Source organism: Actinophytocola algeriensis (assembly GCF_014203735.1).
In the GTDB taxonomy this organism is placed as follows: domain Bacteria; phylum Actinomycetota; class Actinomycetes; order Mycobacteriales; family Pseudonocardiaceae; genus Actinophytocola; species Actinophytocola algeriensis.
Map to the genome: position 1 here is coordinate 57,672 of NZ_JACHJQ010000008.1, position 57,671 is coordinate 115,342.

The 57,671-nt window shown below is 68.5% G+C and carries 45 protein-coding genes, 1 tRNA gene and 3 pseudogenes (2 of these 49 cut by a window edge); 27 read left to right on the forward strand and 22 right to left on the reverse strand.

Annotated elements, in window-relative coordinates; genetic code table 11:
• From FHR82_RS45360 to FHR82_RS33980, 3 genes and pseudogenes are all read left to right on the forward strand, one after another.
• A protein-coding gene (locus FHR82_RS45360) for a type I polyketide synthase (RefSeq protein ID WP_221464648.1) crosses the window boundary here: on the forward strand, window positions 1-379 show its end. It extends 12,935 nt beyond the left edge of the window; only the last 379 of its 13,314 coding nucleotides appear in the window; its start codon lies off the left edge, out of view; its stop codon occupies window positions 377-379.
• A gap of 58 nt (window positions 380-437) precedes the next feature.
• Window positions 438-5,819, forward strand: a pseudogene (locus FHR82_RS33975) (type I polyketide synthase); the annotation flags it as partial.
• A gap of 25 nt (window positions 5,820-5,844) precedes the next feature.
• The gene (locus FHR82_RS33980) at window positions 5,845-7,119 is read left to right on the forward strand and encodes an activator-dependent family glycosyltransferase (RefSeq protein WP_311771408.1); all 1,275 of its coding nucleotides are present in this window, start codon (window positions 5,845-5,847) and stop codon (window positions 7,117-7,119) included.
• Between the two features lie 520 nt (window positions 7,120-7,639).
• Here the strand turns inward: FHR82_RS33980 and FHR82_RS33985 are convergent.
• Window positions 7,640-8,605, reverse strand: coding sequence for an alcohol dehydrogenase catalytic domain-containing protein (locus FHR82_RS33985; RefSeq protein WP_184814724.1), 966 nt, complete (start codon window positions 8,603-8,605; stop codon window positions 7,640-7,642).
• Complete coding sequence (locus tag FHR82_RS33990) at window positions 8,602-8,757, reverse strand: hypothetical protein (RefSeq protein ID WP_184814725.1); 156 nt, start codon at window positions 8,755-8,757, stop codon at window positions 8,602-8,604. Before FHR82_RS33990 ends, FHR82_RS33985 begins: the two co-directional genes overlap by 4 nt.
• 30 nt (window positions 8,758-8,787) lie before the next feature.
• Here FHR82_RS33990 and FHR82_RS33995 point away from each other — a divergent pair, with 30 nt between their 5' ends.
• The gene (locus tag FHR82_RS33995) at window positions 8,788-9,636 is read left to right on the forward strand and encodes a hypothetical protein (RefSeq protein ID WP_184814726.1); all 849 of its coding nucleotides are present in this window, start codon (window positions 8,788-8,790) and stop codon (window positions 9,634-9,636) included.
• On the opposite strand, the gene FHR82_RS34000 is transcribed toward FHR82_RS33995, so the two are convergent.
• A complete protein-coding gene (locus tag FHR82_RS34000; RefSeq protein ID WP_184814727.1) occupies window positions 9,573-9,893 on the reverse strand; it encodes a carboxymuconolactone decarboxylase family protein in 321 nt (106 codons plus the stop codon). The genes FHR82_RS33995 and FHR82_RS34000 overlap by 64 nt on opposite strands.
• Before the next feature lie 91 nt (window positions 9,894-9,984).
• Complete coding sequence (locus tag FHR82_RS34005) at window positions 9,985-10,527, reverse strand: cyclophilin-like fold protein (RefSeq protein WP_184814728.1); 543 nt, start codon at window positions 10,525-10,527, stop codon at window positions 9,985-9,987.
• A gap of 144 nt (window positions 10,528-10,671) precedes the next feature.
• On the opposite strand from FHR82_RS34005, the pseudogene FHR82_RS46685 reads away from it, so the two are divergent.
• Window positions 10,672-10,950, forward strand: a pseudogene (locus tag FHR82_RS46685) (cyclophilin-like fold protein); the annotation flags it as partial.
• Here the strand turns inward: FHR82_RS46685 and FHR82_RS34015 are convergent.
• The gene (locus FHR82_RS34015; protein WP_221464649.1) at window positions 10,908-12,254 is read right to left on the reverse strand and encodes an MFS transporter; all 1,347 of its coding nucleotides are present in this window, start codon (window positions 12,252-12,254) and stop codon (window positions 10,908-10,910) included. The pseudogene FHR82_RS46685 and the gene FHR82_RS34015 overlap by 43 nt on opposite strands.
• A gap of 168 nt (window positions 12,255-12,422) precedes the next feature.
• Here FHR82_RS34015 and FHR82_RS48090 point away from each other — a divergent pair.
• The 5 genes and pseudogenes from FHR82_RS48090 to FHR82_RS34040 all read left to right on the forward strand — a co-directional run.
• Window positions 12,423-12,905, forward strand: a pseudogene (locus tag FHR82_RS48090) (SDR family NAD(P)-dependent oxidoreductase); the annotation flags it as partial.
• Window positions 12,906-13,101: 196 nt separating this feature from the next.
• On the forward strand, window positions 13,102-14,106 hold the full coding sequence (locus tag FHR82_RS34025; protein WP_184815061.1) for a PQQ-dependent sugar dehydrogenase: 1,005 nt from the start codon (window positions 13,102-13,104) through the stop codon (window positions 14,104-14,106).
• A 116-nt stretch (window positions 14,107-14,222) separates the two neighbouring features.
• Window positions 14,223-14,855, forward strand: coding sequence for a (2Fe-2S)-binding protein (locus FHR82_RS34030; protein ID WP_184814730.1), 633 nt, complete (start codon window positions 14,223-14,225; stop codon window positions 14,853-14,855).
• Between the two features lie 6 nt (window positions 14,856-14,861).
• Window positions 14,862-15,842 (forward strand): FAD binding domain-containing protein, encoded by a 981-nt coding sequence (locus FHR82_RS34035; protein WP_184814731.1) that lies wholly within the window; start codon window positions 14,862-14,864, stop codon window positions 15,840-15,842.
• The gene (locus FHR82_RS34040; RefSeq protein WP_311771409.1) at window positions 15,839-18,049 is read left to right on the forward strand and encodes a xanthine dehydrogenase family protein molybdopterin-binding subunit; all 2,211 of its coding nucleotides are present in this window, start codon (window positions 15,839-15,841) and stop codon (window positions 18,047-18,049) included. The genes FHR82_RS34035 and FHR82_RS34040 overlap by 4 nt, the downstream gene beginning before the upstream one ends.
• A 72-nt stretch (window positions 18,050-18,121) precedes the next feature.
• Here the strand turns inward: FHR82_RS34040 and FHR82_RS34045 are convergent, their stop codons facing one another.
• Window positions 18,122-19,012 carry a helix-turn-helix transcriptional regulator gene (locus FHR82_RS34045; protein WP_184814732.1) on the reverse strand — a complete coding sequence of 297 codons (891 nt, stop codon included), beginning with the start codon at window positions 19,010-19,012 and terminating at the stop codon, window positions 18,122-18,124.
• 136 nt (window positions 19,013-19,148) lie between these two features.
• Between FHR82_RS34045 and FHR82_RS34050 the strand changes: the two genes are divergently transcribed.
• The 4 genes from FHR82_RS34050 (at window position 19,149) to FHR82_RS48095 (ending at window position 22,696) form a co-directional block, all read left to right on the forward strand.
• On the forward strand, window positions 19,149-20,171 hold the full coding sequence (locus FHR82_RS34050; protein WP_184814733.1) for a zinc-dependent alcohol dehydrogenase family protein: 1,023 nt from the start codon (window positions 19,149-19,151) through the stop codon (window positions 20,169-20,171).
• Window positions 20,172-20,176: 5 nt separating this feature from the next.
• On the forward strand, window positions 20,177-20,383 hold the full coding sequence (locus FHR82_RS34055) for a hypothetical protein (RefSeq protein WP_184814734.1): 207 nt from the start codon (window positions 20,177-20,179) through the stop codon (window positions 20,381-20,383).
• Window positions 20,384-20,412: 29 nt separating this feature from the next.
• Entirely contained in the window at window positions 20,413-21,180 is a 768-nt protein-coding gene (locus FHR82_RS34060) for a glucose 1-dehydrogenase (protein WP_184814735.1), read from the forward strand.
• A 568-nt stretch (window positions 21,181-21,748) separates the two neighbouring features.
• The gene (locus FHR82_RS48095; protein WP_184814736.1) at window positions 21,749-22,696 is read left to right on the forward strand and encodes a cold-shock protein; all 948 of its coding nucleotides are present in this window, start codon (window positions 21,749-21,751) and stop codon (window positions 22,694-22,696) included.
• 228 nt (window positions 22,697-22,924) lie between these two features.
• Here the strand turns inward: FHR82_RS48095 and FHR82_RS34070 are convergent, their stop codons facing one another.
• Window positions 22,925-23,767 (reverse strand): IS5 family transposase, encoded by an 843-nt coding sequence (locus FHR82_RS34070; RefSeq protein ID WP_184814737.1) that lies wholly within the window; start codon window positions 23,765-23,767, stop codon window positions 22,925-22,927.
• A gap of 94 nt (window positions 23,768-23,861) precedes the next feature.
• Between FHR82_RS34070 and FHR82_RS34075 the strand changes: the two genes are divergently transcribed.
• Entirely contained in the window at window positions 23,862-25,256 is a 1,395-nt protein-coding gene (locus FHR82_RS34075; RefSeq protein WP_311771410.1) for a recombinase family protein, read from the forward strand.
• Window positions 25,257-25,449: 193 nt separating this feature from the next.
• Here the strand turns inward: FHR82_RS34075 and FHR82_RS34080 are convergent.
• The 5 genes from FHR82_RS34080 to FHR82_RS34100 all read right to left on the reverse strand — a co-directional run bounded on the left by FHR82_RS34080 (window position 25,450) and on the right by FHR82_RS34100 (window position 31,576).
• Window positions 25,450-26,564, reverse strand: a protein-coding gene (locus tag FHR82_RS34080; protein ID WP_184815064.1) for an IS3 family transposase whose coding sequence is annotated in 2 segments (ribosomal slippage) — window positions 25,450-26,297 and window positions 26,297-26,564 — 1,116 coding nt in all. Because the reading frame shifts where the segments join, the coding sequence is not laid out codon by codon here.
• Window positions 26,565-26,755: 191 nt separating this feature from the next.
• Window positions 26,756-27,646, reverse strand: coding sequence for a helix-turn-helix domain-containing protein (locus tag FHR82_RS34085; RefSeq protein ID WP_311771411.1), 891 nt, complete (start codon window positions 27,644-27,646; stop codon window positions 26,756-26,758).
• Window positions 27,627-28,106 carry a DUF6879 family protein gene (locus tag FHR82_RS34090; protein ID WP_225943838.1) on the reverse strand — a complete coding sequence of 160 codons (480 nt, stop codon included), beginning with the start codon at window positions 28,104-28,106 and terminating at the stop codon, window positions 27,627-27,629. The genes FHR82_RS34085 and FHR82_RS34090 overlap by 20 nt, the downstream gene beginning before the upstream one ends.
• A 35-nt stretch (window positions 28,107-28,141) precedes the next feature.
• Complete coding sequence (locus FHR82_RS34095) at window positions 28,142-28,372, reverse strand: hypothetical protein (RefSeq protein ID WP_184814738.1); 231 nt, start codon at window positions 28,370-28,372, stop codon at window positions 28,142-28,144.
• 2,442 nt (window positions 28,373-30,814) lie between these two features.
• Window positions 30,815-31,576 (reverse strand): GP88 family protein, encoded by a 762-nt coding sequence (locus tag FHR82_RS34100; RefSeq protein ID WP_184815067.1) that lies wholly within the window; start codon window positions 31,574-31,576, stop codon window positions 30,815-30,817.
• Between the two features lie 341 nt (window positions 31,577-31,917).
• Here FHR82_RS34100 and FHR82_RS34105 point away from each other — a divergent pair, with 341 nt between their 5' ends.
• The 4 genes from FHR82_RS34105 (at window position 31,918) to FHR82_RS34120 (ending at window position 41,401) form a co-directional block, all read left to right on the forward strand.
• A complete protein-coding gene (locus FHR82_RS34105; protein WP_184814739.1) occupies window positions 31,918-32,805 on the forward strand; it encodes a hypothetical protein in 888 nt (295 codons plus the stop codon).
• Window positions 32,806-33,457: 652 nt separating this feature from the next.
• Window positions 33,458-35,401, forward strand: a complete 1,944-nt coding sequence (gene ligD / locus FHR82_RS34110) for a DNA ligase D (protein ID WP_225943839.1) — start codon at window positions 33,458-33,460, stop codon at window positions 35,399-35,401.
• Window positions 35,402-35,826: 425 nt separating this feature from the next.
• Window positions 35,827-40,029: an NACHT domain-containing protein gene (locus FHR82_RS34115; RefSeq protein ID WP_184814741.1), complete on the forward strand. Its 4,203-nt coding sequence runs from the start codon at window positions 35,827-35,829 to the stop codon at window positions 40,027-40,029.
• 61 nt (window positions 40,030-40,090) lie between these two features.
• Window positions 40,091-41,401 carry a hypothetical protein gene (locus FHR82_RS34120; protein WP_184814742.1) on the forward strand — a complete coding sequence of 437 codons (1,311 nt, stop codon included), beginning with the start codon at window positions 40,091-40,093 and terminating at the stop codon, window positions 41,399-41,401.
• Window positions 41,402-41,515: 114 nt separating this feature from the next.
• On the opposite strand, the gene FHR82_RS34125 is transcribed toward FHR82_RS34120, so the two are convergent.
• The 4 genes from FHR82_RS34125 to FHR82_RS34140 all read right to left on the reverse strand — a co-directional run bounded on the left by FHR82_RS34125 (window position 41,516) and on the right by FHR82_RS34140 (window position 46,523).
• Window positions 41,516-44,392, reverse strand: a complete 2,877-nt coding sequence (locus tag FHR82_RS34125; protein ID WP_184814743.1) for a TIGR02391 family protein — start codon at window positions 44,390-44,392, stop codon at window positions 41,516-41,518.
• Between the two features lie 415 nt (window positions 44,393-44,807).
• Window positions 44,808-45,860 (reverse strand): tyrosine-type recombinase/integrase, encoded by a 1,053-nt coding sequence (locus FHR82_RS34130; protein WP_184814744.1) that lies wholly within the window; start codon window positions 45,858-45,860, stop codon window positions 44,808-44,810.
• Window positions 45,857-46,339 carry a hypothetical protein gene (locus tag FHR82_RS34135; protein ID WP_184814745.1) on the reverse strand — a complete coding sequence of 161 codons (483 nt, stop codon included), beginning with the start codon at window positions 46,337-46,339 and terminating at the stop codon, window positions 45,857-45,859. The genes FHR82_RS34130 and FHR82_RS34135 overlap by 4 nt, the downstream gene beginning before the upstream one ends.
• Window positions 46,340-46,439: 100 nt before the next feature.
• A tRNA-Leu gene (locus FHR82_RS34140) sits at window positions 46,440-46,523 on the reverse strand.
• A gap of 85 nt (window positions 46,524-46,608) precedes the next feature.
• On the opposite strand from FHR82_RS34140, the gene FHR82_RS34145 reads away from it, so the two are divergent.
• The 3 genes from FHR82_RS34145 (at window position 46,609) to FHR82_RS34155 (ending at window position 49,379) form a co-directional block, all read left to right on the forward strand.
• Window positions 46,609-47,916, forward strand: coding sequence for a M20/M25/M40 family metallo-hydrolase (locus FHR82_RS34145; RefSeq protein WP_221464691.1), 1,308 nt, complete (start codon window positions 46,609-46,611; stop codon window positions 47,914-47,916).
• Entirely contained in the window at window positions 47,913-48,767 is an 855-nt protein-coding gene (locus FHR82_RS34150) for an alpha/beta fold hydrolase (protein ID WP_225943840.1), read from the forward strand. Before FHR82_RS34145 ends, FHR82_RS34150 begins: the two co-directional genes overlap by 4 nt.
• A gap of 69 nt (window positions 48,768-48,836) precedes the next feature.
• Entirely contained in the window at window positions 48,837-49,379 is a 543-nt protein-coding gene (locus FHR82_RS34155; RefSeq protein WP_184814747.1) for a DUF2231 domain-containing protein, read from the forward strand.
• Window positions 49,380-49,392: 13 nt separating this feature from the next.
• Here FHR82_RS34155 and FHR82_RS34160 read toward each other — a convergent pair whose 3' ends face one another.
• The 4 genes from FHR82_RS34160 to FHR82_RS34175 form a co-directional block, all read right to left on the reverse strand.
• A complete protein-coding gene (locus FHR82_RS34160; RefSeq protein WP_184814748.1) occupies window positions 49,393-49,605 on the reverse strand; it encodes a DUF5703 family protein in 213 nt (70 codons plus the stop codon).
• Window positions 49,602-50,588: a YncE family protein gene (locus FHR82_RS34165; RefSeq protein ID WP_184814749.1), complete on the reverse strand. Its 987-nt coding sequence runs from the start codon at window positions 50,586-50,588 to the stop codon at window positions 49,602-49,604. The genes FHR82_RS34160 and FHR82_RS34165 overlap by 4 nt, the downstream gene beginning before the upstream one ends.
• A gap of 126 nt (window positions 50,589-50,714) precedes the next feature.
• Window positions 50,715-51,401: a carbonic anhydrase gene (locus FHR82_RS34170; RefSeq protein ID WP_184814750.1), complete on the reverse strand. Its 687-nt coding sequence runs from the start codon at window positions 51,399-51,401 to the stop codon at window positions 50,715-50,717.
• 54 nt (window positions 51,402-51,455) lie between these two features.
• Window positions 51,456-52,427, reverse strand: a complete 972-nt coding sequence (locus FHR82_RS34175; RefSeq protein WP_184814751.1) for an aldo/keto reductase — start codon at window positions 52,425-52,427, stop codon at window positions 51,456-51,458.
• 93 nt (window positions 52,428-52,520) lie between these two features.
• Between FHR82_RS34175 and FHR82_RS34180 the strand changes: the two genes are divergently transcribed.
• Both FHR82_RS34180 and FHR82_RS34185 read left to right on the forward strand, forming a co-directional pair.
• Window positions 52,521-53,570, forward strand: a complete 1,050-nt coding sequence (locus tag FHR82_RS34180) for an LLM class F420-dependent oxidoreductase (protein WP_184814752.1) — start codon at window positions 52,521-52,523, stop codon at window positions 53,568-53,570.
• The gene (locus FHR82_RS34185) at window positions 53,567-54,406 is read left to right on the forward strand and encodes an undecaprenyl-diphosphate phosphatase (RefSeq protein ID WP_184814753.1); all 840 of its coding nucleotides are present in this window, start codon (window positions 53,567-53,569) and stop codon (window positions 54,404-54,406) included. Before FHR82_RS34180 ends, FHR82_RS34185 begins: the two co-directional genes overlap by 4 nt.
• A gap of 3 nt (window positions 54,407-54,409) precedes the next feature.
• Here the strand turns inward: FHR82_RS34185 and FHR82_RS34190 are convergent, their stop codons facing one another.
• A complete protein-coding gene (locus FHR82_RS34190) occupies window positions 54,410-55,000 on the reverse strand; it encodes a hypothetical protein (RefSeq protein WP_184814754.1) in 591 nt (196 codons plus the stop codon).
• 110 nt (window positions 55,001-55,110) lie between these two features.
• Between FHR82_RS34190 and FHR82_RS34195 the strand changes: the two genes are divergently transcribed.
• The 3 genes from FHR82_RS34195 to FHR82_RS34205 all read left to right on the forward strand — a co-directional run bounded on the left by FHR82_RS34195 (window position 55,111) and on the right by FHR82_RS34205 (window position 57,208).
• Window positions 55,111-55,821: a histidine phosphatase family protein gene (locus FHR82_RS34195; protein ID WP_184814755.1), complete on the forward strand. Its 711-nt coding sequence runs from the start codon at window positions 55,111-55,113 to the stop codon at window positions 55,819-55,821.
• Between the two features lie 134 nt (window positions 55,822-55,955).
• Complete coding sequence (locus FHR82_RS34200; RefSeq protein WP_184815112.1) at window positions 55,956-56,654, forward strand: hypothetical protein; 699 nt, start codon at window positions 55,956-55,958, stop codon at window positions 56,652-56,654.
• Window positions 56,655-56,680: 26 nt separating this feature from the next.
• A complete protein-coding gene (locus tag FHR82_RS34205; RefSeq protein WP_184814756.1) occupies window positions 56,681-57,208 on the forward strand; it encodes a hypothetical protein in 528 nt (175 codons plus the stop codon).
• A 70-nt stretch (window positions 57,209-57,278) separates the two neighbouring features.
• Here FHR82_RS34205 and FHR82_RS34210 read toward each other — a convergent pair whose 3' ends face one another.
• On the reverse strand, window positions 57,279-57,671 hold the 3' portion of the coding sequence (locus FHR82_RS34210; protein WP_184814757.1) for a GH92 family glycosyl hydrolase. The gene runs 2,910 nt beyond the window's last position; the window shows 393 of its 3,303 coding nt (coding positions 2,911-3,303); the start codon falls outside the window, past its right edge — the gene reads right to left on this strand; its stop codon occupies window positions 57,279-57,281.

Here is a 57,671-nt window from a genome sequence, read left to right on the forward strand (position 1 = left end):
GGCGGATGCGGTCCGGCCCGGCAAGGACTTCAAGGAACTCGGCTTCGACTCGCTCGCCGCGGTCGAACTGCGGAACCGGCTCGGCGCGATCACCGGCCTGCGGCTGCCCGCCAGCCTTGTCTTCGACCATCCGAACCCACAGGCGCTCGCGGTGTTCCTCCTGGAGGAACTGGCTCCGGACCGTTCCCAGGACCCGGAGGCCGACCTCCGGGAGCTGCTCGTGAGCATCCCACTGGAACGGTTGCGTGGCTCCGGGTTGCTCGCCGACCTGCTGGCGCTCGCAGGCGCGCCCGCGACCGCCACCTCCCGCGACGACGACCGGATCGACTCCATGGACGCAGAGGACCTGGTCACCCTGGTCCTCGGTCGCGAGTCCTGACCGTCTCCGCCAGAGAGGACCAGACGTGACGAACTCCGACAGCCGGGTGCTGGTAGCGCTGAGGGAGTCTCTCAAAGAGACCGAGCGGCTGCGCAGACACAACCGCGAACTCGTGGCCGCGGCCGCCGAACCGATCGCGATCATCGGCATGGGCTGCCGGTACCCGGGAGGGGTCGACGGTCCAGGGGACCTCTGGCACCTGGTGAGCGACGGGGCCGACGCCACCGGCCCGTTCCCCGTCGACCGGGGCTGGGACCTCGCGAACCTGTTCGACGACGATCCCGCGAGCCGTGGCCGCAGCTATGCCCGGCGCGCGGGCTTCCTCACCAGGGCAACGGAGTTCGACGCGGCGTTCTTCGGGATCTCCCCGCGCGAGGCGACCACGATGGACCCACAGCAACGGCTGTTCCTGGAGGTCTGCTGGGAGGCTGTCGAGCGAGCCAGGATCGACCCGCTGTCGTTGCGGGGCAGCAGGACAGGAGTCTTCGCCGGGGTCATGGGCGGCACCTACGGGATGCGGCAGTTGACGGCGCCGGGAGGAGCGGGGGAGCACGAGGGATACCTGGGCAACGGTAGCGCGGGCAGTGTGACCTCCGGGCGCGTGTCGTACACCCTCGGGCTCGAGGGGCCCGCGGTGACCGTGGACACGGCGTGCTCGTCGTCGTTGGTGGCGCTGCACCTCGCGGCCCAGTCACTGCGGCGCGGAGAGTGCTCGCTCGCGCTGGCAGGCGGGGTCACCGTGATGTCCACGCCGTCGCTGTTCGTCGAGTTCAGCCGGCAGCGGGCCCTCGCCCCCGACGGACGCTGCAAGTCCTTCGCCGCGGCGGCCGATGGCACCGGTTGGTCCGAGGGCGCGGGCGTGCTGGTGCTCGCACGGTTGTCCGACGCACTGCGGCTCGGCCACCCGGTGCTGGCGGTGGTGCGCGGATCGGCCGTGAACCAGGACGGTGCGTCGAACGGCCTGACCGCACCGAACGGCCCGTCGCAGCAGCGGGTGATCCGCACGGCTCTGGCCGAGGCCGGGTTGTCCCCGGCCGACGTGGACGCCGTCGAGGCACACGGCACGGGAACTCGTCTCGGTGATCCGATCGAGGCGCAGGCCCTGCTCGCCACCTACGGCCAGGATCGGGACCAGCCGTTGTGGCTGGGCTCGTTGAAGTCGAACATCGGGCACGCCCAGGCCGCGGCCGGCGTGGGCGGGGTCATCAAGATGGTCGAGGCGATGCGCCACGGCGTGTTGCCCGCGACGCTGCACGTGGACGAACCGACCCCGCGGGTCGAGTGGTCCGTGGGCGACGTGCGTCTGCTGACCGCGCGGACCCCGTGGCCCCGGACGGGCAGACCACGCTGTGCCGGGGTGTCCGCCTTCGGCGTCAGTGGCACCAACGTCCACGTCATCCTCGAACAGGCTCCCCACGAACTCGCATCCGGCACCCAACCGGTGCCGGCCGCCGAGGAAACCAGGGCGACGATCCTGTGGCCGATCTCCGCGGGCGACGATGCCGCGCTTCGAGAACAAGCCGGCCGGCTGCTTTCCTGGGTGAGCGACTCGGACGCCTCTCCGACCGAGATCGGGCGGTCGCTGGCGACCACCCGGGCCGCACTCGACCACCGCGCCGTCGTCGTCGGCGCCGACCGTGCCGAGCTGATGGCCGGACTGGCCGCCGTGGCCGGCCACACGCCGGGCCTCACCACCGTGTCGGGGCGCGTGCGGGACGGGAGCGCGGTGTTCGTGTTCCCGGGCCAGGGCAGCCAGTGGCTGGGTATGGGACGGGAGCTCCTAGCGACCTCCCCGGTGTTCGCCGCGTCGATGCGCCGGTGCGCCGACGCGTTCGCGCGGTACGTCGAATGGGACCTGCTGGCGATGCTGGACGACGACGAGGCGCTGGCGCGGGGCGAGGTCGTCCAGCCGGCCCTGTTCTCGGTGATGGTGTCGCTGGCGGCACTGTGGCGCTCCCACGGGGTGGCACCGGCCGCGGTGGTCGGCCATTCGCAGGGTGAGATCGCGGCCGCGTATGTCGCGGGTGCACTGTGCCTCGAGGATGCGGTCCGGATCGTGGCGTTGCGCAGCCAGATCATCGGGGCGACGCTCGCCGGGCGTGGTGGGATGGTGTCCGTCTCCCGGTCCGCCGAGGAGACCGCGTCGATGATCCGCCCCTGGGGCGGACAACTCACCATCGCCGGGTTCAACGGTCCGGCCAGCACGGCGGTCGCGGGAGACCTCGCGGCGGTGGAGGAACTGCTCGCGGAGTGCGGGACGCGGGGCGTGCCCGCCCGCCGGATCCCGATCGCCTATGCCTCCCACAGCGCACATGTCGACGCGGTGCGCGGGCAACTGTTGACGGCGCTGGACGGGCTGCGTCCTGAGCAGGCCACGATCGCGTTCCATTCCAGCGTGACCGGAGGTGTCCTCGACGGTACCGCCCTGACCGCGGCGTACTGGTACGAGAACGCGCGCCGCCCGATCGACTTCACCGGCGCCGTGGCATCGCTGCTGGCCGACGGACATCGGGTGTTCATCGAGTGCAGCGCCCACCCGGTGCTGACGACGACCCTGCAGGACATCGTGGACGAAGCGGGGGTGGACGCCGCCGTGCTCGGGTCGCTGCGCCGTGACGACGGTGGCACCCGCCGGTTCCTGACCTCGGTGGCCACCGCCCACGTGCACGGGGCGGGCGTCGACTGGACGACGATCCACGGCACGGGCCGCGACGTCGACCTGCCGACCTATGCGTTCCAACGGCGACGGTTCTGGCTCGACGCCACGGAGCCGGTCGCCGTCGACGCGGCAGGCCTCGGCATGGACGTTCCCGGCCATCCCCTCCTGGGCGCGGGGACAGCGTTGCCGGACTCGGACGGCTACCTCTTCACCTCCCGGCTGTCGGTGGACACGCAACCGTGGCTGGCGGACCACCGAGTCCACGGCGAGGTCGTGCTGCCAGGTACGGCGTTGGTCGAACTCGTGGTACGTGCCGGCGACCAAGTGGCCTGTCATCTGGTCGAGGAGCTGACGTTCGTCACGCCCCTCTATGTCCCCACCGCCGGCGTGCGACTGCAGGTGGCGGTGGGTGGCGAGAACGCGACAGGAACCCGCACGATCAGCGTGCGTTCGTGCGCCGGCGGCAGCGACTGGACCCTGCACGCCACGGGAACGTTGGTGTCCACAGTGGACGCGACGCCGGCTGGCCTGCGGCAGTGGCCGCCCTCGGCGCCTGAGCTCGACATCACCGGCCTCTACGAAAGCCTCGCCGACGCCGGCCTGCACTACGGTCCGGCCTGTCGGGGGCTTCGTCGCGTCTGGCGTGCCGGGGACGAGACCTTCGCGGAGGTGCGGCTGCCGGACGACGTGACCTCCGACGGGTTCGTCCTGCATCCCGCGCTGTTCGACGCGGCTCTGCACGCGGCGTTCGTCGGTGCTTCTGGCGAGGGGTCAGGTGTTCCGCGTCTTCCGTTCGTCTGGTCGGGCGTCAGCCTCCACGCCGCGAACGCCGTCGAGTTGCGGGTTCGACTCGTCCGCACACGGGAAGGCGCGATGTCCGTCGACATCTGGGACCCGGACAACGCGCCGGTCGCGTCGGTGACGTCGGTCGTGGCGCGGCCACTGACCAACATGCCGCCGACCGATGCCAGAAGTGCCGGGGATGCGGTGCTGTACCGGCCGGTCTGGCAGCCGATTCCCTCGCCGCGACCGGCGGATCCCACCGACATCGCGTTCGTAGACGATCTCGGCGAGCTCCCCGAAGGGACGCCCGTGCTGGGAGTCGTCGCCGTCCGGCTGCGCCCGGACGTGCCGGGGACGCCGGGCGTCGTCACACGCGTGCACACCCGCCGCGTTCTCGAGCTGGTGCAACGCTGGACGGCCGAGCAGCGGTTCGGCGACGCGCGCCTTGCTGTCGTCACCCACCGCGCCGTGGGGGAGGAGGTGACGGATCCGGCGCAGGCAGCGGTGTGGGGGTTGGTCCGGTCAGCTCAGGCTGAGCATCCCGGCAGGTTCGTGCTCGTCGACGTGGACCATGACCCAGCTGTCGTGGCAGCTGCCGTGGTGACCGGAGAACCTCAGGTGATGGTCCGGGGGACCACGCTGCACGCATTGCGGCTGCTGCCGACGAGACCGGCGCGGCACAATGCGGAGCCGATCGCCGGGCCGGACGGCACTGTTCTGATCACCGGCGGCAGCGGCGGGCTGGGCATGCTGTTGGCCCGCCACCTGGTTGCCGAGCACGGCATCCGGCACCTCATGATCCTGTCGCGACGCGGCGGCGACGCGCCCGGCGCCCTGGAGCTGTCCACAGAACTGGGGCACCACGACGCGTCGGTGACCTTCGTGTCGTGCGACGCTTCCGACCGCGACGCCCTGGCGGCGGCCCTGCGCGGGCTCGACCGTCCCCTGCACGCGGTCGTGCACGCGGCAGGCGTGCTGGACGACGGCGTGATCGAGGCACTGACCCCGGACCGGATCGACGCCGTACTCGCGCCCAAGGTGGACGCGGCCGTGCACCTCGACGAGCTCACGCGGGACGCGGACCTGAGGGCCTTCGTGCTGTTCTCGTCGATCGCGGGAATCCTGGGCACCCCGGGACAGGGCAACTACGCCGCGGCCAACGCCTTCCTGGACGCGTTCGCGACAAGCAGGCGCGGGGCCGGACGTCCGGTGACCTCGCTGGCGTGGGGCCTGTGGGCGCGGGACAGCGGCATGACCGGTCATCTGAGCGTCGCCGACCACGGCAGGCTGACGCGTGAGGGGCTTCTGCCACTGAGCGACGCGCAGGGGCTCGCCCTGTTCGACGCGGCTCTCGCCAGCGGCGACGCGTGCGCGGTGCCGGTCCGGTTCGAGCCGCGGTTCCTGCGCGACAGTGCCGACACTGTGCCGCCGATCCTGCGTCAGCTGGTGGTGGGAGCGACCCGGCGGGTCGCGGCGGCACGTGCGGGCGGCGATCTCGTCCAGAGGCTGGTGGAGATGTCACCCGTGCGACGCGAACAGGCTCTCGCCAAACTCGTCCATACCAGGATCGCCGCCGTCCTCGGGCACGAGCCGGGCACCCCGGTCGAACCAGGACGCCCCTTCAAGGAGCTCGGCTTCGACTCGCTGACCGCGGTGGAGCTGCGCAACGAGCTGGCCGCGGCGACCGGCCTGCGGCTGCGGCCGACCCTGGTCTTCGACCAGCCCACGCCCGGCGAGCTGTTCGCCTTCCTCCGGGCGGAGCTGTTCGGCGAAGTCGCGCCGTCGACAACGCTCCACACCGAACTCGACCGCCTCGACGAGGCCTTCGTCGTCGCCGAGGTGACCGACGCCGAGCGGTCTGCTCTGGTGGCACGGTTGCGGACGTTGTTGGCCAGGTGGCGCGGCGCCGAGGACGGCCCGGCCGTTCGCGAGGAGATCGACTCCGCGAGCGACGACGAGATGTTCGCGCTCATCGACAGGCGGATCGGCACGTCATGACACTCCATCCCGGTGCACGAGGAGCGTGAACGCAGTGCGTGTCATCTTCACATCATTCGCCCTGGACGCCCATTTCCTTGGCCAGGTCCCACTGGCCTGGGCGCTGCGTTCGGCGGGGCACGAGGTGCGGGTTGTCAGCCAGCCCGCGCTGACCGAGACCATCACCGCGGCCGGGTTGACCGCCGTGCCGGTGGGGGACGACCACAACCTGCTCGACGCCCTCGCCACCGAGGAGGACGCGGACAACGCGACGGCGTGGGATGCCACCTACGATCTCGATCCTGCCCGGCCCGAGGTACACAGCTGGGAGTTCCTCCAGGCTTCGAACGCGCAGCTGACCACGAGGTTCTTCGCCCAGGTCAACAACGACCCGATGGTCGAGGGACTGGTGCGGTTCGCTCGCGCGTGGTGCCCGGACCTGGTGATCTGGGAACCGTTCACCGTCGCGGGGGCCCTCGCGGCGGAGGCCACGGGGGCGGCGCACGCCCGGCTGCTCTGGGGCGCGGACCTCTACCTCGACCAGCGGCAGGCCTTCCTGCGTGCGAACCGCTCAGCGGGCCGGCCGGATCTACTAGCTGAGTGGCTCGGTGGTGTGGTCGATCGTTACGGTCTGGTCTTCGACGAGCGGATGGTCCGGGGGAAGTGGACCATCGACCAGATGCCGGCGAGCATCCGGCTACCACTCGGGGAACGCACGGTGCCGATGCGCTACGTCCCGTACAACGGTGCCGCCGTGGTGCCGGAGTGGCTGCACGAGCCGCCGGTCCGCCCGCGCGTCTGCCTCACGGTGGGCATCACCTCCCGGAGCGGAGCGGACCATCTGACCGCGTCCCTGTCGAACCTGTTCGACGCGGTCGGCGATCTCGACGTGGAGATCGTCACCACACTCGACGCCGCTCAGCGTGAGCAGGTCCCGCACCTGCCCGACAACGTGCGGGTCGTCGAGTTCGTCCCACTGCACGCGCTGCTGCCGACATGTTCGGCGATCGCGCATCACGGCGGCGCGGGCACGTGGTCGACGGCTGCCGCCGCCGGCGTGCCACAGCTCATCTTCCCGTCGGTATGGGACAACTCCTACCGCGCCAGACGGACCGCCGAGGTCGGCGCGGGCCTCGTCGTGCGCCGAACCGAGCTGACCCCGAACGCCCTGCGCGACGGGCTACGGCAACTGCTCGACGAGCCCGGGCTCTCGGACGGTGCGGAACGGCTCCGCCGCGAGATACTTGCGGATCCGGCGCCGAGTGACGTGGTGCCGCTGCTGGAGAAACTGACACTGGAGCACCACGACCTCGACGGGTGAGCGGCATTCGCCTCTCCTGCTCTAGTCTGGTTCATCAGCCTCGCTGTCGTGGCTCATGGCGACCGGGCGGACCACCGGATCACCGAGGTGGTCAAAAGGTGAGCTGTGGAGCTGGAAGTAGAGCTCGCACCCGCGCGACGTTGCCTCGGTCCAGCTCGTCGATGACTATCCGGTGGCTCGCCATGTTCGGCGAGGCGTGCGGTGCGGAGGACCCCTCCCGCTCTTGTTCTACTCCACGCTGGTGATCATGTTCGTGATCCAGGGGCTGCTGGTCCGCGTGGGCTTGCGGCATGGTGGACGACCTCCGATCTGACACGTGGCAGGTGGCTTTCGTGGCGGGTGGTGGACACCGCGATCGCCGAGTTGGCGATGCGCTGCCAGGTCCTGGCGTGGCAGGCTGACCGTGGCGGCGCACTGCCGGCCACGGCGGGCGAGGGAATGACCGTCGTCCGGACCAGCGACCTCGACCAGGCGCGCCGAGTCGCCGCCGCGCGGTACGAGGACGGCGTGAGAGTCGTGCTCACGGCAGGAGGAGGACCTTGCCGCGCGTGCGGCTGGTGACGTGCCGGTGGGCCTCGGCGGCCTCGTCGAGCGGGAAGCGGACACTGGGCGGCGGTCGTAGCTGGCCCGCGGCGAGGTCCGCCACCAGAGTGGTGAGCGTGCGGTGGAGCCGGGCGGGGTCGCAGCGGGCGGCGACACCGAGCCGGTAGAACACCGCCCGTCTGCCGTCCGGTCGCAGGGATCGCAGCCGTAGCTGGGCCAGCTGACGTGCCGCCGACCGGCGGGGGTGCGGATCCCGCAGTACGCCAAGGAAACCGCAGGTGACCAGCCGTCCGCCTTTGCGTAGTGCGGCCGCGTGCCTGCCCGCGCCCACGGGGTCGAACCCGGCGTCGAACGCGGCCACGTCAGTGCGGTCGACGAAGTCGGCGCCATATCCGGTGACGATGGCGCGGTCGTCGCCGGACGCGGCGCCGACGGTCCGCGCGCCCGCCCGCCCGGCCACGTCCAGCAACGCGGTGCCGACACCACCCGGGGCCCCGTCCACCAGTACCCGCTCTCCCCGGCGCACCCGCGCCACCTGATGCACCAGTTCGTGCGCGGTGAGGTAGTTCAGCGGCAGACAGGCCGCCGTCGGCACATCGGTCCCCTCGGGCAGCGGAACGACGCTGCCCGAGGGCATGCACACGTGGCTCGTGTGCCCGCCGCGCAGGACGAGCGCGACGACGGCCTGGCCCGTCCACTGCCCGGACACGTCCGGGCCGACGGCGTCCACAATCCCGGCTACATCCCATCCGGGCACGAACGGCGGAGGCGGAATGCGACCGGGATACTGACCGGCCCGCATCTGCACGTCCGCCGGGGCGACGCCGGCCGCGAGCACACGCACGCGCAGTTCGCCCGGCCCTGGCCGAGGTACCTCGCCGACGTCGACGCGCAACACGTCCGGAGCGCCGAACCGGGGGACGACGACACTGCGCCAGGTCATGTGGCGGTCCGGGCCAGCGCGACCGCGACCACCACCGCGCCGAGCGCTCCGGCGAGGCTCGCAGCGCCAAGCCGACCGTCGACGGCGTAGGAAGCGACCGACGTGAGGAGCACTCCCGCGGCCAGGCCCAGCGCGAAGATCAACGCGAGCACGGCTGTCCTCCCGCGCAGTGCCGCGGCGGCTTGTACCTGAGTCTGGACACCATCGGCATCCGTGCCGAGTCCGCGATCGGGCCTGAGGCAATCTGGGACGCCTTGCTTCGCGACCTCGCCGACCACGGCGTCATTACCCCTCCGCGGCGGCAGTCCAACCGCAACAATCCCCACGAGCAAGTCCGCGCCGGAGTGCTTCGCTGGCTCGATGCCGGCCCCCGTCGGCGAATGCTGGTCCTGCTGGATGAGACTGACCGGTTCTTCGAATCCGACGCACCGGAATTCATCGTGACCAAACAGCTCAAGGAACTCGGCCTGACTACCGACGGCCGTATCAAAGTCGTGTTCGCCGGGTTGCACTCGGTGCAGCGGTACGCCAAGAGTGCTCGCAACGGCCCGTTCAGTCACCTCGCGCAACGGCCCACCGTTATCGGTCCACTTCGACCGCAGTGGGCCGCGGACCTACTCACCCGACCGCTGCAGGCGCTCGGGTACCGATTCGCCGACGACGACCTGGTCAACCGGGTACTCGGATACTGCTCGTACCAGCCGTTCCTGCTCCAGATGTTCGGGTGGCGACTGGTGGCCACCATGCATGCCCGCCGAGCCGCTGACGTCGCCGCAGGTGAGCCCCCATACGTGATCACCCGCAACGACGTCGGAGACGTCGAACGCGATGTTGACCTCAAAGCCGACATTAGCGCCGCGTTCCACGACACGCTGCACCTTGACCCGCGCTACAACGTGATCGCGAACGCGCTCGCCCATCACGCGCACGAGTCAGGCCTGGATGCACGTTTGTCCGATGTAGACGGTCAGTCCTGGAAGACCTTCTTGGCGACCGCCATTGCGGCCATGGCCTGGGGCCAGCCCGCGTAGAAGGCCAGGTGGGTGATGGCCTCGACCAGCTCGGCCTCGGTGTTGCCGTTGCGCTTCGCGAGGTCGAGGTGGAACACGAGCTGCTCGGCGTTGCCATTCGTGACCAGGGCGGCGACCGTGACCAGGCTGCGTTCCTTCGGCGTCAGCTCGCTGCGCTCCCACACCTCGCCGAACAGCACGTCGTCGGTGAAGTGCACCAACGCGGGCGCGAAGTCACCGAACATCTTCTCCGCGCCGGACGGCTCCTTCTCTGCCATGCCAGGGTGTCCTTTCTCGACCGTCTAGTTCTAGTGGCGGAAACGCGGGCCCGCGACTCCGCACACCACGATGCGGCTCCTGCTCCCGCGATCAGGGCACGATCGCCACGGTGACCTGCCCTTCAAGACGTGCCAGTTCCTCGGCGGTGGCGTCGTAGGTGCCCAGGTGGAGGGTCTGGTCGGAGTACTCGATGCCCTCGGCGTTGTAGTAGAAGCCGAGGTTGCCCCAGGGGATGAAGTAGATGAGGTCGCCGTCTTCGGGGTCCGACCCCGGTGTGCCCTCGTGGTTCAGCTCCCGGGGGAGGTCGACGATCTTCTCGCGGCCGCCGAGTTCCTCGAGGGTGAGGGTCAGTGGCAGCATGCCGAGGAGGTCGCGGGTGGCGGGGCTGTCCTCGCCGATCGTCACGTCCACCGACTCCGAGCCCGCCGTGAACCGCACCACCGTGCCCACCACGTCCTGACCGGTGCTCTCCGCGGGGGCACCGCCCGGCGCCGGTGACGAACTGCCCGGAGCGGACGGAGCAGGCGAGAGTGTCGAGGTGCCACTGGACGCGGTGTCCTCGCCGGGGGGTGCGTTGCAGGCGGTGAGGGCGAGCGCCAGCGTGAGCGCTGCTGCCGTGGTGAGCGTGTTCATCCGGACCTTCTCGTACGCGTGGTGGACGGGCTGATGCCATTCAATCGGCGGACGCGCCACGGAGGGAGTTCCTGCCGTGAGGTGTACTGACAGGGCACCTGTGCGCACCTTCCGACAGGAGGCGGCGTGGTTATCGTGGACGGCATGAAGATCGAACTGGTGATCGGTAATGCGCGCGTCGAGGGCGAGCTGTACGACCACCCGGTCGCCCGGCAACTCGCGGCTGCGCTGCCGCTCGATCTGGTGTTCACGGACTTCAACCAGGTGGAGAAGGTCGCTGACCTCGGTCAGGAGTTGACCCTGCGGGATGTCCCGGACGCCGATGCTCCCGAGGCCGGGGAGATCGGCTACTACGCCCCCACCCGGGGTCTCGTGCTGTACTACGACCGGCCGGGGCGGTGGCCGGGCCTGGTGCGGATGGGACGCTTCACCCACGACCTGGACGCGCTGCGCGACCTGCCGGACGGAACGCGCATCCGGATCACCACTGCTCCCACCCGCTCCGCCTGACCGCGCTGGTCAGGCGGCGGCCACCGGCACGGGCGCGGCACACTGGAGCGCTCCTTACGGAGCAGGAGTGTGAGCGGTACGAAGTAGAGCGCGGCGATGCCGGTGCCGACGAGGACCGGACCGATGGCGCCGAGGGCGGACTCCAGTGCGAACCCGGCGAGCCACGAGCCGACGGCGGTGCCCAGGTTGAACGACGAGGTGCTCAGCGCCGACGCAAGAGTGGGGGCGTGGGCGGCGTAGCGGACGGCCATGCCGATCAGGACCGGGTTGGTGGCCATGCCGAACAGGCCGAGCAGCACCACGAGCGCGATGGTGATCACGAGGTTGTGGGAGAACACGGCGAGTGCGGCGAGCACGAGGAAGGTCGCCGTCGCCGAGACGAACAGGACCGCGTAGGGGCGGTGGGTGCCGAGGCGCCCGCCGAGGTTGGACCCGATGAACGCGCCGGACCCGTAGCCGGCGAGCACGAGGGGTACTGCCGCGGCGGCGAGTCCGCTGTTCGTTGTCAGCAGCGGTGCGATGAAGCTGTAGGCGGCCAGCGACGAACCACATACGATCGCGCAGCCCGCCAGGACGAGCCAGACACGTCCGTCGCGCAGGCGCGCGATCTCTGCCCGCACCGACGGGGCCGGGCCGGACCCGGGGGCGGCGGCGACCCGCCGGTAGACGATGACCGCGGCGGGCACCGCGAGGGCGGCGAGTGCCCAGAACGTGCCGCGCCAGCCGATCACCTGTCCGGCGAACGCGCCGAGCGGGACCCCGATGACGTTGGCGAGCATGCCACCGCCGAGCACGATCCCCAGCGCCCGCGAACTCGCCGCCGGGCCAGCGGCCTTCGCGCCGACGACCGCGGCGACGGCCCAGAACGCGCCGGTGGCGAGCGCGGTGACGAACCGGGCGCCGAGGATGAGCGGGAGGCTCGTGCTGAGCGCGACGACGACGTGCCCGGCCGCGAAGACCACCAACGCGAGACTCAACGTCGTCTGGCGCGGCAGCTTGAGGGTCGCGATCGCCATCGTGGGGGTACCGACGATCATCCCGAGCGCGAACACGGTGATCGTCAAACCGGCGTCCGCGACCGGGATCCCGAGGTCGGCCGCGATCTCGGGCAGGATCCCGGCCACGACGAACTCGGTCGTGCCCATCAGGAACACACCCGCGGCGAGCACGTAGATCACGAACGGCAGCCGGCCGGACGACGGAACGGTGGTGGACATGGCGAGGCCGGTCCCTCCCTGTTGACGCTGCGATGTGGCGTTCTCAGGTCACCAGGTCCGCGGCAGGCCGGGGAGTCCCGGCCGAAAGGTGTACTGCCAGTGCCTCCCAGAAACCGGGCGAGGCTGCCTAACGTGCGGGAGAGATGCGAAGAAGGGATCACCATGACGATGATCGCGATCATCGGTGCCGGGCCAGGTCTGGGCTCGGCTGTCGCCGAGCGGTTCGGGCGCGAAGGGTTCTCCGTCGCGCTGATCTCGCGCCGTCCCGAGAACCTCGCCGAGGACTTGGGTGTGCGGGGGATCGCCGCGAAGGCGTTCCCGGCGGACGTACACGACCGTGACGGGCTGACCCGGGCCTTGTCGGCCGCGGCCGAGGAACTGGGGCCGGTCGAGGTGCTGCAGTACAGCCCGGTGCCGCGCCGTGAGTTCCTGTGTCCCGTGCTGGACACGAAAGTCGAGGATCTGTCCGCGGCCGTCGAGTTCTCGATCCTGGGCCCGGTTACCGCCGTGCAACAGGTGCTGCCCGGCATGAGCGAGCTGGGGCGCGGCACCATCTTGCTGGTCAACGGCGCGAGCGCGGCGACACCGAACGGCAATGTCGCGGGCACCTCGATCGCGTTCGCGGGGGAGTCCGCTTACGGGGCGATGCTCCACGACGCCCTCGCACCGAGGAACATCCACGTCGGCCAGCTCATCATTCCCGGCGCGATCGGCGGCGGCGACCCACGTATGCCCCCGAGTCCCTGGCCGAACGCCTGTGGGCAATCCACACCGGACGCGGCCGGTTCCGCACCACCGTCGGTGCCGAGTGAGAAACCACCGATGTGTCCTCGCTGCCGTGCTCGGCATGGTCGTGCTGATGTCGTGCGCGGAACCGGCAGGCGAGACCGCCGCGGCATCCTCTCCGGACGTCGAGGTGGTCGCCGACGAACTCGAAGCCCCGTGGTCGATCGCGTTCCACGGCGAGACACCGCTGGTCAGCGAACGGGACACCACCCGCGTACTCGAACTCGACCGCGGCGGGAACACCCGAGAGGTGGCCACCATCGCCGGGGCCACCCCGAACGGTGAGGGCGGTTTGCTCGGGATCGCCGTCCACGACGGCCACGTGTACGCGTACTTCACCGCGGACGGGGAGAACCGCCTTGAACGCTACGCCCTGACAGGCGATCCTGGCGCACTCGCCCTCGGGTCGGCGGACACGATCCTCGACGGGCTCCCGTCGGCGAGCTACCACAACGGCGGCCGGATCGCCTTCGGTCCCGACGGCATGCTCTATGTGACCGTCGGCGACGCCGGGAACCGTGGCAGCGCCCAGGAACATCGAGGCACTGTCGGGAAAATCCTCCGCATGACCCCGGACGGGCAGGCGCCCGACGACAACCCGTTCCCGGGCTCGCTGGTCTACAGCTACGGACACCGCAATCCCCAGGGCATCGCCTGGGGCGAGAACGGCACCCTGTACGCGAGCGAGTTCGGGCAGGACATCTGGGACGAGCTGAACGTGATCGAACCGGGCGGGAACTACGGCTGGCCCGAGGTCGAAGGCATCGCGGAACGGGACGGGTTCGTCGACCCGGTTCTGCAGTGGGCACCAGCTGACGCCAGCCCCAGCGGCATCGCCGTTTCCGGTAACGCCATTCACATCGCGAACCTGCGCGGGCAACGGCTCCGCGAGGTCCCGCTCGGTGACCTCGCCAACTCCAGCGAGCGGTTCAGCGGGGAGTACGGCCGCCTTCGGGACGTCGTCGTCGCGCCCGACGGCGCGCTCTGGTTGCTCACCAACAACACCGACGGCCGTGGCGACCCGTCCGCGGGTGACGACCGGATCCTCCGGCTTCCCGCAGTGTGACCGGCGCAGGCCGACGTTTCCAGCGTACGGCCTGCGCCGCCGCGGTGGGAGGTACTGTCAGTACATGCTTTGACAGGGTCTCCCACCCCAGCGTCAGGCGTGGTGTTCTCGACCGCATGCCGACTCCTTTGCCACCACCACCCGGGAATGCCGAAACGGATTCGGATTCGTGGTCCCGGCGTACTTTCCTTGCCGCTTCCGCTGTTGGCAGCGCTGTCGCTGTCGCCGGACCGTCGTTGCTAAGCGCGGAGCCCACTGCCGCCGCCGCTGAGCCGGTCGCCGATGCACACGGCAGCCGGGTTACGTTCGCGGTGAACGGCGAGCGCCGCACGGTGACCGTCGACAACCGCACGTCGTTGCTGGACCTGGTGCGTGAGCACTTCGGGTTGACCGGCACGAAGAAGGGCTGTGACGCGGGTGCTTGTGGTGCGTGCACGGTGCTGGTCGACGGCCACCGCGTCAACGGCTGCCTGACCCTCGCCGTGCGGCTGGACGGCGCCGAGGTGATCACCATCGAAGGACTTTCCCGGGACGAGCTGCACCCGTTGCAACAGGCGTTCATCGACCAGGACGCGTTCCAGTGCGGGTTCTGCACGCCGGGCCAGATCATGTCCGGCGTCGGGTGCATCCGGGAGCGGCACACCGGGTCGGCGAGCGAGATCCGGGAGTGGATGAGCGGGAACATCTGCCGCTGCGGGTGTTACGTGAAGATCGTCAAGGCGGTCCAGCAGGCCGCGAAAGGCCGGTGAGCGGTCGTGTTTCCTTTCACCTACACGAAAGCCGCGGACACGCGGGCGGCGGTCGCGGCCGGGCAGCGCGGTGGCCGGTTCATCGCCGGTGGCACGACGCTGGTCGACCTGATGCGCGAGACCGTCGAACGGCCGGACACGGTCGTGGACATCAGCGGACTGCCCCTGGGCGAGATCACGACGACCCGCAGTGGCGGGGTGCGGATCGGTGCGTTGGTGCGGATGTCAGACGCGGCCGCCGATCGCCGGGTACGGAACACGTTCCCGGTGATCTCGCAGGCGCTGGAGCTGAGCGCGTCGGCGCAGCTGCGGAACATGGCGACCATCGGCGGCAACATCATGCAGCGCACCCGCTGCACCTACTTCCGTGACGTGTCCGCGGCCTGCAACAAACGCGCACCCGGTTCCGGCTGCGCCGCGCTGGAAGGGTTCAACCGCAGCCACGCGATCCTCGGCGGCTCGAGTCAGTGCGTGGCCACCCATCCTTCTGATGTCGCGGTGGCGTTCGCCGCGCTGGAGGCGTCCGTGCACCTGCTCGGGCCGGACGGGGAACGCGGCGTGCCGTTCACGGAGTTCCTGCTCCGGCCGGGGAACACGCCCGAGCGGGAGCACGCCCTGCGGCCCGGTGAGCTGATCACCGCCGTCGAAATCCCCGCGCACCCGCGTCCGCTGCGGTCGGGCTACCTGAAGGTGCGGGACCGGCAGAGCTACGAGTTCGCGCTCACCTCCGCCGCGGTCGCGCTGCACCTCGGCGGCGGGGTGGTCCGCGCGGCGAAGGTCGCGGCCGGGGGAGTGGGCACGGTGCCGTGGAAGCTGACCGCCGTGGAGCAGCGCCTGCTCGGTGAGCGGCCGTCCGACCGGCTGTGGACCGCCGCGGCCGCGGTCGCCGCCGACGACGCGGAGCCGTTGGCGCACAACGAGTTCAAGGTCGAGTTGCTCAAGCGCACCGTCGAACGCCAGCTGCGCGTCGTGGGAGGTACCCGGTGACCCGGCAGCCAAATCGGCAACCCCAGAAGGCCGTCGGCACCCCGCAGTCCCGGGTGGACGGGCGGTTGAAGGTGACCGGTCAGGCCACCTACGCCGCCGACCACGACGTGACCGGTGTCGCCTACGGCGTCATGGTCGACGCCACCGTGGGGCGCGGCCGGATCACCGGTGTCGACACCCGTGCCGCGCTCGACCAGCCCGGCGTGCGTGCGGTGCTCCACCACGGCAACGCGCCCCGGCTGCCCTATGTGGACAACCCGGGCTCGAACAATCCGCCGGGTGAGCGGTTGCGGGTGTTCCAGGACGACCGCGTGCGGTTCTTCGGCCAGCCGGTCGCGGTCGTGGTGGCGGACACGCTGGAGGCCGCGCAGCACGCGGCGAGCCTGGTCACGGTCACCTACGCGGCCGAACCGCCGTCGACCGACCTCACCACCGCCCCGGCGGACGAACCCCAGCGCTACGCCCGCGGTGACGCCGAGGCCGCGTGGGCCGCGGCGCCGGTCAAGCTCGACCTGGCCTTCCGGTTTTCCCGCAACCACCACAACCCGATGGAGCCACACGCCACGATCGCCCGCTGGGAGGGCGACACCCTGACACTGTGGGACAAGACGCAGTGGGTCGTTGGCGGCACCCAGCAGGAGCTGGCGTCGGTGTTCGGGATCCCGCAACAGTCGGTGCGGGTGATCTCGCCGTTCGTCGGCGGGGCGTTCGGCAGCGGCCTGCGGGCGTGGCCGCACGTCACCGTCGCCGCGCTGGCAGCCCGGGTCACCGGCCGCCCGGTCAAGCTGGTGCTGTCGCGCCGGCAGCTGTACTTCGGCACCGGCCACCGCCCCGCCTACACCTACGCGCTGAAGCTGGGCAGCGACCGGCGCGGCAGGCTGGCGGCGTCGATCCAGGACATCAGGGCGGAGACGTCGAGCTACGAGACGTTCACCGAGGCCGTGATGGGCCCGGGGCACATGATGTACCGCACCCCGAACGTGCGGCAGGCGTACGCGACGGTGCCGCTGGACGTGAACACCCCTATCTGGATGCGCGGTCCTGGCTACGCCACCGGCGCCCACGTCGTCGAGTGCGCGATGGACGAGCTCGCCCACGAGCTCGGCGTCGACCCGATCGAGTTGCGGCTGCGCAACGAACCCGAGACCGACGAGTCCAGCGGGCTGCCGTTCTCCAGCCGCAGGCTGCGGGAATGCCTGGCCACCGGCGCTCGCGAGTTCGGCTGGCACCGCCGCAACCCGGCACCGCGGTCCACCCGCGACGGCGACTGGCTGGTCGGCACCGGCATGGCCGCCGCCGTCTACGACTTCGGCCGCGCCCCGGCCCAGGCACACGCGCGGATCAACGCCGACGGCACCGCGCTGGTGCAGGCCGCGACCAGCGACATGGGACCCGGCACCTACACCTCCATGCCGCAGGTCGCCGCGGACGCCCTCGGTCTGACCATGACCACCGTGGAGTTCCGGCTCGGCGACTCGCTCATGCCGCCGACCCCGCCGCACGGCGGCTCCATGACCATGGCCAGCGTCGGCTCCGCCGTGCAGGACGCCTGCGACAAGGTCCGCCGCCAGGCCATCACCCTCGCCGTCAACGACGCGCGGTCTCCGCTGCACCGCGTCAACCCCGATGACGTCGTCGTCCGCGATGGCCGGATGCACGTGAAGAACGATCCCACCCGCGGCGAGACCTACCGGCAACTCCTCGGCCGCAACCAGCGCGACCACCTCGAAGTGATCGGGTCCTGGGGGCCGCCGGAGCAGAGCCGCTACTCGATGCACGCCTTCGGCGCGGTGTTCACCGAGGTCGCCGTCGACGACCGCCTCGGTCTGGTCCGGGTCCGGCGGATGCTCGGCGTCTACGACGCGGGCCGGATCATCAACCCGAAGCTCGCCGACAGCCAGGCACTGGGCGGCATGGTGGGGGGCATCGGCCAGGCCCTGCTGGAGCACACCGTCACCGATGCTCGCGACGGGCGGATCGTCAACGCCAACCTCGCCGACTACCTCGTGCCCGTGAACGCCGACATCCCCGACCTGCGGGCCATCTACCTCGACGGCGGCAACGACCAGAACGCCGACCCGATCGGCGTGAAGGGACTCGGGGAGGTCGTGATCGTCGGTGTCGCGGCCGCCATCACCAACGCGGTCTTCCACGCGACCGGCCGCCGGATCCGCGAACTCCCTATTACCGCGGAAGCCCTGCTCTGACCTGATCGCAGACCCGGAAGAGGCCCGGTCGGGGTGGCCAGATCGTGTCACCCCGACCGGGCCTCTTCCAGCTCAGCGGGAGATGTTCCGCGGGGCGGGCTGTGCCTCGTGGGAGGCGGCCCAGGAGGCGAGCAGCCGCAGCGCTTCCTCGGACGGTGAGCCGGGCTCGGCGGTGTAGATGGTCAGCGTGAGGCCTGGTTCGGTGGCCATTTCCAAGCCTTCGTAGGCGATGGTGATGTCACCGACGACGGGGTGGTGGAAGGTCTTCATGCCGGTGCTGTGGTGGCGGACGTTGTGGGCGCCCCAGCGGGTGCGGAACGCCTCGCTGCGGGTGGACAGTTCCCCGACCAGGTCGTGGAGCCCCTTGTCGTAGGGGTTGCGACCGGCTTCGGTGCGCAGGATCGCGACGCAGATGTCGGCGAAGCCGTCCCAGTCCGGGTAGAAGTCGTGGGAAGCCGGATCGAGGAACTGGAACCGGGCGATGTTCGGCGGCTGCTCACGACTGTCGTAGACCGGCGAATAGAACGCCTGTGCGAGCTGATTGGCGGCCAGCAAGTCCATCCGGCCGTTGCGCACGAACGCCGGTCCCGCGGTGACCGCGTCCAGGGTCCACTGCAGACTCTTATGCGGGCTCCACTGCTTGCCCTTGGCCCGCCGCCGGGGCCGGACGATCGCGCTGGTGCCGTCCGCGGCGCGGGCAAGGTCGAACAGGTGCGCCCGCTCCGCCTCGTCCAACTGCAGCGCCCGCGCGATCGCGTCGAGGACGGTGGCCGAGACCCCGGCGAGCGCGCCACGCTCGAGCTTCGAGTAGTACTCGATGCTCACATCGGCCAGCGCGGCCACCTCACTGCGACGCAGGCCCGGCACCCGGCGGTTGCTCCCGGCGGGCACCCCAGCCTGCTCAGGGGTGATCTTGGCGCGCCGCGAGATCAGGAACTCACGGACTTCTTCACGATTGTCCACGCCTCCACGGTAAGCCCCACACCCTGTCGGAGGGGTGCTCTGTCGGTACACCTTTCAGGAGAAACTCCCAGGTCGCGCGCGGCGCGGGTTAGCTGGACACTGATCGATTCGACACTCTGAAGAAGGAGAGAACGTCATGCGCGGCGCTGTGCTGCACGCCCCCGGCGACGTCCGGGTCGAGGACCGCGAGGACCCGACGATCGTCGCCCCGACGGATGCGGTCATCCGTCTGTCCGCGACCTGCGTGTGCGGGTCGGACCTGTGGCCCTACCGCGGCATCGAGACCGTCGACGGGCCGTCCCCGATGGGCCACGAGTACGTCGGCGTTGTCGAGGAGGTCGGCAGCGAGGTCACCACGATCAAGCCGGGCCAGTTCGTGGTCGGCTCGTTCTTCGCCTCGGACAACACCTGCGAGATCTGCCGGTCCGGCTACCACTCCTCCTGCGTCCAACGCGAGCTGATGGGCCCGCTCGGCGCCCAGGCCGAGTACCTGCGCGTACCGCTGGCCGACGGCACCCTCGTCGCCACCCCCGACGTGCCGTCCGACGACCTGATCCCGAGCTTCCTGGCGGCCTCCGACGTGCTCGGCACCGGCTGGTTCGGCGCCGTCGCCGCCCAGGCGGGACCGGGCAGGACTGTCGCGGTAGTCGGCGACGGCGCGGTCGGGCTGCTCGCGGTCCTGGCCGCCCGACAACTCGGCGCGGAACGGATCATCGCGATGAGCCGCCACACGTCACGACAGAAACTCGCCCTCGAGTACGGCGCGACCGACATCGTCACCGAACGCGGCGACGACGGTGTGGCGGCGGTCAAGGACCTCACCGACGGGCTCGGCGCCCACAGCGTCATCGAGGCGGTCGGCACCCAGGAGTCCATGATGCAGGCCATCCGCGCCACCCGCCCCGGCGGGCACGTCGGCTACGTCGGCGTCGCCCACGACGTCACCCTGCCCGGCGAGGAGTTGTTCTTCTCCCACGTCCACCTGCACGGCGGTCCCGCCCCGGTCCGCCAGTACCTGCCCGAGCTGATCGACCTGATCTGGAACCGCCGGATCGACCCGGGCAAGGTCTTCGACCTCGAACTCCCGCTCGACCAGGCCGCCGAGGCCTACCGGGCCATGGACGAACGCCAAGCGATCAAAGCACTGCTCCGGGTGTGACAGCGATGCGATGCCGTGTCGTCGTCGCCCTGACCGCTGTCCTGCTCGGGGTGACCTCGCCGGGACAACCAGCCCAGTCCGCGACCGAGGGAACTCCGACGGATGCGATGCGAACGGGGGCGTGCACCGGTGAGGTCGAACTCGTCATCCGGGTGGCCGTCGAGGACGACGCCAGGGACGAGAAGAACAACCACTACGACGCCCACCCGTAACGAGCGGACACTGAACAAGGGAACAACCGTTGAACCCGAGCTACGACTTCACCGGCCAGGTCGCCCTGGTCACCGGCGCGGCTTCCGGCATGGGCCTCGCCACCGCACAAGCCTTCGCCAACGCGGGTGCGGCGGTCGTCCTCGCCGACGTTGACAAGGACGCCCTGCACCTCGCGGTCGACCAGCTGACCAGCGCGGGCCACCAGGCACTCGCCGTCCCCTGCGACGTGACCGACGAAGACCAAGTGACCGCCATGGTCGACACCACGGTCGCTACCTTCGGCCGCCTGGACGCGACGTTCAACAACGCGGGCATCCAGGTCCCACCCCACGACGCCGCGGACGAGCCCGCCGAGGTGTACGACCGGGTCAACGCCGTCAACGCACGGGGTATCTGGACGTGCATGAAACACGAACTGCGCCAGATGCGCAGTCAGGGCAGCGGCGCGATCGTCAACTGCTCCTCACTGGGCGGCCTGGTCGGCATCCCCGGCCGCGCCGCCTACCACGCCTCCAAACACGCCGTGCTCGGCCTGACCAGCAGCGCGGCCCTCGAATACGCACCACGCGGCATCCGCATCAACGCCATCTGCCCCGGCACCATCGACACCCCCATGGTCGCCGACATGATCGCGAACGGCGAGCTCGACATGGCTGAAGCCCTCGCCAACCAGCCCATCGGCCGCCTCGGCCGCGCGGACGAGATTGCCGCCGCCGTGCTATGGCTGTCCAGCCCAGCTGCCAGCTTCGTCATCGGCGTCGCACTCCCCGTGGACGGCGGCTACGTCGCCCGCTGAAAACCATCATCCCGGAGACAAGTGAGTGACCTGAACACCGGGAATCGCCGTGCCAACGCCAAGGAACGCAGACGAGTGAGATGTTCAGCGTCCGTGAGGGGTGCTTGAGGTCACTGGTGGATGGCCGATGCTCGTCGAAAGGGTTGCGGCACTTGCTGCAGTCGGCAAGGCGAGGGTCGGGCGCTGACGGTTGTAGCGGTTGAGGTGGCGTCGTCGGCCGGTGCGGCCGTCTTCGTCGGCGCGGTCGGCGTCACCGCTGATGAGGAGTTGGTGACGGCGTTCGCTGTCGTGCTCACCTCGTCGGCAATGCCAGCGTCACGTTGCTGATTCATCGAGGCCGCGACGGTAGCGGTCGACGATCCGGAGACAGCTGTGGCCTGCCTCCAGGCTTGTTGTCCTCGACTCACCGGTGCTTATAAGACCTGGTCTCAAAACTCGGCGTGTCGCTAGGTGAACCAACGGCCCGCCCCTGGCTCCGCACCGCCCGCCTGTGGGCCCGGCCCGACGGACCGGAAGTCCGTCAGAGAGACTGGGGGCCAGTGCCCGCCCTCTCGACCTGGAGCCTTTGATGCCGCAAGGGACCGTCCGTTGGTTCGACGCCGAACGGGGTTTCGGCTTCCTCGCGCCCGAGGACGGCTCGCCGGACGTGTTCGTGCACGCCTCCGAGATCGTCGAGGACGGCGGCGCGAAAATGCTCCGCGAGGGTCAGGCCGTCGTGTTCGAGGTCGGCGAGAACGACCGCGGACCCCAGGCGCTGCGCGTTCGCGTCACCGCCGATGCGGCCACCGGCAGCGCCGTGGGCCTGCTCGGCACCGTCAACTGGTACGAGCCGGGCAAGGGGTACGGCTTCGCGTCGCCGGACGGCGGCGGCGCCGACATCTTCGTGCACAGCTCCGCCATCGTGACCGGCGGCGTGGTCACCGAGGGGCAGCGGGTGGCCTTCCTGATCGTCGAAGGCGAGCGCGGCCCGCAGGCCGGGCACGTGATCCCGCTGGGAGCAGGGGCCGGCTCACCCGCTGCGGCTGGTATCGCGGACGGTGCCGACGGCACGGTGGCCTGGTACGACGAGGACAAGGGCTTCGGCTTCATCAACCCCGACTCCGGCGCCGGGGACGTCTTCGTTCACGCCCGGGCCCTGGCCGAGGGGCTGACGTGGCTCGCGGAGGGCGACCGCGTCGCCTACGAGATGGCTAGTGGAGACAAGGGCCCGCAGGCCCGTGACGTGCACCTGGTCCGGGGCACCGAGCCCCAGACGGCGCCGCGGCGGTCGGCACCTGCCGCGGCCGCAGGGCCGGCGGCGCGGGACGTGCCCGTACGAGGCGGCGAGGGCGTCGTCGCGCGCTACGACGGCGACCGCGGCTTCGGCTTCATCACCCCGGACGCAGGCGGCGACGATCTCTTCGCCCACGTGTCCGTGATCATGGGGTCGGAGCCGCTGCAGAAGGGTGACCGGGTCCGGTACGCGGTGCGTCAGAGCGACCGGGGCCCGCAGGCCGACCGCATCGAACGCCTCTGAAGAGGCGCCCCTACCGATGGCTGATCACTTCCCGACGTGAGTGCTCGTTCATCCCCGTCGATGGTGCCGTCAGCAACGCGGCTGCAGCCTCCTCCAGGAGATCGATCTCCTTCGTGGTGACGGGGCCCGTGCCGACTCGAGGACCTGCTCCACGCTCAGAAGCTCACCAGCCACCCCCACCCAACGACACAGAGATACCGATGTATCCCAAACGAGTGAATGGATGCGTTAGACCTGGTCGCAGAGCTCGATCTTCATGAGCCAGCGGACGTTGATCACGGTGCAGGCCAGCGTGAGTAGCGCCAGTGTGGTGCGTTCGGTCCGGTCGTAACGCAGCCCGAGGCGTTTGAACCGCAGCAGCCAGGAGATGGTGCGTTCGACGACCCAGCGGACCCGGCCGAGGCGGGACTTGCCCTCAATCCCGGGCCGGGCGATACGGACCTTGATACCGCGGCGGGTCAGGTAGCGGCGGCAGCGGCGGTAGTCGTAGCCCTTGTCGGCGTGCAGCTTGTCCGGTCGGCATCGTGGCCGGCCCGCCCGGCCGTGGTGGCCGCGCACGGTCGGGTTCGTGTCCAGCAGCGGCTCGAACAGCATGCTGTCGTGGGTGTTTGCCGCCGACAACATGATGTGCAGCGGTAGCCCGTTCGCGTCGCACAGAACGTGGTACTTGGAGCCGGCTTTACCCCGGTCAGTGGGGCTGCGGCCGGTCAGCTCGCCCCCCTTTTTCGACCGCACCGACACCGCGTCGATGCAGCCTCTGGTCCAGTCGAGCTCGTCGATGTTGGACAGCTCGTAGAGCACGAGCTGGTGCAGCCGGTCCCACACGCCGGCGTCATGCCACTCACGTAACCGCCGCCACGCGGTGTGCCCGGAACCGCATCCGAGCTGCTCGGGTAGGTCTCGCCAGCGGCAGCCGGTGTCGAGCACGAACAAGATCCCCTCTAGCGCGGCACGGTCATCGATCCGGGGCCGCCCACCCGGACCGCGCGGCGCTGGTCGGGACGGGATCAGGGGTTCGATCAGCTCCCAGAGCCGGTCTTCGACCCGCCGCTGCTGCGTCGTCTTCGCCATGACTGCCCACGATCGACGACCAGGACCGGCAGGTTACGCAGTGACACACCCTTAAGTTCAGGATGCGGTGACGTCGCGGGGGTGGCAGCGGTCGGTGTCGGAGGAGTTGGTCGAGGGTTTCGGCGTCATCGTGGTGGAGTTCTTCGATGAGGGGTGTTCGCGTCGGTGGTCGTGGTCGGATCGCCGGGCTGCGTCCGCGTTGTTGAGGGCTGCCGAAGATCCGGATCGTGAGTTCGACGCGGTGGTGGTGGGGGAGTACGAGCGCGCGTTCTATGGCGATCAGTTCCGGCAGGTGGTTGCTCGGTTGGCCGTGGCAGGGGTGCAGGTGTGGTTGCCGGAGGCGGGTGGTCCGGTTGAGTTGGATAGTCCGGTGCATGAGGCGTTGATGGTGTTGTTGGGTGCTCAGGCGCAGCGTGAGGTGGTGCGTGCTCGGCACCGGGTGTTGGCGGCGATGCGGGTACAGACGCGGGTGCAGGGCCGGTTTCTGGGTGGTCGTCCGCCGTACGGGTACCGTCTCGCGGATGCTGGCCCGCACCCGAACGCCATCCACGCGCGGTGGGGCCGGCGGTTACACGTGTTGGAGCCCGACCCGGTCACGGCGCCGTGGGTGGAGTGGATCTTCACCGAGCGTGCGGGTGGGCGGAGCGTAGCGTCGCTGGTGCGTGAGCTGAACGAGCGTGGTGTGCCGTGTCCGTCGAGCGCGGATCCAAGTCGGAACGGGCATCGTTCGGGAGAGCGGTGGATCGTGCGCACCGTGGCCATGATCTTGGAGAACCCGCGGTACACGGACCGGCAGGTGTGGAACCGGCAGAGTACCCAGGGACATGGCTCCGGGGGCCGCGTTAGCGGTCGTGGTTCCGGTTCGGTGCGGTGGAACCCAGCAGAGGAGTGGGAGGTCTCCGAACACTTGACGCATCGCCCGTTGGTCGACGATGCCACGTTCTTGGCGGTGCAGGGGATGCGTACGGGCAGGACCACCAAGGACGGCGAGACCCGGCAGTATGCGTTGGCCGGGTTGGTGGGGTGTGGCGTGTGCGGCCGGCGGATGGACGCGCACTGGGTGCACGGCCGAGCCGGGTACCGCTGTCGACACGGGTACAACAGCGCGACACCTCGCTCGGCTGCGCCACGCAACGTGTACGTGCGCGAAGACCGCCTCCTCGAGGTCCTGCCCGGCTTGCTCGGCGGCAGCGAGGACAGAGGGGCTGGCCCGGTCCCGAGTGGACCCGCGCCGGATCCGGTAGAGGTCCTCCGTCATCGACGGCTACAGATCGCGTGCACATATCAGGGGCAGGAACTCCGGCAAGAAGCTCCAAGGGGGATCATTTCTGTGTCAAGTCCTCCAGGCCAGACGGCGTTGGCATTGGACTGGACAATGAGCGATGACACCGCGTACCGAAGTGGCTTACTCAGCGACCCGCAAAGCCCGACTTCAGGTAGTCTGACGAAAGAACCGGACCTTATTTACGTAGGCACGCCGACGGATTGAAGATTCCGTGGGGTAAAGGAGTGTCCGAGGCCGGAGTTGCACACTAACCCTACGCCTTGTGCTGGCGTGATCGTGCACATGCATAGTATGGATCAAACGACTCGGGTGACACCGTGCGCCGTCACTCGTGCGGGTGAGATGAGAGCGTTCCTGGCCGGACCCCGAGAACTGATCCACTCGGTGTGAGAGTCGTTCATCGGTGGATGCAGGCCGCAGCGTAGTCCGCCGGTGCCTGGTAGCCGAGCGAGCTGTGCCGTCGGCGGTTGTTGTAATCGTCTTTCCAGTCGGTGATCACCACGCGTGCGTGCGCGAGGGACCAGAACATGTTGATGCTGAGGCATTCGTCGCGGACTCGGGAGTTGAACGACTCGACGTAGCCGTTGCGCCAGGGCTGGCCGGGCGGGATGAACGACAGGCCGACACGTTCGCCTGCCCAGTCGGCCATCGCGTCGCAGGCCAGCTCGGGGCCGTTGTCGCAGCGCAGCACCGCCGGATAGCCCCGCTGCACCGCGAGGCGGTCGAGCTCGTCGATGAGCCGGTCCGCGGTGATCGAGCGTTCGACCAAGCCGCCGAGGCACTCGCGGGTGTGTTCATCCACGATGGAGACGATCTTGACCGGTCGACCGTCGGTGGTGGCGTCGAACTGGAAGTCCACCGCCCAGACCCGGTTCGGCGCGTCGGCCTTCGGTGGGTCTGGCGCGGTCGTGGTGCCGATGCGTTTGCGTCGCCGGTGTTGCGGCACCCGCAACCCTTCCTCACGCCAGAGCCGCTGGACCTTCTTGTGGTTCACGACCCAGCCCTCACCGCGCGCGTCGTGGTAGGCGTTACGGAACCCGCGCCGCGGATGCCCCTTCGCCCAGCCACGCAACCAGGCCCGCAACGCCGCGTCCGGATCGCCTGCTGTCGTGCTCGCCGGCGCACGTCGCTGCGTCGCACGGTGCTGACCGGTCACCCGGCACGCGAACCGCTCGGACAGCCCCAGAACGGTCATCAGGTGCCGCACGGCAGCCCGGCGACGCTCCGGGCTCAGAAGTTTCCCTTCGCGATCTCCTTCAACGCCGCCTTCTCCAACTCAGCGTCCGCGAGCAACCGCTTGAGCGTCGAGTTCTCACGCTCAAGATCCTTGAGCCGTTTCGCGTCGTCAGCCTTCAACCCGCCGAACTGGTTACGCCAGCGGTGATAGGTCTGCTCGGAGACCCCCAGCTCGCGGCACACCGCCGCCACGTCCTTGCCCTCGGCCAGCAACCGATCCGCGGTCGTCAACTTCCGCACGACCTGCTCCGGTGAGTGCCGCTTCCTCGTCGCCATGTCCATCGAGCCTTCCTGCCCGGTCTCGGGCATACAGACTCTCACTCGACCTGGACCAACGAACCGGGGTCAGGCCACTTCTCCAGTGTCAGGGGGTTAGTCCTATGGAGAGTAAGCAGACGATCACGCGCAAGCAGAGCAAATTGCTCGGAATTGCTCGCAATTCTGAAACTAGTGCGAACGGTGGGCAATCAGTCGGAATGATCAGGCAGGTGGGCCGCCAGGTCGTCGATGACTCGTGTGATGATCGCTCGTGCGGCTCGGCCGTAGCTGGCGACGGACGCCATGGAGTCGAAGATCGTGCTGTACAGCGCCGTCTCCTGGGGTTGGGCCAGGTTCAACTCGGCGGAGTAGGTCTCGACCATCACGCGGTCGTCATCGAGCAGCCAGAAGCCGTGTGCAGGGGCCACGACGTACGCTGTGTCGAAACTGACGATGCCAAGCTTTACGTTCGGCATCGCGGCCATCGAGACCAAGCGGTCAAGCTGGCCGAGCATTACGGCAGGCGTGCACAGGCGGTAGCGTAAGGCGGCCTCGGTCAGCACGAAATGGAAGCGCTTTTCAGGCCGGTACAGTATGTCTTGTCGCTGCATGCGGGTCTGTACTGCCTGGTTGATGTCGTTCGGAATTTTGAAGACTGTCAGGCTTTGAGCCACGCGTGCCCGCGCGTACTCGGCTGTCTGCAGGAGGCCGGGGACGTAAGTGGACTCAAAAACTCGGAACAGTCGGGTCCGCGCGTTGATTTCGGCAATCTCGGACTGGTGTGGTTTCAATCCACCGCGAAGGCGACGTTGCCACTCGGAGTACTGCAGCTCCAGCGTGTGCAGCGACGCCAAGAGGTCACTGGCGGCATCCTCGCGGTTGGTGGCTGACGTCCAGGCTCGGATGTCCTCGTCACTCGGTGTCTGTTTGCCGTTTTCGATCTTCGACACCTTGGAGGGCTGCCAGGCCAACGACTCCGCGAGCTCCTTACCGGACAAGCCGGCGCCATTCCGCAGCTCGCGGAGTCGACTGCCGAGCGCGAAACGCGCCTCCTGCACGTTGGCGGCGGCGCCCGACGCCCTACTCTGCGGCAAAGTCACCTCGTGTTACAGCGCGGTGCCAAGCGGCATCGCGGTAGTAGTTGTGGGCTACGACCTCCACAGGATCGTCGATGACCTCCGCGCCGAGAAAGTTCTCCGCGTCGTCGAAGAGCATCCGCACCAGCTTGCGCGAATCGAACAACCAGTAGTCATAATCCGGCAGATCCGCAGCCTGGTCTCTCGGGAGGTAGCGGATGTCTTCCCCTGCGGCGTTGGTGTACGCCGAGCAGAAGACACCGAAGCGGCTGTAGTCGGTGAGCGGCAACGACACCACGCGCACACGGCTGAACTGCCGTCCTTCTGCGGTCGCCTGCCGAATCATGGATAGCCAATTGTCGAACCAGCCCATGTCCACGTCCGCGCCCGCGACGAACTGGCGCAGGGCGACGGTCTCGTTGTCCGACTTGTACTCATCCCGCGTCTCCAGCCGGAAGGCCGTGTGTTCGAACTCGCGGAACAAACGGCCGAACTTCGGACCTGGCTCGATGAACTCGGTCAGGGCTGCTCCTCCATGTAACGGCGGGCGTACATCTTCAGGACGTCCTCAGGGATCTCGATCAAGGTCTCATGGTCCGGAACCGGGCCGATGTCGGCCAGAGCCTGCGGGTCAGTGACCTTCCAACCCTGGACAATGTAGGTCGCGCGGTCTGTGCGGTCGGTGGCGAACAGAGTGGGGGACTGCCCCTCCTGAGAGTCCGGGTCCTTGCCGAGAAACTGTGCGCGCATGATCAGCCTCCGTAGGAGCAATTGCTCGACATTGCTCTCCTAGGGTGGCTTAGGTGGACTGATGGCGTCAACGGGTGCCTGAGCAATCACACCGATTCGGGCGAACAGCTAGCCGCCGTCGCCAGGCGGGGCTCATGGCATGGTTCCAGTCGGGGTATACGAGCAGCAGTAGGCCCGCGGGGCCGCCGTGACCTACCGACAACAGCTGCACGATGCGTGCGCCGACGTCGCCGCACGCCACCCCGACCACGCAATGGCAGCGATGGTCGACGCCTCCGTAACCGGCTACTACTGCCGAGGCTCCTCCCGACCCATTCCAATCGCCTGATCTGCGGCTTAGTGCTTGGCTCGCCCGACCTGGGCCAGCTCGCATCACCGCGCGATGGCCATTGCCGCAATCGGCTTGGCGTCGATACGTCGGCCGACTGCGGCGCGTTCCGGCTTGTCGGGGCGGACCAGATTGACGTCGCCAGGTGGGCGGCGGACCTCGACGGCGCCGACGCACCATCCGGCGACCAGGTTGCCGTGGTGCGCCCACGCCCTCGCCCTGGTGAGGGCGCTTACTTGGTCATGTCGCCGTGGGTCTGCGGGGATCGGCGCCCATTACCATCCCGACGCGATCATCGCGCTCGCGCGGGAACTCGCCGCCGCCCCTCCCGGTCGGCGACCTGGTCGAGATCCCCGGGCTCGCTCATCCGCTCGCCAACGGGCCCGCGTCGCGTCCGCTCTGCAGTGGGCGCTCACGCGCGAGGTCGGCCGCCGCTCGGCCCGACGATCGCTCGGCGCGCACGAATACCCCGATTGCCTGACCGGCCAGTGGTCCCGGGGCACACCGAACAGTTCCGAGGACTCGGTGACGCGCGTCGGGTCGAAGCCGAAGGACACCGTCCCGAGGTCCTTAGCCATCACGGTGTGCCGTGCTGGCCTGGTCGGGGGTGTGGTGACATCCTGCTTTGGCTGCCGTCGAGAGACGGAAAGGGTGGGAGGTCATGTCGGGTTGGAGTGACGTGGAACAGGGGCGTCGAGACTGGGATTGGGATGTGCTCGTCGGTGACCTCGACCAGGCGGAGTACCTCACGCCGGCGGGTCGGGAGGTCACGCGTCGGGCGATCGTCGGGCTGAGTGAGTTCTTCGGGCCGGGCTGGTTGTCGAGGGCCGCGAATCCCCGTGATCCGCACGATCGGGTCGCGTTGGCGATGGTGAGTCCGTCGCTGTTCGGTCCATCGCCGCGACAGCGTGCTGCCTTCGTTGAGTTGCTCGGGTGGTGGGCCAGCGTCCAGATCTTGCGAGACGCGGGTGCAGAGGGAATCGGCAAGTTGCGTAGGACGATGTGCAGCAACCCCGCCCGCAACGAGCTGCGGCACGCCGTCGCCCAGGCGCGGCTCGCGGCCCAGGCGTTGCTCGCGGGGGCTCGGGTGACGTTAGAACCGGCGAAGCCGGAGGGCGGGCCAGGGGATCTGCGGGCCGTGCGGGGCGAGAGCGACGTGTTCCTCGAGTACCGGGCTATCAAGCCGGACACGACGTCCGTCGAGCACATCGATCGCATGGAGCAGGCCAGCATGTTCCTCCTGATGATCGGCGGCGAGCACAGGGTCACCTGGTCAGGTGACCTCCCGTTGGAGCCCGACGACACCTGGTACCAGCGGATTCGCGAGGCCAGCGAGCAGTGCGCCCGCACCGCGACGCCCATCGAGGTCGCCGTGGCCGGCGCGGTGCTGCGCTGCACGCCCGGGGATGCGAACCCAGCGGACGACGACAGTGGGGTCGTAAGGTGGCCGCGATTCGATCAGGACCAGCACGATCGACTGATGCGGGCGCTTAACCAGCCGAGAAGACGCGGTCGGAGGGTGCGGCGTGGATCTGGTTGGAGGATTGCGGAGCGCTGTGGCCGCGGACCCCGTTCGCCGCGTCCGCGCTCTCAGTCAAGATCGACACACTCGTTGATGTTCTGCGTGACTTCTTCACAGAGCACCGGCACGTGCTCGGTGTCGTCTTCACCTCAGGACAGCCCGAACCGGCCGCGGCGGACGAGGCATCGGTACGGACTAGTCGCGGCGCGGGGTTTGTGCGGCTGTTGCCGTCAGGACAGCGCCGGGAATCCGTGGTGGTCCAGCGACCGCTCGCAGTGCCGGGCCAGTTCGCGCTCGTGTGTCAGCTGTGCGACAACGAGCCGCGCTGGCTGGACGAGGCGTTGGCCCGCCTGGGTGCCGGATCCCTGAAAACCGTGATGGCACCACCTCTTCGCAGCACGGGCGGACTCTATCTGCCCAGTTAGGCCCGCGCAGAGCATCGTCGGCCTTGCGGACGCCCGCGCGCCGGCCGCGGGTCGAAGTACGTGCACGCTCGCCATACCAGTGCCGGGATGCGCGGGGGACCGGTGCGCCCACTGTGAACTCACCTCCCTTATTGGGGGCGTCAACCGGTCAACGTCGAGCCGTGCAGTCAGTCGCCGCGCGGTTCGACGTCAGACTTCACCACACTCGGCGCGGCGGCGGGGGAGGGGCGAGCGAGCTTCTTCCGGCGTGCCGCGTCGGTAGCCGCTTGCCAGTCACTCCACTTACGCCCGTTCTGCCGGGCCTTGAACCGCGCGATGTTGTTGGCAGGGATGCCGACCTGGCGAGGGCCCAGTACGGACAGCAGGTCGGACTCGGCCTGCGAGTGCCAGCCCGCGGCCGCGATGGACTCCTCGTCTGGGAACACGTCAGCAACACGATCGTGTTCCGTGTCCAGCGTCGAGTCCTGCGTGCCGCCGTAGCTGTAGACCCACCAGAAGTTCGCTGGCGGGTCGGGTTCCACCAGTTCGCGAAACAGGCTTACTTCCTTGGTGTAGCAGTAGAAGTGGGTCTGTGGCCGAGCACGCATGATCTCCAGCCACCGATCGAGGTACTTCCGCGAGAAGAAGTCGCCGGAGTCATGCAGACGCACCCACGCTCCCTCGAATCGCGGCCTAGCCAACTCCGCGAGCATCTCTTGCTGCCAGCGGTCAAGCTCGTCCAGCACCAACCGCAGGTTCTCGGTATGCCGCGCTTTCACCACTGGCCAGAGGAACGTACCGTTCCTCGCGTAACAGACCGACGCACACACACCAGCAGAAGGACACACCCTCACGTTCCTGCCGTCGGGCAAGCGCACCGCAAGGGCGGGCAGCGACCAATTGTAGATACGCAGAGCACGCAAGCGGCGATTCTGCCGTAGAAGCACAATGTCCTCCCATCAGTCGTGGGAGGACATGCCCATCATACGTGCCAATCGTGGGTACGTGTCGTGCACCTCGCCGGTTAGCCGCTGCCCACAACATGGAGAACGCGGTGCAGGAGTTCGCGACGACGGCCCAGAAGTTGACCGTCTGGCCGTACAGGCCCGCTGACGACGAGGCATGCTCGATCATGTGGAACGCACCCGCGTGCTGGCTGATGCCCTGATGAACCGCAGCCCTCCTGTGCGGCCCTGACGCATCATGTAAATCCGGTGCGTCATCGCGCACCCCTGCGGCAGCATGTACTCCTTCTATCGCAACCGCGATAGGACGCAAGGAGGCTGCTTCCGTGACCGACATTCGAGTGATCGACGCCTTGCACCTGGCGTACGCAAACCTGCGCTCCGCATGGTGGAACACTCTTCAAGACCCGCGTATTGGCGAGAACTCGCCGAGTAGCGAGCGCTTGATCGGTCCCGAGGGGTCCCCCATCACGGACAAGGAGTTGCTGCTTCACGGTGCAGAACTCATGGCGGTGGACGCGAGCAAGAGCGTGCTGCACCACCTCCGCTCCCTCGCGAAGATGTATCGCGCAGACGGTGAACTCGGCGATGAACTCGACCGGGACGAGTGGCCGGGCACCGGCGCCTACTCCGTTGCCCGTGCCGTGCTGGAGGGCACTGCCATGGTGGCGTGGCTGATGGCCCCTGACATCGATCTGGATGAGCGAGTGCTCCGTGCCAGCTTGATTGGGCTGTGGTCCGCCAATGAGGACCGCCGTCCCCTGTCCCCCGACCCCATCGTGTGGACTCTGGAGGACTGGAAGAAGGCGGTGGCGAGCTGCGGTCTGGAAGTCAAGGAGGCCGGGTACAAGCTCGGCGTGAAGGTGGACGGCAAGGTGAGGACCTTCGGTCAGGCCAGCGTGATCAGAGAGACGCTGGGCCAGCCTGGGAGCGCTCTGTACGCAGAGTGGAGCGGAGTTGCGCACCACGCCGCGTGGGCTGTGGGGAACTGGTCGGCCTACGAGGTCGCCGAGGACGGCGGCGGCGTTCACAGTCACACAAAGCTGGGGCAGAAGCGGCACGCTCTCATGGCGGCCGACGTGGCGAAAGTGGTTGCGCAGGCCGGGGAAGCCATGGCGGGGTACTGGGCTCGCGACTGCGACGACCTCTCGGCCGTCTGTGAGCAGATGGCCAAGTTCATGCGGGAATGTGCGTCCCAGCTCCCCGGCGACTGAACGCGCTTCACGTCGCCCCGTGTTGTAGCTGCTCTCCGTGACTGCCGCAGGGGTGGATGTGTCGATCAGGGCATCGATGTGCCTCTTGCGGGTGTCTGATCGGCCACGTTGCCGCGCGAATCGAACAAATGTGCCCGTCCGGGGGATAGTATGCGGGCGGCCGTGCGGAACGCCCCTGCGCCGGCTGTAGGTGAGGCTCGGGGGAGGGAGTGTGGCGATGGAAGGCCGTACATGCGGAAAGTGTGGCGAGCAGCCAGCGGGGCCTGGGGGTGTGCTGTGCCCTGGCTGCAAGCAGACCCTCGCTGAGTCGTTGGTCAACTACTGGCGCGGCGCGGACGCGGACGCGGATCACTCGACTGCCGCTCAGTACACGCCAACCGTGTCCTAATGGGACGTACTCGAATCTTCCTGTGTGGACTGTCGACACCAGAATAACTACGGCCCGTGTTCGGTGGGCTCCTTCGCGTACATCGGTCGCGTAATCCCGTTTTCTCGGGGCGCCGTGCGCTGGTTCGGTGGGTTACGGTCGGCAGAGTGACCGCTCGGGTCGAGTGTTCGTGGGCCATCTGAGCTTGGGCGCGCGGTGGTGGGAGGTGGCATGGCTCGGACATCTGGTCGAGCGGGTCCTCGTCTGCCAGCCGCGGTCGCGCCGATGCTTGCCTCTCCGGACCGCGGTCGCCTGCCTGACAGCTCCGAGTGGGTCTACGAGTACAAGTACGACGGCTACCGCGCGATAATGCAGGTCGCAGCGGACGGCACGCTGGCCCTCACCAGCCGCAACGGCAACGACCTCACCGCGGAATTCGCCGTGCTCTCGGGGGGTCTCGGCGACGCCCTGGGCGGTCAGGCTGCGGTGCTGGACGGGGAGCTGGTGGTGCTCAACGAAGCCGGCCAGCCCGAGTTCGGGCTGATGCAGGAACGCCGCGGCCAGTACCAGCAGGGCATCTCCGTAGCCGACTCGCCGGTCCAGTACCTGGTGTTCGACCTGCTCACGCTCGGTGGCAGCAGTCTGCTCAACACCCCGTACGACCAGCGCCGCGGCCGCCTCGACGAACTGGACCTACCCGACCCGGACCGCATCACGGTGGTGCCCGCGTTCCCCCACGCCACCCTCACCGCCCTGGGCATCACCCCGCACGACCTCCTGAGCCGAGCCGCGGCCGCCGGGTACGAGGGACTCATCGCCAAGCGTCACGACTCCCGCTATCACCCCGGACAACGCAGTCCCGAGTGGCGCAAGCACCCCCTGATCCGCACCCAAGAAGTCATCATCTGCGGCTGGCGCCCCGGCGAAGGCCGCCGCAGCGGCACGCTGGGCGCACTGCTGCTCGGCGCGCACGACCCCGTCACCGGCGACCTGCTCTACATCGGCGACGTGGGTACCGGTTTCACCGACCGCGCGCTACGCGACCTACATGCACGACTGGCTCCACTGGAGCGCCCGACCTGGCCCTTCACCACAGCGCCGCCCCGGGAGAACGCCCGGCACGTGCACTGGGTCGAACCCACGCTGGTGGGGGAGGTGGTCTACCGGCAGTTCACCCGAACCGACCACCGACTGCGGCACGCCGCCTGGCGTGGCCTGCGCGAAGACAAGGCCCCGACCGATGTCACCGCGCCGCAACCTACCCTCGGCCGCCGCACCGGCACACCAGCCCCGGTCGAGCCCGGCCCGGTGGTCGCCGAACGGGTGATGGTTCAGGTGGGGGAGCGGCAGCTGTCTTTGTCGAATCTGGACAAGGAGCTCTACCCGGACGGTTTCAGCAAGGGGGAGGTGATCAACTACTACAGCCGGATCGCGCCGGTGTTGCTTCCGCATCTCGTCGGGCGGCCGGTGACGTTCATCCGGTACCCGAACGGGGTCAACGGGGAGGCGTTCTTCGAGAAGAACGTGGCCCGCCATGCACCGGCCTGGGTGCGCACCGTGCGGCTGCCCAGTAGCGGCTCCCGGGGCAACGGCGACCACATCGACTACGTACTGGTCGAGGACCTGGCGACGCTGGTGTGGGCGGCCAACCTCGCCGCGCTGGAACTCCACGTGCCGCAGTGGACCGTCGACGACAACGATGCAACAGCCCGCCGGGCGCCGGACCGGCTTGTCTTCGATCTCGACCCCGGCCCCGGTGCGACGATCGTGGAGTGCTGCCGGGTCGCTGAGCGACTCCGCGAGATCCTGGTCGCTGATGGCCTCACGCCGGTCGCCAAAACCAGCGGGTCGAAGGGCATGCAGCTCTACGCAGGGATTCGCGCCGCGAGCGCGACGAGCCCGTCGGCGTATGCGAAGACGCTGGCTGAGCAGCTCGCCGTCCAGACCCCGGACCTCGTGGTCGCGAAGATGGCGAAGAACCTGCGCGTGGGGAAGGTCTTCATCGACTGGAGCCAGAACAACCCTGCGAAGACCACCATCGCGCCGTACTCGCTGCGCGGCCGCGCACGACCGACTGTTTCCACCCCCGTCACCTGGGACGAGGTCCATGCCTGCCGCGAACCCAACCAGCTGGTCTTCACCGCTGACGAAGTACTCCACCGCGTCGACCGTCACGGTGATCTGTTCGCCGGTCTTGCCGAGGCTTGCGACGAGCTCCCCGCCCGGTGACTACGCCTGGTCGCTGCAGCCGGGGCCGGCTTTCCGCCCTGGTGGTGAACGACGCCAGCGCACGAACGACCGGGCAACGCAATTCCTCTGCAGCGCTCGGCCCGCACAGCGCTGGTCCTTGGTGGAGGCGCCACACAATTGGGCGCGGTGTACGGCGGGTGTACGCGGCAGGCGATGCAGCAGTGCCGGCCGGGCCGAGCCGGAGGAGAGGGAGGGTTGGGCCCGCCTGATCACCACCGAGAACAAACGCGCCAAGTGGCAAGGCGAACCCTTGTCGACGGCTACACCGTCTACTCCCGCCTGCGGCACATCTCCACGAGGAATTCTCGCGTGGCGCTGAGGTACCAACGCTATCTACTCGTCTAGAATTGGACGCTCAGGTTGTCCAGTTTTACCGACCCTTGTATTGCTGACTGCGAGATTCCGTGACTCAACTTCCCGAGATCAACTGGCGGCAGATCCGCGGCAAGTCGCCGTCGGGCTCGCAACGTGATGGGTTCGAGGAACTCGCCAACCAGTTGATGATCTTTGGTGACCTTGTGACGTGGCCACCCGACACCAAATTCAGCGTGTTCGGGAACCCGGATGGCGGTCGGGAAGGGCGCGGTGAGCTTCCCGGTGGTGTGGTGTGGGCATGGCAGGCGAAGTACCTGTTCGAACTCGACAGCGACGAGTTCGGACAGATCACCAAGTCGGTACGTCGGGTCTTGGAGACCGAGCCCACGCTCGAGCGCTACTTCGTGCTGTTGCCCTGTAATCCGCCGGCGGGCGACACGGCGCAGAGGAAGAGTGCGTGGACGAAGTGGAACGAGTACGTCGCGAAGTGGCAGGGCATGGCCGAGGCGGCTGGCCGGACCGTGGCGTTCGAATATGTGGGTGAAACGCAGCTCAATAGTTGCTTGCTCCAAGCATCACAGGTGGGACGGCTGCGTTACTGGTTCGATCTGGACACGTTCTCTGAAGATCGGTTCCGGGCGATCGCGGCGCGGGCTGAGGCCGACGCGGGCGGCCGGTACACCCCCGAGCTGAACGTCAAGCTGCCGATCGCCGCGGTCTTCGACGGCCTCGCCCGAACGCCTGCGTTCGAGCACGACATCCGATTGGCGCTCGCGGCACTCCGCAACGCCCGAGGCACCTACGGTCTCTCTGCGCCTGACGAACAGCGTGAGCTGTTCGAACCCGCAATCTGGTTGCTTGAAGATCGCCTCGACCGTCTCGAGGAAGCAGTGGCGGACGCCATTGCGCAGGCGCGTCGACCCCACGGCGTGCTGCCCGATCTCAAGCCCTTCATGGACGCCCTTGAGGGGCCCATACACGCCATCGTCGATCTGCTTCGGGAGCACTGTCTGCGGGACGGGTACTACATCGGCAACGCAGGCAGCCTTCACCACCAGATTTCGAGCATCGAATCCGCGATCTCGGGGTTGTACGGGCTGCGTGCCGGTCGGGCCTGGCAAAGCTTCGACCAGACCACCATCCTGGTGACCGGCACCGGCGGAGCCGGAAAGACCCATCTGCTCTGCGACCTCGCCAAGACCCGCACGGCGAACAATCTGCCGACGATCATCGTGCTCGGCGAGCAGTTCGAACGAGGACCGATCGAAACCGACCTCGGCAGGATCATCGGATTCAACAGCCCGGCAGGCCAACTACTCGCGACCTTCGAAGCCGCCTGCCAAACCACGGGCACCGTCGGGCTGATCATCATCGACGGTCTGAACGAACCAGCCGACCGGAAGCTGTGGAACAAGTACCTGCACAGCTTCCTCAACGACGCAGCCGGGTACCCGCACATCCGGCTCGTGCTCTCCTGCCGGACCGAGTTCCTCGCCGACACGTTGTCCGACCCTCTGCAAGAGCGCCTCCGTACGTTCCAGCACACCGGGTTCGCGGAGGTCTCCCGGGACGCGATCCGCCAGTTCCTCGACTGGTACGGCATCGAGCGACCATCTTTCCCTTTGCTGGACCCGGAGTTCACTAACCCGCTGTTCCTCAAGCTTCTCTGCACCACACTGCAGACGCGAGGCGAACACCGCTTCCCACGCACCGGCTTCGGAACCTCGTGGATCTACGACAGCTTCCTCGACGCGATCAACGACCGCCTCGCCGACCCGGAGCGCTGCGACTACGACCGGAGCAGCACGCTGGTCCGCCGATCCGTCGAGCAGATCGCCGCCGCCATGCACACCCACGGTCGTCGGCTACCCAAGGCCGAGATCGAACAACTCACCACGACGCTCCTGCCAGGTCGCGGCTGGAGCAGCAGTCTACTCAACGGCCTGCTTAAGGAAGCGATCCTGTCCGACCTCCTGATCAACGGTGTCAGCTACGTCCGGTTCGGATACGAACGACTTGGCGACATCGCATGGGCCAAGCTCATCGCGGCCTACGACCTCGCGACGGTCACCGAGCGGACCACACCCATGGCACAGCGGTGGTACCACAACGCTGGCGTCCTGCAGGCACTCGCCTCCGTACTGCCCGAGACGCACGGCGTCGAACTGATCGACGTCCTCTCGATCCCAACGGATGAGTACCACCCGCACGCACACAACGACTTCCTACTCAGCATCGCGTGGCGCATGCCCGACGCACTGACCGACCGGACCGAGACGATCCTCGTCGAACTCCGTGCCAACCCCGACGTCGCCGACGCGGCCAACAACGCACTACTGCAGGTCGCCACCGTCCCAGGCCACCGGTTCAACGCGGAGTGGCTGCACCGCCAGCTCCGCGGCTTGACGCTGCTGGACCGAGACGTCACCTGGTCCCACACCTGCGACTGGCAGCACGACAACGCCGGTCACCTGCCGAACCTCATCAGCTGGGCCTGGTCAGACGCCAGCACCACAGCCACCGAGGACACCCGCCACCTGGCCGCGCTCACCCTCAGCTGGGCGCTGGGCGCCTCGCACCGGCCAACCCGCGACAACGCCACCAAAGCCATCATCGCGTTGCTGGAACCCGCCCCCCACCTGTTCGGGCCAATCCTGAAACTCTTCGCGGACTGCGGCGACGACGCCATCGAGGAACGCTTGCTGGCCGTCGCCTGCAGCATCGCCCAACGCGCCTGTGACCGCGACATCGCCGCCACTATCGCCGAAGCGGTACGCGACCACACCATCAGCCGCGACTACTGGCCCCAGAATTACCTCAGCCGCGATTACGCACGCCGGACAATCGACGCCGCACTAGAACACGGCTGGCAACCGAACCCCAGCGACATCACCGCTCGTGTGCGACCCCCGTACACAACGGACTGGATTGCGCCGCAACGGTCGCGAGCGGAGATCGACGAGCTCGCCGGCCCACCAGCCTACCGATACAGCGCCGTCAAACATCCCGTCATGTCCGACATCGACGACTTCCGCAAGCACGTCATGAGCTCGCTGGTGCACAACTTCCAGCTGGAGGGCGAGGTCGACGCCGACTACCTCGGCCGCATCGTGTTCGACCAAGTGCTGCACCTCGGGTGGACACCCGAACTGTTCGACACGATCGACCGGAACCTCCCGCGCGCCGGCTCGGCTGAAGGCAAACAACACGAGGGCTACGCCCGCAAGTACCTCTGGACAGCGTTCAAACAGCTGGCCGGGCGTGTGACCGACCGGTTCGCCCTCGACCCCACCTACCGCGACGACAACAGAACCGACTACCAGACGCCGCTGGACGTCTACGGGCATGACATCGACCCGACAACGTTGCTGCGACGGACTGAGAATCGGGTCTACGCCGACACCCCGCCAACCTGGTTCGCGCCCGCTGCCGCGACGTTCCCCGTCGTGCTCGACCCCATGTGGGCGACTCACGACGAACACGCCCCACCCGTCGAGCACCTACTCGCCTGCACCAACGCCACCGGAGAACGATGGCTGGTGCTGGAAGGTCACTACCAGTGGTCGCAACCGCAGACCCCGGACGAGGCCGCCGCCGAGGTACCGCATCACAGGACCTGGACACAGATCCGCTCCTACCTCGTCAACGCCGCTGATATCGACGCCTGGGCGACGTGGGCACAAGGCCAAGACTGGAACGGCCGATGGATGCCCGAATCAGGCAGCCCGACCGGCCTGATACTCGCCGACCACCCATACAAGTCGGACTGGCCAAACCTGGAGGCCCGCGACCGAACCGCCTACCAGGAAACACCGCCGCCCGGACCCCTCGTCGTCACGACGACCCGATATGGTGGCGTCGCGAACGACTGGGACCAGTCCGACAGCAAACACCTGTACACATTCATGCCCTCAACCCCCTTCTGCCAGACCCTGGATCTCCAACGAGTCGGCGACTTCCAATGGGGACGCGCAGGCATACCACTGGCGGAAAGCTTCGCAGCCCGCGAGCCAGGGCCCGACACAGTCCACGTCGCCGCCGGAACCCTTCGAGACGCCGTGGCCAGCAACCGTATGTGCCTCCTGTGGACTGTGCTGGCCGAAAAGGACACGGTCACCCCCGACCACCAATGGCCCCCTGACGGCCACCCGGTTTCACGTACCTACTCAGCGACATACCTGTACGACGGAGCCGAGATCCGACTACTCTCCGCCAACGCCCACACAATCTGCGCTGGAGGAGACACATCAAACGCCGCCGCCTGGAGCCTGCCACCGCACATTCCCATCTGACCACTTGACAGGCTCCGCAGAATGGCATGATGGTTACAGTGGTCATCGCCATTCTGCGGTCATGGATCTAATGACCGGCCTCGGGTTCTGGGACTCGGAGGCGGGCAGGCTCATCCGGTGGCGCGCCCGGTACGCCCGCAGGCGGCGGTTGTTGCTGGAGGGCGAACCGCTGCGGCACGGGTCTCGGCGGGAACGGCGACACCGGCCTACGGACTTCGCCCGCGGGGTGGAGCAGTTGCGCCAGCTCCGGCACGGCGTGCTGACCGGACCGGTGGCGCTCGACCTCGATTTCCATATGACTGCAGAGCAACCACCCCAGCTACAACACCTCGCCAAGCGCTACCTGGACCTGCTCGGCGCGGCCCCACCCAATACGCCGCCGGGCAGTCGTCGGCACCTGCTGTACCGCGACGACCGTCAGGTCCGGCTGCTGCACGTCCGCGCCTGGCAGCCTCTCGACGACGGCCCGGAACCAGGCACCGGACATACCGCAGTCGTCGCATGGCCGCTACGGGACGTGCTCGCCGCCCTTGAGGTCGCTGTTTCGCTCCGCGATCACGCCGTCTGGGACGATGCGGACTCGCCATTCCACGTGCCCGACCTGCCGGAGGTTGACCTCAGCCCGACCTTCAACGTTCGACTGGCCACCGCCCCGGCCCAGGTGCAGCGGTGGACCGACCTGAACGTGTGGCTGAGATTGCATGGTCAGTCCCAGATGCAGGAGGCGTTGCTTGGCACGGCCGATGCGCTCATCGCTTCGGTGCTCTGCCGCAGTCGCGGCCTCCTCGACCCGAATCGCCACCGCGCGGGCGTCGCGAGTAAGCGCCTGGACGCGCTTTTCGCAGACATCGTCGCCAGCGACCGGGCGACGCTGCTGTCGCACCCGTTGCACATCCCGCTGCCCGCACTGCCGACCGCTCACGGCGAGCGGGCAAGCTTTCGCACCGGCCTGCGTGAACAGCTGCAGCGGTGGCGGGCGCGGTGGCCGGTGTTCACCCCACTGCTCGTCCCGGTCAAGGCCACCCTTTTGGCCGTGACCCCGCCGCACGGCAAGGATCTCGACAACCTCGTTCGCGACGACGTCCTCCCAACCGTCCACGAAGTACTCGCCCCACAACCGGCGCCATGGCTGACACGCTTTCCCCAACTCACCCTCAATGAGCAGGCGACCTGGCGGCCGCAGCACCGGCGGCTAAAGCAACTCCAGCAGAACAGCGTCACGGCCTACGAGGTCATCCAGATCACCCGCGACCCCGCCGACCAGGACGCCGGTGTGCTGCGTCTGGCGCTCGGCAACGCCACGTCATCTGGCAGCACCTGGGCAAGGATCGCGGGCTTCGTCGAGACCCACATCGAGCAACTCCGGTTGTAGCAACTGAGCCCCGATGACAGCCATGTACTGGCCATTTTCGTGGTCTATGAGAACACAATTGCAGAACGACCGAATGTTGTTCCTTCACAGGTTCGGCCGCCGCTCGTCAAATGTCTAGGGCAGGATCTGGTGTATTGCTCCTGCGCCCCAGTCGGCGATATAGAGTGTTCCGTCGACGTCGCTCGTCAGTTGGTTGGGGTTGACCAGACCGTCAGCGACCGTCACAGGCTCGGCCGTTTGGTCATGGGGCAGTCGCAGGACGCGGCCTGAACGGAAGTCGCTCACGTAGATGTCGTCCCCGACGTATGCGACTCCGCCGAGTTCGGTCAAGCCCTGGTGTGCCAGTAGGTTGACGCCCTCCGCTTGGCCGTGCGGAATCCGCCACAACAAGTTGACGCACTGCGGTGGCTCCGCGTCGGGCCGGGGACCACACAGCACCAGGAGATCGTCCGCCGAACACGCGACAGCGATTGGTACACCCTCGAACGAGGCAAGTTGGGTCGCTGCGCTGTCCATGGCCACGCGGTGGATCGTGCCACTGTCCATAGCGACAATGAGGTCTTCGTTGTCCCAGACGAACGCCATGGGCGTGCCGAGGCAGTCCGGGTTGACGATGTGGCTGGTGGCGTATTCGTCGTGATGATGGAGCACCTGGAGTTCGCGGATCCCGGTGATCCGTACGGCGAGCTCGCCATCGGCCCTGGCGGCGAGGGTATCCGTTCCCAATAGGACCGTAGGCATCCGTGGCACGGCGGCGATCAGTCGATAAACCCCTTCCCGCCCGACTCTCCACAGCTGGGTCCCGCGGGTGCTGACCACTAACCCCTTCGCGGTGGAGGCGATTCCAGCAACGGGGGGCAAGCCGGTGAGCAGTTCGGTTACGGTGCCGCGCGGGTGGCTGGCGATTTCGACGCTGGCTTCGGTGGAGCAGCCGGCATGCAGGCATCGCAGCGTGGTGGCGCCTGGCGCCTTCGCGATTACCGCGCCGCCTTTGTAAAAGACGGTCTTCTCGTCGCCAGTCTCGACCTTCGGGTCGTCCAGTGGTTCGGTCCACCTCGCGGTGCCATCGGTGAGATGCGCGAGCACCCGCAGTGGCGTTTTGGCCCCGATGCGCAACCGTAGACGACTGGGTTCCATACTGATGTGCATCAACCGTATGGGGTGTGCAGGCGCGACCGGCTGGCCTTCGAACAGGGTCGAGACCTCCCAGAGCTTGCGCAGGGACCCGCCATCGCGGTCACCTACCCACGCCCCGCCGATCGCCGCGGTACTTGACCAGTGCCAACTCACGTAATGACCGACCGTGTACACCTCTCGCGTTGGCAGGATGCGTTCACTCGCAGTACCCGCCTCCAGGCAGTACAGCCGCACCCCACTGACGTCGAGTCGCTGCTCGCCCTCCGCGTCGCCATAGAGGGGCAGGTTCACCTCGATGACCCGGTACCACGAGGACAGCCCCGGCTCGCTGGTGAGCCAGACGGTATGAGCAGCACCCTGACGGTGGCCGTCGGCCAAATGGATACGGTGCTCTCCAGGCGCCACGCGGGCGACGTCGACAACCAGAGTCCCTGGCCGATAGCTGAGTTTGTCCAGCCGAGTCGTCTCGTCCAGCCAGACCTCCACCTGGCTGCTCGCACGGTCGACCCAGAGGGTCAGGGTATGGCCCTGTCGGTGCTCGTAGCCCCGGACGATCGGGGCCCGATCGATGTCGCGATCCAGCAGGTCCAGCAACGTGCTTGCGTGGGCCAACAGCCGCATGCACTCGTAACGTGACCGGCACGGCAGAAGGGGTCGATCTTTGTGCGACCGGTCGCCCTTGAATAAGCCGATGGCGCCGCTGAACAGCTCGACGAGTCGATCCTTGTCTTGCTCTCGGACCGTAACACGGATCGGCTCGCGTCGCTCGACGAAGGCGGCCTTAATCAACTCGTTGCCGATCGCCGCGTTTTGTGTCCGTTGCTGGAGCTCATGTTCGACCCGGCGAAAGGCCGCGAAAATGGCGTCATCGAACCGGTTCGCACGGACGAGATCCGCGCTGACCTCGGTGATTTCCGCACGCAAGATCGGCAGGAGAACGTCCAGATCCCCAGTCCCCGTCGGGACACCGGTTTCCACCTCAGTCAGTGCGCTCTGAACGGTCACCGGGCCGTGAAAGATATTCACTGATCCCTGGCGCAGGGAGTTCACGTTCTGGGCGGCCACGCGCTCGCGCTCAACCGACTCGGCGTACTCCAGGAGCGCGTCCGGCCCCTGCAGCCGCCGGTAGGGCCGTAGACGCCGGCGATCGATGGTGAGCTCCCACAACCACGGCTCTTCTTGCTGCCAATTAACGCCTATCCAGAAATGGGGAAGAAGATCAACCAGTACCCGCATCCGCGACAGCGCTGCTCGTGTGCGCACGAAGTCAGGCGTCTCGTCAGGGTCCTGCGCCGGTGCGGATTGCTCCGTCTCGGTATCGGACTCGGCGCCGGCTGCGGACTCCACCGGTCCAGGGCGTGCTGACCCAAGGGGCAACTCCAGGTACGCCGCGAAGTCGACGCTTTTTGCTACGAGCGGGGTCTCGCCGTCGTCCGACGCCTCACTCTCAACCTTCACGACCCAGGCGACGAACCGGGCCGAGAGGTCCAGGTCCTGCCGGCCACCCGCGCACATCGTTACGCCGCGCAGGGTGAGGCGCACTGCGTCGCGGTCGGAGAAGCCGTGGGCCTGCCACGGCCTGGAGATGTAACCTTCCGGGATCGCGAGCAACGCTGCTTGAGCATCCTCGACCCCCAGGTCACGGTCAGCCCGCAGGTCCACAGCCGTGAACGTGGGCCAATCTCCACGCTGACTCATCAGGTCGTAGATCAACTGAAGCAGGCCTTGATCGGTTGCGTTCACCGCAGAGCCGTGGTCCACACCCGTGACCCCCTTCCGTTCGCGCTGTCCCGTACCGCCGGGTGTGGCGAACACCGAGATCACTGTTGTTGCTAGAACGATAGCGGTGATCATCTGGGCATGAAGGCCCGACACGGCATGGTGGGACACCCGGCGAAATTTGTGATTGGCGAAGCCGGCACGACCTCGACAGCATCGCCGAGCATGGGTCGCATCCCGGACCCGACAAGGGCCCCGAACCGCAGGTCGCCGGCCCGGCCCTGCTGACACCACGGAAGGGTTACGGATCCAATCTGCCCCCGCCCGGCACGGTCCCTCACACACGCAGAGTCATCTGTTTCCCACGGGCAGTGGTATCGGTACCGCTCGCGATGGTCGGTGGTACCACTACCAGCCCGGCTGTGGATCGGTGCTGGTGTGTGCACAGATCCGACCTGACTGCTGACGTTGCGGCGGACTGACAAGACCATCTATCCAGTGGTACTGGCACCGACTCCACGAGGGGACCGGTACCAGTACCACCGCGAGGTTAGCTGGCGAGCGGATGTGGTTCGCCGGTGAGGGCGGACAGTGCGGTGGCGACGTCGTGGACGGCGGCTTTGACGTAGGTCATGGTGGCGTTTTTGTTGTCTGCTTCGTCGAAGTGGCCGGCGTAGGCGTGGGCGATGGCGAATCCGAAGTTGCGTTCGACCCAGGTGAGGGTGGTGTGTCGGATCCAGTGGGCGGACACGTTGAGGGTGGTGATCCAGGGGAGGTACCGGCCGAGGCGGACCCAGAGGTGGTCATAGCGGCGGTGGGTGATCGGGTTGCCGTTGCGGTACCGCAGCAGCTGTCCATCCGGATCATCGGCCGCGCCCCGGGCCTCGGAGTGGTCGAGGAGCGCGGTCATGAGCGACCGGGAGACCGGTTGCCAGCGGGCCGTGCCGTCCTTCTCCCTGAGGTAGATCAGGCACTGGTCCTCGTTGAGGTCCCGGGGGCGTAGGGCCAGGGCGCCGCCGGTGCGGCAGGCCGATTCGGTGTGCAGCCGGAGCAGCAGTGTGTCGAGTTCTGGGTCGTCGCCGGTGGTACCAGCGTAGAAGTTGATCTCACTCATCTGGTCGGTCGACAGCGCGTGCCGGTTGGAGCCCTGCCGCCGGGGCTTCGCGGTCCGCCGAGCTGGGTTCTCGTCGGGTTTGATCAGGCCGTCGTTCTCGGCGTGCCGGTAGATGCAGCGCAGGGCGGCGATGAAGTTCTCGGCGGTGCCGCGGCCGCCGCGTGAGTTGCGGCGGGGGACGGCGTTGGCCTTGATCTCCTCCTCGAACTGCTTGATCTCGGTCGCGGTCGGTTCCAGCAGGGTCCGCGGGCCCCATTTCGCCCGGATGCGGTTCCAGTAGGAGCCGTAGGTTTTGGCGGTGCCGGGGGAGACGGCTTTCTCTACTTCGGGGATGTAGGCGTCGAAGGTGGGGACCGGTGGCCGGTCGGCGGGGTCGGTCATCAGGTCGGCTGGGTCGACGCCCATCCGCTGGAGCATCATCCGCGCCGCGGCCATCAGTTCGCGGTCCGCTGCGGTTCCCGGTGCGGCGGGTGTGAGGTTGGTCGTCATCGCGGACCACCGCCCGTAGTGCCGGTCGTGGTCAGGGTGGCGTGGTAGGTGGTGATCATCGTGTCCAGCGCCGCGAGGGGGTGGACGACCAGCACGTCGTGGTGGGGGTCGGCGGCCATCAGCACGAGATCGCGGGAGTGCAGGCCGCTGCGGTGCCGTATCGCGGCTGGGACTACGAAGTAGGGCTTGGTGCCCATGGCGAACGCGCCGGTCTCGTCGCGGTGGGCCACGATCGATCCGCCGACCAGTGCGATGTGCAGGAGGTCACCGGTTGTCCAGCCGAGAGCGTCGATTGTGGACCGGTTGGTGATCACACCCCAGGTGTCGATCTTGCCCATGCCGTACACGAGCGACCCGGTGCGCGGCGGGGCGAGGAGATCGACGACATCGAGGTGCGCGTTGCGGGCGGCGAGCCGCTGCCGTCCAGTCCCGCGCGTGAGCTTGGGCGGGATCAGCGGGGCGATCTTGCGGTCAGCCACGGTGACCACCCCCGGCATGGAACGCGGGGAGGACGCGAGAGAAGAGCGCAGCGTGATAGGAAGGATACTGGCTGCTGCCCGGGGATTTCCTGGATATCGGTGTCCGAGGGGGGACTTGAACCCCCACGCCCGTTAAGGGCACTAGCACCTCAAGCTAGCGCGTCTGCCATTCCGCCACTCGGACTCTGTGGTGCGCATAGCGTAGCGGACGCCGTTCGGCGGGCTTTCTGGGGGGCTGGGGTGGTAGGAAGTGCCACGTGACCGAGCAGATGAACCTGGCCCAGGACGAGGCTGTCGAGCTTACTTCCGAGCTCATTCGGATCGATACCTCGAACACTGGGGAGCTGGAGACCACCGTCGGGGAGCGGGCTGCCGCCGAGTACGTGCGGGGCAAGCTTGAGGAGGTGGGATACGAGACCGTCTACGTGGAGTCCGGGGCTCCTGGGCGGGGGAACGTCTTTGCTCGGCTGGCCGGGGCCGATCCGTCGCGTGGGGCGCTTCTGATCCACGGGCATCTTGACGTCGTGCCTGCCGACCCGACCGAGTGGTCGGTTCATCCCTTCTCCGGGGCCGTCCAGGACGGGTACATCTGGGGGCGCGGTGCCGTGGACATGAAGGACATGGTCGCGATGACGCTCGCCGTCGCTCGGCGGTTCAAGCGGGATGGGATCGTGCCTCCTCGGGATCTCGTCTTCGCCTTCTTGGCTGACGAGGAGGCCGGTGGGCACTACGGATCGCAGTGGCTGGTTGAGCATCGGCCTGATCTGTTTGACGGGGTTACCGAGGCTGTGGGTGAGGTTGGCGGGTTCTCCGTCACCCTGGGGGAGGACGTCCGGGCTTACACGATCGAGATCGCCGAGAAGGGGATCGCGTGGATGCGGCTTCGGGTTCGGGGGCGGGCCGGGCATGGGTCGATGTTGCATGACGACAACGCGGTCACCAAGCTCGCCGCTGCTGTCGCCCGGCTCGGGGCGCACGAGTTTCCGCTGGTCATCACCGATTCTGTGCGAGCGTTCTTCGACTCGGTGGCCTCGTTGACCGGCGTCGCGTTCGACGAGGACGACCTGCCTGGGGCCGTGGCGAAGCTGGGGCCGTTCTCGCGGGTTGTCGGGGCCACTCTGCGTGACACGGCCAACCCGACGATGCTCAACGCGGGCTACAAGGCCAACGTGATCCCTTCCGTGGCCGAGGCCGTTGTGGACTGCCGGGTGCTGCCCGGGCGTGAGGAGGCCTTCCTCCGTGAGGTCGACGAGATTCTCGGGCCGGACGTGGAGCGGGAGTGGGTCTCGCGGTTGCCCGCCGTCGAGACCACCTTCGACGGGGACCTCGTCGCGGCCATGACCGCTGCCGTTCGGGCCGAGGACGCCGGCGCCCGGACCATTCCCTACGTCCTGTCCGGTGGGACGGACGCCAAGGCGATCCACACCCTGGGCATCCGGTGCTTCGGGTTCGCGCCCCTGCAGCTGCCGCCCGACCTCGACTTCACCGCCTTGTTCCACGGCGTGGACGAGCGGGTGCCCGTGGACGCCGTGCGATTCGGCACCCGGGTCCTTGATCGGTTCCTGCGGAACTGTTGAGCACCGAGCGGTACGCCCTCGCGGACGGGGCTTCCTTGGCGCTCGTCCGCGCGGGCGACCCCGACGCACCCGCCACGGTCCTCCTCCTGCACAGCTACGCCATGGACCGTCGGGTGTGGCACAAGGTCATGTCCTTGCTGCCGGAGGCCGCGTCCGTGTCGGTCGTGGCCTACGACCACCGAGGGCATGGGGAGTCGTCGTCGGCCGACAGCTCCACCGCGACGCTCGAACGGCTTGCCGACGATCTCGCGGAGGTCGTCGAGCGTGCGATCCCGCACGGTCCCGTGGTGATCGTCGGGCACGGGATGGGGGCGCACGTCGCGCTGGTGATGGCCGCGCGGCACCGGCTGCTCGCCGCGCACCGGATCGGGGCCCTGCTGTTCCTCTCGACGAGTGTGGGCTGGGTCGCCGAGGCGTTGCCGCGGCCGCTGGGGCGGCTCGCGCAGGACTTCCACGCGATACTCGGGCCGCGGCTCGTGGACCAGGTGCACCGGCGGATCGACAAGGCGACCACGATCGGACTGCGGTGGCTGCTGCTGGGGGAGGACCCCGAACCGGACGACGTGCGCCTGGTCGCCGAGATGGTGTCCTGGCACTGGCCGGACGCCGTCGCCCTGTTCCGGCCCGCGCTGGACCGCGGTGCGCTGGACACGGCCCTGGAGGCGGTGGCCGCGTGGCCGATCATCGCGATGACGGGGGAGAAGGACCGCCTCGTGCCCGTCGGGCACCCCGACGCCCTGCAGGGGCATTCGGTGACCGTGCCGGGGGCCGGGCACATGCTGCCGCTCGAGGGGGTCGCCGAGGTGGTGCCGAGGATCGTGGCCCAGGTGCGGGAGGCGCTCGCCAGGTGAACCATTCGGCGTAGCGGCGCGTAACGAGCCGACAAGACGACAACGGCCCGAGACAAGTACGGAGGCATCGTGCCCGAATTCATAGGCGGACTGCCGCTCCACCCCCTGGTGGTGCACTTCGTGGTGGTGCTGCTCGTGATCGCATCACTGGGCGCCCTGCTCACAGCACTCTGGCCCGCTGTGCGGCGGCGGTACGGCTGGCTCGTGTTCGCGGTCTCGGCCGTCGGCACGGTCCTGGTGCTGGTCGCGACGAGCAGCGGCGAGGACCTGGCGAACCGGGTCGGCACCAACCCGCTGGTCCAGGCGCACGAGGCGCTGGCCAACCTCATGATCTGGTGGTCGCTCGGACTGACGATCGTGGTCGGTGCGCTGATGGTGGTGCACTCGAGGGCGGAGCGGAGGACCACCGCGAAGGTGGCGGTGGGCTCGGCGGGCACCGAGGACGTCGAAGAGCAGCAAGGCAAGGCCCCGGCCCTGGTCATGATCGTGCTCGCGGTGCTGACCGTGGGGCTCGCGGTCGGCAACGGCATCCACATCTACCGCGTGGGCGACGCCGGCGCGCGTGCGGTGTGGGAGGGCGTCCAGAACCTCCCGCCGCAGAACGGCGGGTGAACCGGGGAGCGTCCTACGTGCTCAGACCGGGCAACAGACCGCGTGCGCGCTTGCGCTTGAGCAGCACGCGCCTGCTCCCGTCCGAGTAGAGCCGCACGTTGGACAGCTCCCATCCTGCGAACTCGGCGTGGATGGACAGTTGCGTGGCCGCTGCACGTCGCGACAACCCTGGCGGGAGGCGCAGCGGCCGGTACTCCCAGTCCCCGTCGACCACCTCTGTGCTCATATCGCAATCACCTGAATCCCATCTCCTGTTCCGGACGCGACGATCACGCGTCCGGTGCGGGGGTCCACCGCCACGGTGTTGGGCTGGGACACCGTGGGGAACCGGTACTTCTCCTTCGGTTCTTCACCGGCCACGTCGTAGCCGACGACCTCATTCGTCTCCGTCAGCGTGACCCACGCCAGGTCACGTTTCGAGTCATAAGTGATGGCGTACGGCGCGCCCGCGACCGGGTAGTTCTGCCGCATCAGGAGCGGGTCCAGGGAGAACGCGAGCAGCGCGCCGCCCCGGGTGTCGGTGACGAGGACCCGGCCGAACCGGTCGGCGACGGCGTTGGTCGCGCCCTGCCCCGCGCGCAGGCCCTGGGCGATGGTCGCGCCCGGCACGTCCAGCTCGAACACGGCGTTGCGCAGCCGGTCCAGCACGACCGCGCCCTTGCCTGCCGACACGACCTGGTCGGCGCTCATCATGTCGCCGCTGATCATGCGCTGGACCTTGGCGTCCTTGACGACGGCGACCGCGCGCTCGTCCCGCATCGCCACCAGCGTCCTGCCGTCGAACGCGGCGGTGCTGACCGGCTCGCCGCGGAACGAGCCCGCCGCGCTGGCACTGCCGTCCGCCGACACCCGCGTGACCTCGTTCTTGCCCGCGGCGAGGAAGGCGCCGCCGTCGACGGTGAGTGACTCGGCGGTGACGGCGGCCGTCTTCGGCTCACCGAGGGTGTCGCCGAGCGGGTAGAGCCGGAGCGTGTCCTTGCCCGCGACCGCGAGAGTGCCGGACTCCGGTGAGTACGCCATCGCGACGATGTCGTCTGCCAGCGCGGTGACGGCGCCGGCGGGCGTGGTGGCGGCCGGTGGCGACACGGCCGCGACCGCCGCCACCGGGTTGTCGGTCACCATCAACTCGTCGCCCTGCTGCTCGGCGGAACAACCCGAGCCAACCGCCGCGCATACCACCAGCAGCACGGCAACCTTGCGACGCAACATCGACCTCCGGCACGATCCCCGGTCTCGCCGGCGCACCCGTGTCGCGCCGACGGGACATCTGTCCAGCATCCCCTAAAGACGCACTGGACGCTAACCCCTCGCCGGGGTGTCGTGTCGGGTGGGCCGTCAGTGGCTCTTCACGAGACCCGTCCGCAGGTCGTAGACGGCTGTGACGACCCTGGGGCGGACCGTCGCGATCGCGTGGGACCGCCGGGTCAGCTCGTCGGCGACCCGCGTCGTCTGGGTGCGGACACAGGCGGCCACGAACGCCTTCTCGTCGGGCACGCGCGGGGTGGCGCGGACCGCCGCCTCGATGGCGCGGGCCACGGTGTCGACCGACCCGGTGACCGCGCTCGTGCCGTCGGCCAGGTCGATCGCGGCCTTCACCGCGCCGCACTCGGAGTGCCCGAGGACCACGACCAGCGGCACGTGCAGGTGCTCGACGGCGTACTCGATGCTGCCCACCACCGCGTCGTCGAGGACCTCGCCCACCGCGCGGACGGTGAACAGGTCGCCGAGGCCCTGGTCGAAGAGGAGTTCGGCGGGGACGCGGGAGTCGGCACAGCCCAGCACGCACGCGAACGGGTGCTGGGCCTCGGCGAGGCTCTCGCGGTGGCCGGGGTCCTGGCGGGGGTGGCGGGGACGGCCCGCGGCGAACCGCCTGTTGCCTGCGACGAGGCGCTGCCAGGGGTCGGTGGGGTCGGGGGAGTGGGGAGCGGCAGAGGCAGGGAAGGTGGCGTCGGCGGCGATGCCGGTGGTGACCGCGGCACCGAGAACCAGCAGGGAGCGACGCGACAACTTTGCATACTCCATACTGCATACGATGCCCGGTTAGTGTGAATTGTGCAATGGTCTGGTGACGGAGCGTCAGCTCAGGTGGACCTCGGGATAGCTCAGCTCGACGTCGCTCACGTCGTCGAGCGCGGCCCTGATGGCCGCGGGCAGCGTCAGCTCCTCGGACACCAGCGAACCGAGCAACTGCCCGGTGTCCCGGGCACCGACGATCGCCGAGCACACGCCCGGCCGGTCCCGCACCCACGCCAGCGCCACCGACAGGGGAGAGGTCGCGAGCCCGTCCGCCGCCGTGACCACGGCCTGCACGATCCGCGCCGCCCGCTCGTTGCGGTGCTGGTCCACGTACGGCGCGAAGCGCGGGGACGCGCCCCGCGAGTCGGCCGGGGTCGCCGCGCGGTACTTGCCGGTCAGCACCCCCCGGCCCAGCGGCGCCCACGCGAGCAGCCCGATGCCGTGGTGGTCGGCGGCGGGCCCGACCTCGCGCTCGATGCCGCGCTCCAGCAGCGAGTACTCCATCTGTGTGCTCACGATCGTGGCCTGCTTGCCGTGCTGCCGCGACGCCGCGGTCGCGAGCTGCCAGCCGCTGTAGTTGGATACCCCGGCGTAGCGGACCTTTCCGCTGGTCACGGCCGCGTCGAGCGCGGAGAGCGTCTCGTCGAGCGGTACCGCGGCGTCCCACGCGTGGAGCTGCCAGAGGTCGATGTGGTCCACGCCGAGCCTGCGCAGCGAGCCCTCGAGCGCCCACAGCAACGCGCCCCGTGAGGCGCCGCCGCCGAACGGGCCGTCATCGCGTCGCGCGACGGCCTTGGTCGCGATGACCAGGTCCTCGCGCGGTACGAGGTCGTCGAGTAAGCCGCCCAGGATCCGCTCGCTCTCGCCGTCCGAGTAGACGTCGGCGGTGTCCACCAGCGTCCCGCCCAGGTCGGCGAAGGCCACGAGCTGGCTCGCGGCCTCGTCCGAGTCGGTGTCCTGGCCCCAGGACATGGTGCCCAGGCCGATCCTGGACACCCGCAGCCCACTGTGCCCGAGGTGTCGTTGCTCCACCGGGCGAAGAGTACGGGCAGGTCGGCGTACTCGCTGGCAGACTCACCGACGTCACAATTGGCAGGGCGTCAATTGGCGGTAAGGTCTCCGGGCATGCGACTCGGACTGAACATGGGTTACTGGGGTGCGGGCAACGACGCGAACAACCTGAAGCTCGCCCAGGAGGCCGACCGGCTCGGCTTCTCGGTGGCGTGGGTCGCGGAGGCGTACGGCTCCGACGCGCCGACGGTGCTCGCGTGGGTGGCGGCGCAGACCGAGCGGATGGACGTCGGCTCGGCGATCCTCCAGATCCCCGCGCGCCAGCCCACGATGGCGGCGATGACCGCCGCGACGCTCGACACGCTCTCCGGCGGCCGGTTCCGCCTCGGGCTCGGCGTGTCCGGCCCGCAGGTGTCCGAGGGCTGGTACGGCGTGAAGTTCGACAAGCCGCTCGGCCGCACCCGCGAGTACGTCTCGATCGTGCGGCAGGCGCTGCGCCGCGAACGGGTTTCCTTCGACGGCAAGCACTTCACGCTGCCGCTGCCGGACGGGCCCGGCAAGCCGCTGAAGCTGATCGTGGCGCCGCACCGCGCCGACATCCCGATCTACCTCGCTTCCATCGGCCCAAAGAACCTCGAGCTGACCGGTGAGATCGCCGACGGCTGGCTCGCGATCTTCTACTCGCCCGAGTACGGCCCCGAGTCACTCGAGCTGATCCGCAAGGGCCGGGAGAAGGCGGGCAAGACGCTCGAGGGCTTCGACGTCGTGCCCACCTCGCCGATCGTCGTCGGCGACGACTGGAAGACCGCCGCCGACCAGATCCGCCCGTACGCGGCGCTGTACGTGGGCGGCATGGGCAGCCGCGAGCAGAACTTCTACAACAACCTCGCGTGCCGGATGGGCTACGAGGCAGAGGCGGCCGAGGTGCAGAACCTGTACCTCGCGAAGGACTACAACGGCGCCGCCGCGAAGGTGCCGCTCGGCTTCCTCGACTCGACCGCGCTGCTGGGCTCCAAGGAGCGGATCGCGGAGAAGATGCAGGCCCTGGCCGAGTCGGGGGTCACCACGCTGACCGTTTCCCCGGTCATGCAAGATCTTGAGCACAGCATCGCGGCCCTGCGTGTCGCGGTGGAAGCTCTGGATCTCGCAGGAGTAGGTAGTTGAGCTGGCTGGAAGCCATCGTTCTCGGTCTCATCCAGGGACTCACGGAATTCCTCCCGATCTCCTCAAGTGCGCACTTGCGGATCAGCGCGGCATTCGCGGGCTGGGACGACCCGGGCGCGGCCTTCACGGCCGTGTCCCAGATCGGGACCGAGACCGCCGTCATCCTGTACTTCCGCAAGAAGATCGGGCAGATCTTCGTCGCCTGGTTCCGGTCGCTGCGCAGGCCGAGGACCTGGCGCGAGGACCCGGACTCGCGCATGGCGTGGCTGGTGATCATCGGCACGATCCCGATCGCCGTCCTGGGCCTGCTGTTCCAGGACTCCATCGAGCACGCCTTCCGTGATCTCCGCCTCATCGCGGCCACGCTGATCGTCTTCGGCATCCTGCTCGGGGTCGCGGATCACCTCGGCAAGAAGCGGTACAGCCTCGACCACCTGACGATCCCGCACGGCTTGGCATACGGGTTCGCGCAGGCGCTCGCGCTGGTCCCCGGCGTGTCCCGGTCCGGCGGCACGGTGACCATGGGCAGGCTGCTGGGCTACCGCCGCCCGCAGGCGACGGAGTACGCGTTCCTGCTGGCGGTGCCCGCGGTGTTCTCGTCCGGGCTGTACAAGCTGACCGACATCGGCGGCGACGACGCGCCGGCGTGGGGGCCGACGATCCTCGGCACGGTCGTGGCGTTCCTCGTCGGCTACGCGGTGATCGCGTGGCTGATGAAGTACATCTCCACGCACAGCTACCTGCCGTTCGTGGTGTACCGGATCGCGCTGGGCGTCCTGCTGTTCGTCCTCGTCGGCTTCGGGGTGCTGTCGCCCGACGCCGGGCCGGCTCCCTGACGGTCAGCCGAACTCGGCTTCCAGCGCGGCCAGCAGGTCGGTGGCGAGCGGGGTCAGCTTCTCGACCGGGGTGTGCGGCGAGACCGAGACGTCGAACGCGAACCGTTCGCCGCCCGCGGTGAACACGACGATCAGCTGGGACTCGGGCAGTTCCGAGCCCAGGGTGGGGTTGTCGCCGTAGCCGGCGGCTTCGCCCAGCCCGTCGACGCGTTCGTAGGGCGCGGTCTTCGCGTTCTCGGCCATGAGGTCGGTGAACTCGTGGTCCAGGATCTCGTCGACGCCCTTGTCCCGGGTCTGCTTGACGTCGACGATGATGGCGGGCGGCAGCAACTCCACGTCCGCCAGCGCGAACTCGACCTCGTACCGGCAGGTCTTGCTGAGGATGGGCGGCCTGCCGGACTGGCGGCTCTTCGTGTCCGTGACGACGACGTCGAGGGTCTGCTCGATCGTGTCGACGGGCAGCAGTTCACACAGCCGCTCCGGCGTGAGGCCCGCCAGCACGGTCTCACCCGTGGGACTTTCCGCCTCGGTCTCCCCAGTGCACGCCCCCGCCAGCAGCAGGCACGACACAACGGCGATCGCTCGAATCAACACAGGACCTCCCCATCCGGTGCATGGCGAACGTGCCACAGCGTAACGACGGCGATCTCTCCGTGCGGGGTGATCGGACAGATCGGATGATCGGCGACGGCTAGTCTGGCGCCGTGGCCACCGTCGTACTCCTCAGGCATGCCCGCTCGACCGCGAACGGCTCCGGCGTCCTCGCCGGCCGGACCCCCGGTGTCGAACTCGACGAAACGGGCCGCAAACAGGCCGACGCGCTCGTGGCCAGGCTCGACACCATTCCCGTCGCGGAGATCGTGTGCTCGCCGCTGCTGCGGTGCGAGCAGACCGTCGCGCCGATCGCGGCCGCGCGCGGGCTCGCCCCGGTCACCGAGCCGAACCTGTCCGAAGTGGACTACGGGGACTGGACGAACCGCGAGCTGACGGAACTCGGCAAGGAGAAGCTGTGGTCGGTGGTGCAGCAGCACCCGTCCGCCGCGGTGTTCCCCGGCGGTGAGGGCCTCGCCTCGGTGCAGACCAGGGCCGTCGCGGCGGTCCGGGCGCATGACGCGCGCATATCCGCCGCACACGGGGCCGAGGCCGTGTGGCTGCTGTGCAGCCACGGTGACGTGCTCAAGGCGATCCTGGCCGACGCGCTCGGCCAGCACCTCGACACGTTCCAGCGGATCGTGGTCAACCCGGCGTCGGTCTCGGTCGTCCAGTACACCGAGACCAGGCCTTTCGTACTGCGGATGAACGACAACGGCGGCGAGCTCGCGAGCATCGTGCCGACCAAGCCGCAACCCGCAGAACCGGACGGTCCTCGTCCGGGCGACGCGGTGCCGGGCGGCGACACCGGCCGCTCGTCCTGACCACGCGCCCCACCCGGACGCACGGACCGTGCAAAGGCGTCACGATCTGGGTGAAACCCCAGGTTGACGAGCAGCGATTGTGCCAGTATCTGTGCACTCGAAGTCTCCGCTTCGGCGGCACCATAGGAGTGGCGATGACACAGCCATACGGCCAGCAGCCCGACCCGTCGGGCGGCGGCTATCCCCAGGGCGGATACCCCCAGGGATACCCCCAGACGCCTGGCCAGGGGCAACCGGCCCAGGGCTACCCGCAGAGCCCGCCCTATGGCCAGCCCGCCCAGGGCTACCCGCAGAGCCCGCCGTACGGCCAGCCCGCCCAGAGCCCGCCCTACGGTCAGCCCGCGCAGGCGTACCCGTACGGCGCCATGCCGAGCGCGCCGCCGGAGTACAGCGGTGGCCCGATCCCACGCCCTGGCGTGGTCACCGCGGCGGCGGTCCTCAACTACGTCGAGGCCGGCATCACGCTGATCCCGACCGTGCTCTTCCTGTCGGTCCTCGTCGGGCTGGAGGCGGGCGCGGACGACGCCGGTCTTCTGTGGATCGCGGTGGTTGCGCAGGTCATCGGTGCCGCGCTGCTGATCGCGGGTGGCGTCCAGATCATGGGCGGGAAGTCCAGGACCCTCATGATCGCGGGCACGGCACTCGAGATCGCGATCAGCCTTTACTGGATCGTCATGTTCGCCGTGCAGACCCGAGGGGTCGAAGGTGCCGAGTACGGCACGGGCATGGTCGTGGCAAGCGCTATCTTCTTCGCCATCATGCCGGTGATCAGCCTCGTCCTGTCGCTGGGCGCCGGCACGACACAATTCCTGCAGTCACGTCGCGGGCACTAGGGTCCGCGCGCGAGAGGGGTAAAGAAATGTCACAGCCGTACGGGCAGCAGCCCGGCGACTTCAACCAGGGCCAGCAGGGCTACGGCGCCATGCCGCCCGCACCGCCGGAGTACAGCAGCGGCCCGATCACGCGCCCCGGCACCGTGACCACGGCCGCGGTGCTGGCGTTCGTCCAGGCCGGTCTGACGCTGATCTGCTCGGTCATCCTCATGATCGGCCTCGGTGCCCTCGCGGGCGCCATGGACGACGCCGAGACGATCGGCGGCATCGACGTCAACGAGGGCGCACTGGCGGGCCTGTGGATCCTGGCCATCGTCGGCCTCGCCGGCGCGGGCCTGCTGATCTGGGGCGGCGTCAAGGCCCTGAGCGGCACCGCGGGCCAGATCCTGGTCATCGCGGCGGGCCTGCAGATCCTGCTGTGCATCATCTGGCTGGCGGCCTTCCAGGGCGGCATCGTGTCGATCCTGCTCGTCGTCATGCCGATCATCACCCTGGTGATGTCGCTGGGCGGTCCGGCCAAGCAGTACGAGGCCTCCCGCACCGGTCGCGCCTGACCGACAACAACAAGAGAGGCGGCTCCCGAACGGGAGCCGCCCTTTTTGTGCGGACCGGACGCCCCGGGAATCAGCGGGCGAGCAACTCCACCTGAGCCAGCGACACGGTCGAGAACCCGGACCCCTCCGTGATGTCCAGCCGGTACTGCCGATAGGTGCCGGGGTCGGCCACCGAGAACGGCCGGGTCTGACGCCGCCACCGGAACTCCTCCCCGGCCCGCTCGTCGAGCACGGTCCACACCGCACCGTCGTCGGACCCACGCAACGTCCACGACCGCGGATCGTCACCGCGGACACCCGAGGTCAGCGTGTAGTAACGCACCATCGCCCCCTCACCGGGCAACCGAAAGGCGAGCCAGGGCGTGGACGTGCGGAACGTGACCTGCGTGCGGGAGTTGTCGTCGAACAGCGGCGCGACGTTGATCCCGTCACTGCCCTCTCCCGAACCGTCGACCGTGCACGT

Excerpts from the sequence above, each read along its gene's own strand:
- FHR82_RS33985 (WP_184814724.1), bottom strand. The coding sequence starts at position 8,605 with ATGACCTGGCGCAGTGTCGTCGTCCCCCGGTTCGGCGCTCCGGACGTG.
- FHR82_RS34000 (WP_184814727.1), bottom strand. The coding sequence starts at position 9,893 with ATGGCAGAGAAGGAGCCGTCCGGCGCGGAGAAGATGTTCGGTGACTTC.
- FHR82_RS34005 (WP_184814728.1), bottom strand. The coding sequence starts at position 10,527 with ATGAACACGCTCACCACGGCAGCAGCGCTCACGCTGGCGCTCGCCCTC.
- FHR82_RS34015 (WP_221464649.1), bottom strand. The coding sequence starts at position 12,254 with ATGTCCACCACCGTTCCGTCGTCCGGCCGGCTGCCGTTCGTGATCTAC.
- FHR82_RS34025 (WP_184815061.1), top strand. The coding sequence starts at position 13,102 with ATGGTCGTGCTGATGTCGTGCGCGGAACCGGCAGGCGAGACCGCCGCG.
- FHR82_RS34030 (WP_184814730.1), top strand. The coding sequence starts at position 14,223 with ATGCCGACTCCTTTGCCACCACCACCCGGGAATGCCGAAACGGATTCG.
- FHR82_RS34050 (WP_184814733.1), top strand. The coding sequence starts at position 19,149 with ATGCGCGGCGCTGTGCTGCACGCCCCCGGCGACGTCCGGGTCGAGGAC.
- FHR82_RS34055 (WP_184814734.1), top strand. The coding sequence starts at position 20,177 with ATGCGATGCCGTGTCGTCGTCGCCCTGACCGCTGTCCTGCTCGGGGTG.
- FHR82_RS48095 (WP_184814736.1), top strand. The coding sequence starts at position 21,749 with ATGCCGCAAGGGACCGTCCGTTGGTTCGACGCCGAACGGGGTTTCGGC.
- FHR82_RS34070 (WP_184814737.1), bottom strand. The coding sequence starts at position 23,767 with ATGGCGAAGACGACGCAGCAGCGGCGGGTCGAAGACCGGCTCTGGGAG.
- FHR82_RS34095 (WP_184814738.1), bottom strand. The coding sequence starts at position 28,372 with ATGCGCGCACAGTTTCTCGGCAAGGACCCGGACTCTCAGGAGGGGCAG.
- ligD (WP_225943839.1), top strand. The coding sequence starts at position 33,458 with ATGCTTGCCTCTCCGGACCGCGGTCGCCTGCCTGACAGCTCCGAGTGG.
- FHR82_RS34120 (WP_184814742.1), top strand. The coding sequence starts at position 40,091 with ATGGATCTAATGACCGGCCTCGGGTTCTGGGACTCGGAGGCGGGCAGG.
- FHR82_RS34125 (WP_184814743.1), bottom strand. The coding sequence starts at position 44,392 with ATGATCACCGCTATCGTTCTAGCAACAACAGTGATCTCGGTGTTCGCC.
- FHR82_RS34130 (WP_184814744.1), bottom strand. The coding sequence starts at position 45,860 with ATGACGACCAACCTCACACCCGCCGCACCGGGAACCGCAGCGGACCGC.
- FHR82_RS34145 (WP_221464691.1), top strand. The coding sequence starts at position 46,609 with ATGAACCTGGCCCAGGACGAGGCTGTCGAGCTTACTTCCGAGCTCATT.
- FHR82_RS34160 (WP_184814748.1), bottom strand. The coding sequence starts at position 49,605 with ATGAGCACAGAGGTGGTCGACGGGGACTGGGAGTACCGGCCGCTGCGC.
- FHR82_RS34165 (WP_184814749.1), bottom strand. The coding sequence starts at position 50,588 with ATGTTGCGTCGCAAGGTTGCCGTGCTGCTGGTGGTATGCGCGGCGGTT.
- FHR82_RS34170 (WP_184814750.1), bottom strand. The coding sequence starts at position 51,401 with ATGGAGTATGCAAAGTTGTCGCGTCGCTCCCTGCTGGTTCTCGGTGCC.
- FHR82_RS34180 (WP_184814752.1), top strand. The coding sequence starts at position 52,521 with ATGCGACTCGGACTGAACATGGGTTACTGGGGTGCGGGCAACGACGCG.
- FHR82_RS34200 (WP_184815112.1), top strand. The coding sequence starts at position 55,956 with ATGACACAGCCATACGGCCAGCAGCCCGACCCGTCGGGCGGCGGCTAT.
- FHR82_RS34205 (WP_184814756.1), top strand. The coding sequence starts at position 56,681 with ATGTCACAGCCGTACGGGCAGCAGCCCGGCGACTTCAACCAGGGCCAG.